At 60.9% G+C, this 57,671-nt stretch carries 51 protein-coding genes and 2 pseudogenes (2 of these 53 running past the window's edge); 25 read left to right on the forward strand and 28 right to left on the reverse strand.

What is annotated here, in order from left to right; translation table 11 throughout:
- From NVV94_RS04885 to NVV94_RS04900, 4 genes are all read right to left on the reverse strand, one after another.
- Positions 1–294: the beginning of a valine--tRNA ligase gene (locus NVV94_RS04885; protein ID WP_258446108.1), read on the reverse strand. Its footprint begins 2,553 nt before the window's first position; only the first 294 of its 2,847 coding nucleotides appear in the window; its start codon is at positions 292–294; the stop codon falls past the left edge of the window.
- A gap of 199 nt (positions 295–493) precedes the next feature.
- A complete protein-coding gene (locus tag NVV94_RS04890) occupies positions 494–895 on the reverse strand; it encodes a DNA polymerase III subunit chi (RefSeq protein WP_258446109.1) in 402 nt (133 codons plus the stop codon).
- 7 nt (positions 896–902) lie between these two features.
- The gene (locus tag NVV94_RS04895) at positions 903–1,331 is read right to left on the reverse strand and encodes a DNA polymerase III subunit chi (protein ID WP_258446110.1); all 429 of its coding nucleotides are present in this window, start codon (positions 1,329–1,331) and stop codon (positions 903–905) included.
- Between the two features lie 54 nt (positions 1,332–1,385).
- Positions 1,386–2,876: a leucyl aminopeptidase gene (locus NVV94_RS04900; RefSeq protein WP_258446111.1), complete on the reverse strand. Its 1,491-nt coding sequence runs from the start codon at positions 2,874–2,876 to the stop codon at positions 1,386–1,388.
- A gap of 296 nt (positions 2,877–3,172) precedes the next feature.
- Between NVV94_RS04900 and lptF the strand changes: the two genes are divergently transcribed.
- Together lptF and lptG are read left to right on the forward strand one after the other, a co-directional pair.
- Positions 3,173–4,288, forward strand: a complete 1,116-nt coding sequence (gene lptF / locus NVV94_RS04905; RefSeq protein WP_258446112.1) for an LPS export ABC transporter permease LptF — start codon at positions 3,173–3,175, stop codon at positions 4,286–4,288.
- On the forward strand, positions 4,281–5,342 hold the full coding sequence (gene lptG / locus NVV94_RS04910) for an LPS export ABC transporter permease LptG (RefSeq protein ID WP_258446114.1): 1,062 nt from the start codon (positions 4,281–4,283) through the stop codon (positions 5,340–5,342). Before lptF ends, lptG begins: the two co-directional genes overlap by 8 nt.
- Positions 5,343–5,447: 105 nt before the next feature.
- Here the strand turns inward: lptG and NVV94_RS04915 are convergent, their stop codons facing one another.
- The 15 genes and pseudogenes from NVV94_RS04915 to gap all read right to left on the reverse strand — a co-directional run bounded on the left by NVV94_RS04915 (position 5,448) and on the right by gap (position 23,827).
- Positions 5,448–5,936, reverse strand: coding sequence for an RDD family protein (locus tag NVV94_RS04915; protein ID WP_258446115.1), 489 nt, complete (start codon positions 5,934–5,936; stop codon positions 5,448–5,450).
- A 102-nt stretch (positions 5,937–6,038) separates the two neighbouring features.
- On the reverse strand, positions 6,039–6,251 hold the full coding sequence (locus NVV94_RS04920) for a cold-shock protein (protein ID WP_007934683.1): 213 nt from the start codon (positions 6,249–6,251) through the stop codon (positions 6,039–6,041).
- Between the two features lie 385 nt (positions 6,252–6,636).
- Positions 6,637–7,761 carry a glycine cleavage system aminomethyltransferase GcvT gene (gene gcvT / locus NVV94_RS04925; RefSeq protein ID WP_258446116.1) on the reverse strand — a complete coding sequence of 375 codons (1,125 nt, stop codon included), beginning with the start codon at positions 7,759–7,761 and terminating at the stop codon, positions 6,637–6,639.
- Between the two features lie 29 nt (positions 7,762–7,790).
- The gene (locus tag NVV94_RS04930; protein ID WP_258446117.1) at positions 7,791–9,167 is read right to left on the reverse strand and encodes an L-serine ammonia-lyase; all 1,377 of its coding nucleotides are present in this window, start codon (positions 9,165–9,167) and stop codon (positions 7,791–7,793) included.
- A 158-nt stretch (positions 9,168–9,325) separates the two neighbouring features.
- The gene (gene gcvP, locus NVV94_RS04935) at positions 9,326–12,190 is read right to left on the reverse strand and encodes an aminomethyl-transferring glycine dehydrogenase (protein WP_258446118.1); all 2,865 of its coding nucleotides are present in this window, start codon (positions 12,188–12,190) and stop codon (positions 9,326–9,328) included.
- A gap of 9 nt (positions 12,191–12,199) precedes the next feature.
- On the reverse strand, positions 12,200–12,583 hold the full coding sequence (gcvH, locus tag NVV94_RS04940; RefSeq protein WP_258446119.1) for a glycine cleavage system protein GcvH: 384 nt from the start codon (positions 12,581–12,583) through the stop codon (positions 12,200–12,202).
- Between the two features lie 296 nt (positions 12,584–12,879).
- Entirely contained in the window at positions 12,880–14,388 is a 1,509-nt protein-coding gene (locus tag NVV94_RS04945; RefSeq protein ID WP_258446120.1) for a sigma-54-dependent transcriptional regulator, read from the reverse strand.
- A 200-nt stretch (positions 14,389–14,588) separates the two neighbouring features.
- Positions 14,589–14,948, reverse strand: a complete 360-nt coding sequence (locus NVV94_RS04950; RefSeq protein ID WP_258446121.1) for a DUF5064 family protein — start codon at positions 14,946–14,948, stop codon at positions 14,589–14,591.
- Positions 14,949–15,005: 57 nt separating this feature from the next.
- Positions 15,006–15,935, reverse strand: coding sequence for a carbamate kinase (gene arcC, locus NVV94_RS04955; protein ID WP_258446122.1), 930 nt, complete (start codon positions 15,933–15,935; stop codon positions 15,006–15,008).
- 184 nt (positions 15,936–16,119) lie between these two features.
- A complete protein-coding gene (locus NVV94_RS04960; RefSeq protein WP_258446123.1) occupies positions 16,120–17,130 on the reverse strand; it encodes an ornithine carbamoyltransferase in 1,011 nt (336 codons plus the stop codon).
- A gap of 177 nt (positions 17,131–17,307) precedes the next feature.
- Positions 17,308–18,564, reverse strand: coding sequence for an arginine deiminase (arcA, locus tag NVV94_RS04965; protein ID WP_258446124.1), 1,257 nt, complete (start codon positions 18,562–18,564; stop codon positions 17,308–17,310).
- 33 nt (positions 18,565–18,597) lie between these two features.
- The gene (gene arcD, locus NVV94_RS04970) at positions 18,598–20,025 is read right to left on the reverse strand and encodes an arginine-ornithine antiporter (RefSeq protein ID WP_258446125.1); all 1,428 of its coding nucleotides are present in this window, start codon (positions 20,023–20,025) and stop codon (positions 18,598–18,600) included.
- Between the two features lie 520 nt (positions 20,026–20,545).
- Complete coding sequence (locus NVV94_RS26810) at positions 20,546–21,301, reverse strand: methyl-accepting chemotaxis protein (protein ID WP_408733479.1); 756 nt, start codon at positions 21,299–21,301, stop codon at positions 20,546–20,548.
- 150 nt (positions 21,302–21,451) lie between these two features.
- Positions 21,452–22,684, reverse strand: a pseudogene (locus tag NVV94_RS26815) (chemotaxis protein); the annotation flags it as partial.
- A 141-nt stretch (positions 22,685–22,825) separates the two neighbouring features.
- Complete coding sequence (gene gap / locus NVV94_RS04980) at positions 22,826–23,827, reverse strand: type I glyceraldehyde-3-phosphate dehydrogenase (protein WP_258446127.1); 1,002 nt, start codon at positions 23,825–23,827, stop codon at positions 22,826–22,828.
- 262 nt (positions 23,828–24,089) lie between these two features.
- On the opposite strand from gap, the gene edd reads away from it, so the two are divergent.
- The 10 genes from edd (at position 24,090) to NVV94_RS05030 (ending at position 36,176) form a co-directional block, all read left to right on the forward strand.
- A complete protein-coding gene (gene edd, locus NVV94_RS04985; RefSeq protein ID WP_258446128.1) occupies positions 24,090–25,916 on the forward strand; it encodes a phosphogluconate dehydratase in 1,827 nt (608 codons plus the stop codon).
- Positions 25,913–26,869, forward strand: a complete 957-nt coding sequence (locus NVV94_RS04990; protein WP_258446129.1) for a glucokinase — start codon at positions 25,913–25,915, stop codon at positions 26,867–26,869. Before edd ends, NVV94_RS04990 begins: the two co-directional genes overlap by 4 nt.
- Before the next feature lie 152 nt (positions 26,870–27,021).
- Entirely contained in the window at positions 27,022–27,747 is a 726-nt protein-coding gene (locus NVV94_RS04995; RefSeq protein WP_258446130.1) for a response regulator, read from the forward strand.
- Positions 27,728–29,191, forward strand: coding sequence for an ATP-binding protein (locus tag NVV94_RS05000; RefSeq protein WP_258446131.1), 1,464 nt, complete (start codon positions 27,728–27,730; stop codon positions 29,189–29,191). Before NVV94_RS04995 ends, NVV94_RS05000 begins: the two co-directional genes overlap by 20 nt.
- A gap of 252 nt (positions 29,192–29,443) precedes the next feature.
- The gene (locus tag NVV94_RS05005; protein ID WP_258446132.1) at positions 29,444–30,709 is read left to right on the forward strand and encodes an ABC transporter substrate-binding protein; all 1,266 of its coding nucleotides are present in this window, start codon (positions 29,444–29,446) and stop codon (positions 30,707–30,709) included.
- Positions 30,710–30,833: 124 nt separating this feature from the next.
- Positions 30,834–31,742, forward strand: coding sequence for a carbohydrate ABC transporter permease (locus NVV94_RS05010; RefSeq protein WP_258446133.1), 909 nt, complete (start codon positions 30,834–30,836; stop codon positions 31,740–31,742).
- Positions 31,735–32,580: a carbohydrate ABC transporter permease gene (locus NVV94_RS05015; protein ID WP_258446134.1), complete on the forward strand. Its 846-nt coding sequence runs from the start codon at positions 31,735–31,737 to the stop codon at positions 32,578–32,580. The genes NVV94_RS05010 and NVV94_RS05015 overlap by 8 nt, the downstream gene beginning before the upstream one ends.
- A gap of 4 nt (positions 32,581–32,584) precedes the next feature.
- Positions 32,585–33,745 (forward strand): ABC transporter ATP-binding protein, encoded by a 1,161-nt coding sequence (locus NVV94_RS05020; RefSeq protein WP_258446135.1) that lies wholly within the window; start codon positions 32,585–32,587, stop codon positions 33,743–33,745.
- A gap of 84 nt (positions 33,746–33,829) precedes the next feature.
- Positions 33,830–35,155: a carbohydrate porin gene (locus NVV94_RS05025; RefSeq protein ID WP_408733480.1), complete on the forward strand. Its 1,326-nt coding sequence runs from the start codon at positions 33,830–33,832 to the stop codon at positions 35,153–35,155.
- A 166-nt stretch (positions 35,156–35,321) separates the two neighbouring features.
- The gene (locus NVV94_RS05030; protein ID WP_258446137.1) at positions 35,322–36,176 is read left to right on the forward strand and encodes a D-hexose-6-phosphate mutarotase; all 855 of its coding nucleotides are present in this window, start codon (positions 35,322–35,324) and stop codon (positions 36,174–36,176) included.
- Here the strand turns inward: NVV94_RS05030 and hexR are convergent.
- Entirely contained in the window at positions 36,169–37,029 is an 861-nt protein-coding gene (gene hexR / locus NVV94_RS05035) for a DNA-binding transcriptional regulator HexR (RefSeq protein WP_258447622.1), read from the reverse strand. The two genes, NVV94_RS05030 and hexR, sit on opposite strands and share 8 nt — an antisense overlap.
- A gap of 213 nt (positions 37,030–37,242) precedes the next feature.
- Between hexR and zwf the strand changes: the two genes are divergently transcribed.
- The 3 genes from zwf to NVV94_RS05050 are packed head-to-tail and all read left to right on the forward strand — an operon-like array spanning position 37,243 to position 40,095.
- Positions 37,243–38,712, forward strand: a complete 1,470-nt coding sequence (zwf, locus tag NVV94_RS05040) for a glucose-6-phosphate dehydrogenase (RefSeq protein ID WP_258446138.1) — start codon at positions 37,243–37,245, stop codon at positions 38,710–38,712.
- Positions 38,699–39,412: a 6-phosphogluconolactonase gene (gene pgl / locus NVV94_RS05045; RefSeq protein ID WP_258446139.1), complete on the forward strand. Its 714-nt coding sequence runs from the start codon at positions 38,699–38,701 to the stop codon at positions 39,410–39,412. Before zwf ends, pgl begins: the two co-directional genes overlap by 14 nt.
- Positions 39,413–39,429: 17 nt before the next feature.
- Complete coding sequence (locus tag NVV94_RS05050; RefSeq protein WP_258446140.1) at positions 39,430–40,095, forward strand: bifunctional 4-hydroxy-2-oxoglutarate aldolase/2-dehydro-3-deoxy-phosphogluconate aldolase; 666 nt, start codon at positions 39,430–39,432, stop codon at positions 40,093–40,095.
- Between the two features lie 237 nt (positions 40,096–40,332).
- On the opposite strand, the gene NVV94_RS05055 is transcribed toward NVV94_RS05050, so the two are convergent.
- The 3 genes and pseudogenes from NVV94_RS05055 to NVV94_RS05065 form a co-directional block, all read right to left on the reverse strand.
- The gene (locus tag NVV94_RS05055; protein WP_258446141.1) at positions 40,333–40,569 is read right to left on the reverse strand and encodes a DUF3820 family protein; all 237 of its coding nucleotides are present in this window, start codon (positions 40,567–40,569) and stop codon (positions 40,333–40,335) included.
- A 132-nt stretch (positions 40,570–40,701) separates the two neighbouring features.
- Positions 40,702–42,201 carry a sensor domain-containing diguanylate cyclase gene (locus NVV94_RS05060; protein WP_258446142.1) on the reverse strand — a complete coding sequence of 500 codons (1,500 nt, stop codon included), beginning with the start codon at positions 42,199–42,201 and terminating at the stop codon, positions 40,702–40,704.
- Positions 42,202–42,625: 424 nt separating this feature from the next.
- Positions 42,626–42,892: pseudogene (locus NVV94_RS05065) on the reverse strand (ATP-binding protein); the annotation flags it as partial.
- A gap of 369 nt (positions 42,893–43,261) precedes the next feature.
- On the opposite strand from NVV94_RS05065, the gene NVV94_RS05070 reads away from it, so the two are divergent.
- Complete coding sequence (locus NVV94_RS05070) at positions 43,262–43,540, forward strand: hypothetical protein (RefSeq protein ID WP_258446143.1); 279 nt, start codon at positions 43,262–43,264, stop codon at positions 43,538–43,540.
- Between the two features lie 10 nt (positions 43,541–43,550).
- Here the strand turns inward: NVV94_RS05070 and NVV94_RS05075 are convergent, their stop codons facing one another.
- Entirely contained in the window at positions 43,551–44,450 is a 900-nt protein-coding gene (locus NVV94_RS05075) for a chemotaxis protein (protein ID WP_258446144.1), read from the reverse strand.
- Positions 44,451–44,549: 99 nt separating this feature from the next.
- On the reverse strand, positions 44,550–46,109 hold the full coding sequence (gene norR / locus NVV94_RS05080; protein ID WP_258446145.1) for a nitric oxide reductase transcriptional regulator NorR: 1,560 nt from the start codon (positions 46,107–46,109) through the stop codon (positions 44,550–44,552).
- Between the two features lie 154 nt (positions 46,110–46,263).
- On the opposite strand from norR, the gene hmpA reads away from it, so the two are divergent.
- From hmpA to alaC, 8 genes are all read left to right on the forward strand, one after another.
- Positions 46,264–47,445, forward strand: a complete 1,182-nt coding sequence (gene hmpA / locus NVV94_RS05085; protein WP_258446146.1) for an NO-inducible flavohemoprotein — start codon at positions 46,264–46,266, stop codon at positions 47,443–47,445.
- Between the two features lie 281 nt (positions 47,446–47,726).
- A complete protein-coding gene (locus NVV94_RS05090) occupies positions 47,727–48,233 on the forward strand; it encodes a disulfide bond formation protein B (RefSeq protein WP_258446147.1) in 507 nt (168 codons plus the stop codon).
- 558 nt (positions 48,234–48,791) lie between these two features.
- Positions 48,792–49,730: a ubiquinol oxidase subunit II gene (gene cyoA, locus NVV94_RS05095; RefSeq protein ID WP_258446148.1), complete on the forward strand. Its 939-nt coding sequence runs from the start codon at positions 48,792–48,794 to the stop codon at positions 49,728–49,730.
- 3 nt (positions 49,731–49,733) lie between these two features.
- Entirely contained in the window at positions 49,734–51,755 is a 2,022-nt protein-coding gene (gene cyoB / locus NVV94_RS05100) for a cytochrome o ubiquinol oxidase subunit I (protein WP_258446149.1), read from the forward strand.
- Between the two features lie 3 nt (positions 51,756–51,758).
- Complete coding sequence (gene cyoC, locus NVV94_RS05105; protein ID WP_258446150.1) at positions 51,759–52,382, forward strand: cytochrome o ubiquinol oxidase subunit III; 624 nt, start codon at positions 51,759–51,761, stop codon at positions 52,380–52,382.
- Complete coding sequence (gene cyoD, locus NVV94_RS05110) at positions 52,383–52,715, forward strand: cytochrome o ubiquinol oxidase subunit IV (RefSeq protein ID WP_258446151.1); 333 nt, start codon at positions 52,383–52,385, stop codon at positions 52,713–52,715.
- Between the two features lie 10 nt (positions 52,716–52,725).
- Positions 52,726–53,613, forward strand: a complete 888-nt coding sequence (cyoE, locus tag NVV94_RS05115) for a heme o synthase (protein ID WP_258446152.1) — start codon at positions 52,726–52,728, stop codon at positions 53,611–53,613.
- A 352-nt stretch (positions 53,614–53,965) separates the two neighbouring features.
- A complete protein-coding gene (alaC, locus tag NVV94_RS05120) occupies positions 53,966–55,204 on the forward strand; it encodes an alanine transaminase (protein ID WP_258446153.1) in 1,239 nt (412 codons plus the stop codon).
- Between the two features lie 59 nt (positions 55,205–55,263).
- On the opposite strand, the gene NVV94_RS05125 is transcribed toward alaC, so the two are convergent.
- Complete coding sequence (locus NVV94_RS05125) at positions 55,264–55,740, reverse strand: GNAT family N-acetyltransferase (RefSeq protein ID WP_258446154.1); 477 nt, start codon at positions 55,738–55,740, stop codon at positions 55,264–55,266.
- Between the two features lie 197 nt (positions 55,741–55,937).
- Between NVV94_RS05125 and NVV94_RS05130 the strand changes: the two genes are divergently transcribed.
- Positions 55,938–56,312 carry a YkgJ family cysteine cluster protein gene (locus NVV94_RS05130; RefSeq protein WP_258446155.1) on the forward strand — a complete coding sequence of 125 codons (375 nt, stop codon included), beginning with the start codon at positions 55,938–55,940 and terminating at the stop codon, positions 56,310–56,312.
- Between the two features lie 13 nt (positions 56,313–56,325).
- Here the strand turns inward: NVV94_RS05130 and phnE are convergent, their stop codons facing one another.
- Both phnE and NVV94_RS05140 read right to left on the reverse strand, forming a co-directional pair.
- Positions 56,326–57,093, reverse strand: a complete 768-nt coding sequence (gene phnE, locus NVV94_RS05135) for a phosphonate ABC transporter, permease protein PhnE (RefSeq protein ID WP_258446156.1) — start codon at positions 57,091–57,093, stop codon at positions 56,326–56,328.
- Positions 57,090–57,671, reverse strand: the 3' portion of a protein-coding gene (locus tag NVV94_RS05140) for an ABC transporter permease (RefSeq protein WP_258446157.1). The gene runs 243 nt beyond the window's last position; the window shows 582 of its 825 coding nt (coding positions 244–825); its start codon lies beyond the right edge, outside the window; its stop codon occupies positions 57,090–57,092. Before NVV94_RS05140 ends, phnE begins: the two co-directional genes overlap by 4 nt.

Consider the following 57,671-nt stretch of genomic DNA (forward strand, 5'->3'; position numbering starts at 1 on the left):
GTTCTGGCCTTGCGCTTCGAGCTGGCGCTCGACCAGCATCTGCGTGGCGATACCGGCGTGGTCGGTGCCTGGCTGCCACAGGGTGTTGCGGCCCTGCATGCGGCGGAAACGGATCAGGGCGTCCATGATCGCGTTGTTGAAACCATGGCCCATGTGCAGGCTGCCGGTGACGTTCGGCGGCGGGATCATGATGGTGTACGAGTCGCCCGCGCCTTGCGGGGCGAAATAATTCTCGGACTCCCAGGTCTGGTACCAGGAAGTTTCAATGGCGTGCGGCTGGTAGGTCTTATCCATGCGCGGCGGGACCCTATGGCATTAATTCAGGAAAGCCGACAAGTATAACGGGGAAGAGGCGCGGGGCGTAGAGCGAGGTGATGGCAGGTGGGATAAATGTTGTGGCGACTGGCCCTATCGCCGGCAAGCCAGTTCCCACAGAGGTCTGCGGCGATCTCTGTGGGAGCTGGCTTGCCAGCGATGCGGCCTGAAAGGCCGCTTATTCCGGATACTGACTGAGCAACCACTCCATCCGCACATCCAGCCGCCGCTTGATCTCGTTCTCGATATGCGGCGCAAAATCGTCGATCACGTCCTGCATGATCAACTGTGCAGCAGCGCGCAGCTCGACATCCAGGTGCAGCAATGCTTCCTGGCGCTTGGCGATCGGGTCCGGCCGGGCTTCGACCTTGGGTTCGACCTTGGGCGGCGCAGGTGGAGGCGGTGGCGGCGTGACCACCGGTTCGTCGATCTGCTCGAACAACATGGGAATCTGGTCGCTACCCTCGACCGTTTCGGTCAACAGCGGCGGTTGCAATGTGTCATCGCCGAGCAGTTGGCGGATCGACTCGAGGTCGTCCAGCAGGTGCACGGACTTGGGGGATGCGTTTGGATTGTCCATCTTGAACTCAGAGTCGCTGTAGGCGGTGATCCTGCAGAGGATATCCCTGTTCACGGTAGAAACGGAAACTCTCCCGTGCTGCCTGACGGATAGCAGGGTCTTCGACGACCACTTCGGCCACGCGGGCAAAGTGCTTGAAGAAGGGCGGGATGCTCAGGCCCAGATTCACCAGCAGATCCTGATGCGACCCGGCATCGGGGCCGATGCCCAGGCCGATCACGGCATCCGGATCGTCTTCGGCGGCGCTGTGCGGGATGAAGCTCTCGCCCTTGAAACTCCAGAGGCGCGCATCGAGTTCGTCGCGCTGTGCGGCATCACTGCAGTGCAGGTAGACACGATGCCCCAGGCGCCAGGCTTTTTCAGTGAGCTTGCAGGCAAAATCCAGGCGCGCCTCGGGCGACGCACTGGGAAGAATGTAGAAATCGACTTTGGTCATATCCCTTCCGCGATCCGGCTGCGCTTCATGGTGGCGCAGCCGGTTCGATCAGTTTCAGGCGTTGGCGCGATCGAGCAGGTATTGGGTCAACAGCGGCACCGGACGACCGGTGGCACCCTTGTCCTTGCCGCCGCTGATCCAGGCCGTGCCGGCGATGTCCAGGTGCGCCCACTGGTAGTCCCTGGTGAAGCGCGACAGGAAGCAACCGGCGGTGATGGCGCCGCCCTTGGGCCCGCCGATGTTGGCGATGTCGGCGAACGGGCTGTCCAGCTGCTCCTGGTACTCGTCGAACAAAGGCAGCTGCCAGGCGCGGTCATCGGCACGCTTGCCGGCGCTTAGCAGTTGCTCGATCAGGTCGTCGTCGTTGCCCATCAGGCCCGTGGTATGGCCGCCCAAAGCGACCACGCAGGCGCCGGTCAGGGTGGCGATGTCGATCACGGCCTGGGGCTTGAAGCGCTCGGCGTAGGTCAGGGTATCGCACAGCACCAGGCGACCTTCGGCGTCGGTGTTGAGGATTTCCACGGTCTGGCCGCTCATGGTGCTGACGATGTCGCCGGGGCGCGTGGCATTACCGCTCGGCATGTTCTCGGCGCAGGCCAGCAGGCCCACCAGGTTGATCGGCAGTTGCAGTTCGAGCACCGCACGCAGTGTGCCCAGCACGCTGGCGGCACCGCACATGTCGTACTTCATTTCGTCCATGCCGGCGCCCGGCTTGAGGCTGATGCCGCCGGTGTCGAAGGTGATGCCCTTGCCGACCAGTACGACAGGTTTCTCGTTCTTTTTGCCGCCCTGGTAGTTCAGCACGATCAACCGTGGTGGTTGCTCGCTGCCCTGGCCTACGGCGAGGAAGGCGCCCATGCCCAGTTCCTTGAGCTTTTTCTCGTCGTGGACTTCCACCTTGAGGTTCTTTTGCCCCTTGCCCAGGTCCTTGGCCTGTTCGGCCAGGAAGCTTGGGTGGCACAGGTTCGGCGGCAGGTTGCCCAGGTCGCGGGTGAAACTCATGCCGATGGCGATGGCCTGGGCATGCTTGACCGCGCGCTCGACGTCGGCCTGGTTGGTTTTGCCGGTCAGCAGGGTGATTTTTTTCAGGGCGCGTTTTTCGGCTTTCTGGCTTTTGAAACGATCGAATACATATTCGCCGTCCAGCAGGGTCTCGGCCAACAGGCGGGCCTTGCCATAGGCATCACGGCCCTTGACGGTCAATTCGTCGAGCGCCAGCGCGGCATCGCCACCACCCAGGCTGTTGAGCACGTTCAATGCGGCGACGGCAAGCTTGCGCCAGGCACGGTCGCCCAGTTCGACATCCTTGCCGGTACCGATCAGCAGTACGCGCTCGGCCTTGAGGTTGGGCAGGCTGTGAAGCAGCAGGGTCTGGCCGGCCTTGCCGGCCAGGTCGCCACGCTTGAGTACGGCACTGATCGCGCCGCCGCTCAGTTCATCGAGTTTGCTGGCGGTGGCGCCCAGCTTGCGGCCTTCGCCGACTGCGACCACCAGGGTGGCGGCTTTCAACGTTTCTGCAGCTACGCTTTTTACAACCAATTCCATTTCCGGGTCCCCGAATGAACTGTCAGTTTTCGCATTGTCTATTAATGCGAGTGAAATGGCGGCGTGATAGCACGCCAGCGCGACAAAGCTGCCAGTTTGAGCCTTCCTTGCGGAGGCTGACAACCCTGCAATGTGGCCTGAAGCGCTGCCTTGAGAGTGCCAAGTGACAGGCACGTTCAATCACAGGATAATGCTCCAACTTTTTCGGTGGCTCGTGTTCACGCGCCGACAACTATTGTGGCTGCTATGTTTTCCTTGTTTGGCCGCCTGAGCCTGACAACCCTGGAGTGTCTGGTTTGATCGTTTTCCGTTATCTGTCCCGCGAGGTCCTGGTTACCTTGAGCGCTGTCAGCGCTGTATTGCTGGTAATCATCATGAGTGGGCGCTTCATCAAATACCTGGCCCAAGCAGCGCAAGGCGTGCTCGATCCGGGCGTGCTGTTCATGATCATGGGCTTTCGCCTGCCCGGTTTTCTGCAACTGATCCTGCCGCTGGGCCTGTTCCTCGGGATTCTGCTGGCATATGGACGGCTGTACCTGGAAAGCGAGATGACCGTGCTTTCGGCCACCGGCATGAGCCAGCGGCGGCTGTTGGCCTTTACCATGGCCCCGGCTGCGATCGTGGCCGTGCTGGTTGCCTGGCTGAGCTTGAGCCTGGCTCCGCAAGGGGTCGCGCAGGTGGCGCAGATCATCAACCAGCAGGACGCGCTGACCGAGTTCGACACGCTGGTGCCGGGGCGCTTCCAGAACCTGCGTGATGGCACGCGGGTGACCTACACCGAGCAGCTTTCCGAAGACCGCGGGCAGTTGGGTGGGGTGTTCATCTCCGAGAAGCGTATTTCCAAGGATAAAGGCAAGGATCGCGGCATTTCGGTGCTGGTCGCCGAGAAAGGTCGCCAGGAGTTGAGTGCCGACGGCAACCGCTACCTGATCCTGGAAAACGGCTACCGCTACGATGGCAACCCCGGCCAGGCCGATTACCGTGCCATCAAGTACGACACCTATGGCGTGTTGCTGCCCAAGCCTGAGGTCAGCGAAGACATCACCGACCGTGAAGCCATCCCCACGACGCAGTTGTTCGCCAGTGACGCACGCCGCGAACGCGCCGAGTTGCAATGGCGCCTGTCGTTGCCGCTGCTGGTCTTCATCGTGACCCTGATGGCGGTACCGCTGTCGCGAGTCAATCCGCGCCAGGGCCGTTTCCTCAAACTGCTGCCGGCAATTCTTCTGTACATGGCTTATCTGACAATGCTGATCGCTGCCCGTGGCGCGCTGGAAAAAGGCAAACTGCCGATTGAGTTGGGCCTGTGGTGGGTCCACGGTCTGTTCCTGGCCATCGGCCTGGGGTTGATGTACTGGGAGCCGATGCAGCTCAAGCGTGCCAGCCGTCGTGCGGAGGTGGCCCGTGGGTAAGCTCGATCGTTACATCGGCGAGAGCGTCTTCCTGGCGATCCTCGCCGTGCTCGGGGTCATCCTGGGCCTGGCCTCGCTGTTTGCCTTCATCGATGAGATGGGTGACGTCAGCGATTCCTACACCTTGTGGGATGCCAGCAGCTTCGTACTGCTGACCGCGCCGCGTCGCCTGTACGACATGCTGCCGATGGCCGGGCTGATCGGCTGCCTGATTGGCCTGGGCAACTTGGCCAGCCACAGTGAGCTGACCATCATGCGGGCGGCCGGGGTTTCGATCGGTCGCATCGTCTGGGCAGTGATGAAGCCGATGCTGGTGCTGATGCTGGTCGGGATCCTGATTGGCGAGTACCTGGCGCCGGTGAGCGAGAACAAGGCCCAGGCCGCGCGGTCGCTGGCGCAAGGCGGGGGCGAGGCGCAGACGGCCAAGCGGGGCTTGTGGCACCGCCAGGGTGACGAGTTCGTGCACATCAACACCGTGCAGCCCAATGGCCTGCTTTACGGTGTCACCCGCTATCGCTTCGACGGCGAGCGTCACCTGCTGACCTCCAGCTTCGCGCGCAAGGCCCAGTACGATACCGATCACTGGAACCTGACCGACGTGACGACCACCCACTTTCGCGGTGACAGCACTGAGGTCATCAAGGCCGCCGCGGAACGCTGGGAAGTGGCGCTGACGCCGCAATTGCTCAGCACGGTGGTATTGGCACCTGAATCCCTGTCGATCACCGGCTTGTGGAGCTATATCCATTACCTGTCCGACCAGGGCCTGAACAATGAGCGTTACTGGCTGGCGTTCTGGACCAAGGTCCTGCAGCCGTTGGTGACGGCAGCGCTGGTGTTGATGGCCATTTCCTTCATCTTCGGCCCGCTGCGCTCGGTGACGCTTGGCCAGCGCGTGTTTACCGGTGTGCTGGTGGGTTTCGTGTTCCGTATCGTCCAGGACCTGCTGGGGCCTTCGAGCCAGGTGTTCGGCTTTTCGCCGCTGCTGGCGGTGGTGATACCGGCGGGGGTTTGCGCGTTGGCCGGGGTCTGGTTGTTGCGCCGGGCGGGTTGATCCACATCGCGAGCGCTTCGCACTCGATCGCTGGCAAGCCAGCTCCCACAGGGATTCGACTGCACCTTTGTGGGAGCTGGCTTGCCAGCGATAGGGTCACCGCAATTATTTGGTTTTCTTAGGTATCCGCACCAGCTGGCTGTCGGAATAAATGTCATGCCAGCTGCGTTTCTGCTTGTCGATCAACACCCAGAAAAACCCCAGCCCCAGGCATAGCCACGAAGCGATGGCGACGACAAAACGCAGCAGGGCCTGCCACAGGCTGATGGCGGTGCCGTCGGCGTTCTGCACGCGGATACCCCACACCTGCATCCCCAGCGTCTGCCCGGCATGGGTCCAGAACTTGGCGAAGAAGCCGAACAGCACGAACAGCAGAATAGTCGACAGCAGCGGGTCGCCATCCAGGGCGCCGGCTTCAGACAGCTCGCGCAGGCGGGCTTCGCCGATGAAGGCCATCTGAATCAGTTTGTAGACCAGGGTGGTGACCATCAGCAGCGCGGTGCACAGCAAGAAGTCGTAGAACATCGCTGCCAGGCGACGGGGCAGGCCTGCGGCAGGGAAATCACCCTGTGGGTGCAAGAGGTGTTTCGGCATGACGAGGGAGCTCTCCGTGCGATCAAAAACGCCTATTCTACGGAATCGCAGGCACAAAAAAGCCCCTGCTGCTGTCAGCAGGGGCTTTTTTGTGGGGACGAATCAGCCTTCGGCTTGAACTTCGTCAGCTTGCATGCCTTTCTGGCCTTGCACAGCTACGAAAGTCACTTTCTGACCTTCTTTCAGGCTCTTGAAGCCGTTGCCCTGAATAGCGCGGAAATGCACGAACAGATCCGGACCGCTTTCTGGAGTGATAAAACCAAAACCTTTCTCGTCGTTAAACCACTTGACGGTACCGCTCTGACGTTGCGACATAGCTTATTTCCTTGAAACTTAGAATTAGTGACAGCTTCTTTCACATGAAAGAGTACTGGGCTGGGTTGCAGGAAAGTAAGAGACGCAGAACGGGTTGTAGCAAATCTTAGCTACTGCCCAGGTCACGAACCATAGCGACCCATGCAAACACAGTGGGGAAACTCTACGCCAACTTCGGGAGCAAAAACAAGCCCTGAAGACCGCTGGTTTTCTACCTTTTAGACCCCATTCGGATGTTTTTTTCAATGCTCATTCCGAATGGTTTTTTCGCCTGTTTTCGATTTTTATAAAACACTTTCGATAACGAATCGCGCAAACCTTTTCGTGGCGATGGCGTGAGAGCAAACGCGCTTCTCGTGCCACCGCCCAAGGCCGGTTTTCGGTGTCAGCCGCGGTAGTAACGCTGAGGCACGAACGGCATCTTGCTGACCTTCATGGCAACGCGCTTGCCACGCACCATGGCCCAGACCGGCGTGTCCAGTGCGGTATGCGCGGCGTCCAGGTAACCCATGGCCACGGGGCCTGTCAGGGTAGGCCCATAGCCGCCGCTGCAGACGTGGCCGATGACGTTGTCTTGCTCATCGACGATCTCGGCGCCTTCACGCACCGGCGTACGCTCCAGCGGCAACAGACCGACGCGCTTGCGGGCGACTCCGGCTTGTTGCTGGGCAAAGATTTTCTCGGCACCCGGGAAGCCGGCGGCACGTACGCCATCGGCACGCCGGGCCTTGGAAATGGCCCAGAGCAGGCTTGCCTCGATCGGGGTGGTCTCGTTATTCATGTCATGGCCATACAGGCACAGGCCGGCTTCCAGGCGCAGCGAGTCGCGAGCGCCGAGGCCGATCGGGGCGACTTCGGGTTCGGCGAGCAGACGACGGGCCAGGGCTTCGGCACTGGCGGCCGGTACGGAGATTTCAAAGCCGTCTTCGCCGGTGTAACCGGAGCGGCTGACATAGCAATCGACGCCCAGCAGCGGCACGCTGGCGAACTGCATGAACGTCATCTTCGCCACCTCAGGGGCCAGGCGCTCGAGCACCTTCACCGCGGCCGGCCCTTGCAGGGCGAGCAGGGCGCGTTCCTCGAACAGTGGCTGAACCTGGCACTGGTCGCCCAGGTGCTTGCGCAGGTGAGCCAGGTCCTGATCCTTGCAGGCGGCGTTGACCACCAGAAACAGTTCGTCGTTGCCCAGGTTGGCGACCATCAGGTCGTCGAGAATGCCGCCGTTTTCATTGGTGAACAGCGCATAGCGCTGCATGCCCACCGGCAGGTCGATGATATCGACCGGCACCAGGCTTTCCAGCGCCCTGGCGGCATTGGCGCCGACCAGGCGGATCTGGCCCATGTGCGACACATCGAACAAGCCGGCCTGCTCGCGGGTATGCAAGTGTTCTTTCATCACGCCCAGCGGGTACTGGACCGGCATGTCGTAGCCGGCAAAGGGCACCATGCGGGCCTCCAACTCCAGGTGCAGGGCATGCAGCGGGGTTTGCAGCAGTTGTTCGGTGGACATTCGTGACTCCTTGAAAGTTTGTTCGGGTGTCAGCATTCGATGATGTTGACGGCCAGACCGCCGCGGGCGGTCTCCTTGTATTTACTTTTCATGTCGGCGCCGGTCTGGCGCATGGTACGGATCACCTTGTCGAGGGAGACGTAGTGCTGACCGTCCCCGCGCAGGGCCATGCGCACCGCGTTGATGGCTTTCACCGAGCCCATGGCATTGCGCTCGATGCAGGGCACCTGGACCAGCCCGCCAATCGGGTCGCAGGTCAGCCCGAGGTTGTGTTCCATGCCGATTTCGGCGGCGTTTTCCACTTGCTGCACGGTCCCGCCGAGCACTTCGCACAAGCCACCGGCGGCCATCGAGCAGGCCACCCCGACTTCACCCTGGCAGCCGACTTCGGCGCCCGAGATCGAGGCGTTTTCCTTGTAGAGAATACCGATGGCCGCCGCCGTGAGCAGAAAGCGCACCACGCCGTCCTCGTTGGCGCCCGGGATAAAGCGCATGTAGTAATGCAGCACCGCCGGGATGATGCCGGCGGCGCCGTTGGTCGGTGCCGTCACCACGCGACCGCCGTTGGCGTTTTCTTCGTTGACGGCCAGGGCATACAAATTGACCCAGTCGAGCACTGACAACGCATCGCGCAGCGCGGCTTCGGGGTGTTCGCACAACTGCCGATGCAAGGCCGCTGCGCGTCGCTTGACCTTCAAGCCGCCGGGCAGAATCCCTTCATTGCGACAACCGGCTGCGACGCAGTCCTGCATCACTTGCCAGATCTTCAACAGGCCGGCGCGGGTTTCGGCTTCGGGGCGCCAGGCGCTCTCGTTGGCCAGCATCACCTGGCTGATGGACAGGCCATAGGTCGTGCAGTGGCCAAGCAGGTCCTTGGCACTCTTGAACGGAAAGGTCAGCGGGGTGCTGTCCTCGACGATGCGATCGGCGCCGGCGGCATCTTCATCGACCACGAAGCCACCGCCCACCGAGTAGTACTCGCGGCTTCTGATTTGCAGGCCGGGGGCGTCGAAGGCGCGGAAGATCATGCCATTGGGGTGGTAGGCCAAGGGCTTGCGGATCATCGCCAGGTGAAGCTTTTCGTTGAATTCGATGGTGTGTTCACCGAGCAGGTTCAAGCGCCCGCTGCTGCGGATTTCCTGCAGGCGTTCGGCGATGTTCTCGGTATTCACGGTATCCGGGTGTTCACCTTCAAGGCCCAGAAGTACGGCCTTATCGCTGCCGTGGCCCTTGCCGGTGGCGCCGAGCGAGCCGTAGAGCTCGACCTTGATGCAGGTGGTTGCGGCGAGCAGCCCTTCACGACGCAAACCTTCGACGAAGCGCACTGCTGCGCGCATCGGACCGACGGTATGGGAGCTGGAGGGGCCGATGCCGATTTTGAACAGGTCGAACACACTTAAAGACATGGTTGTTCTCCGGTTTCTTGTTTTGGCTACCGCTGCGCGGTAGATCGCTGGCAAGCCAGCTCCCACAAGGGATCTATGGTGCGACACAGTCCACTGTGGGAGCGGGCTTGCCCGCGATGACGGCCTACCAATCAATACAGTTTAGTAGCCCGTGAGCCTCAGACGTCCTGATAGCTCTCGATCGACGGGCAGGCGCAAACCAGATTACGGTCGCCAAACACGTTGTCGACGCGACCGACCGGTGGCCAGTACTTGCCTTCGACCAGGGACGCCAGCGGGAACACCGCCTGCTCGCGGCTGTAGGGGTGAGCCCACTCGCCGGCCAGTTCCGCTGCGGTGTGCGGGGCGTTCTTGAGCGGGTTGTCGTCCTTGTCCAGGGTGCCGTTCTCGACCGCGCGGATTTCTTCGCGGATACAGATCATCGCGTCGCAGAAGCGATCCAGTTCTTGCTTGGACTCACTTTCGGTCGGCTCGATCATCAGTGTGCCGGCGACCGGGAAGGACATGGTCGGGGCGTGGAAGCCGAAGTCGATCAGGCGCTTGGCCACGTCGTCGACGCTGATGCCGCTGCTGTCCTTGAGCGGGCGCAGGTCGAGGATGCATTCGTGCGCAACCAGGCCGTTGCTGCCCGAGTACAGAACCGGGAAGTGCTCTTCCAGACGGCGGGCAATGTAGTTGGCGTTGAGGATCGCCAGTTGCGAGGCACGCTTGAGACCTTCGCCGCCCATCATGCGGATGTACATCCAGGTGATCGGCAGGATGCTGGCGCTGCCGAATGGTGCTGCACAGACCGCGCCTTCCTTGCGCTCCATGTGGCCGTGGCCAGGCAGGAACGGTGCCAGGTGCGATTTGACGCCGATCGGGCCGACGCCCGGGCCGCCACCGCCGTGTGGGATGCAGAAGGTCTTGTGCAGGTTCAGGTGCGAAACGTCGCCGCCGAACTTGCCCGGTGCGCAGAGGCCGACCATGGCGTTCATGTTGGCGCCGTCGATGTACACCTGGCCGCCGTTGTCATGGATGATCGCGCAGATTTCGCGGATGCCTTCCTCGAACACGCCATGGGTCGACGGGTAGGTGATCATCAGCGCGGCGAGGTGTTCGCGGTGCTCGATGGCCTTGGCGCGCAGGTCTTCGATGTCGACGTTGCCACGGGCGTCGCAGGCGGTGACCACCACGCGCATACCGGCCATGTGCGCGGTTGCCGGGTTGGTGCCGTGGGCCGAAGACGGGATCAGGCAGATGTCGCGGCGATCATCGCCACGGCTCTGGTGGTAGGCACGGATCGCCAGCAAACCGGCGTACTCGCCCTGGGAGCCGGCGTTGGGCTGCAGGGACACGGCGTCATAGCCGGTAGCAGCGCAGAGCATCGCTTCCAGTTCGTCGGTCAGCAGCTGATAGCCCTTGCTCTGTTCGGCCGGAGCGAAGGGGTGCAGGTTGCCGAATTCGGCCCAGGTCACCGGGATCATTTCGCTGGCGGCGTTGAGCTTCATGGTGCACGAGCCCAGCGGGATCATGGTGCGGTCCAGGGCCAGGTCCTTGTCGGCCAGGCGACGCAGGTAGCGCATCAGCTCGGTTTCGGAGTGATAACGGTTGAATACCGGGTGGCTGAGAATGGCCGAACCACGCACCAGCGTTTGCGGAATACGCGATTCAACGCTGGCGGCCAGGGCGGCGAAGTCAGGCATTGCCTGACCTGCGCTTGCAAACAACTGCCACAGGGCTTCGACATCGGCCTGACGGCTGGTTTCGTCCAGGGACAGGCCCAGGCGTTGGGCGTCGATCTCACGCAGGTTGAGCTGTTGGTCACGAGCCTTGACGTGCAGGGCGGCGGTGGCGCTGCCGGTGCTCAGGGTCAGGGTGTCGAAGAAGTGTTCCTGCTCGACGGTCACGCCCAGGGCGACCAGGCCCTTGGCCAGGATCGCGGTCAGCTGGTGGGTGCGCCGGGCAATCTGCTGCAGGCCCTGCGGACCGTGATACACCGCGTACATGCTGGCGATGTTGGCCAGCAGGACCTGCGCGGTGCAGATGTTGCTGGTGGCCTTTTCGCGGCGGATATGTTGTTCGCGGGTCTGCATGGCCAGGCGGTAGGCCGGCTTGCCGAAGCGGTCGATGGATACGCCGACCAGACGGCCCGGCATATCGCGCTTGAACGCATCGCGGGTGGAGAAATAGGCCGCATGCGGGCCACCGAAGCCCAGTGGCACGCCGAAACGCTGGGCGCTGCCGATGGCGACGTCGGCACCGAATTCGCCGGGCGGGGTCAGCAGGGTCAGGGCCAGCAGGTCGGCGGCAACCGCCACCAGGGCGTTGGCCGCGTGGAAGCGCTCGACCAGCTCGCGGTAGTCGAACAGATCGCCGTTGCTGGCCGGGTATTGCAGCAGGGCGCCGAAGAAAGCGCTGACGTCGGTCAGTTTACGCTCGTCGCCGACCACGATCTCAATGCCCAGTGGCTCGGCGCGGGTGCGCAGTACATCCAGGGTTTGCGGGTGGCAATGGCTGGAGGCGAAAAAGGCGTGGCTGCCCTTGTTCTTGCTCAGGCGCTTGCAGAAGGTCATGGCTTCGGCAGCGGCGGTGGCTTCGTCGAGCAAGGAAGCGTTGGCGATCGGCAGGCCGGTCAGGTCGCTGATCAGGGTTTGGAAGTTGAGCAGCGCTTCCAGGCGACCCTGGGAAATTTCTGGCTGGTACGGGGTGTAGGCGGTGTACCAGGCCGGATTTTCCAGCAGGTTGCGCAGGATCGGCGCCGGGGTGTGGGTGTTGTAGTAACCCTGGCCTATGTAGGTCTTGAACAGCTGGTTCTGGCTGGCGATGGCCTTGATGGCCGCCAGGGCATCGGCTTCGCTCTGGCCGGCCGGCATGTCGAGCACGCTGGTGCCCTTGATGCTGTCCGGGATCACGCTGGCGCTCAGTGCTTCGAGGGAATCGAAGCCCAGGGTAGTGAGCATGGCTTGTTCATCGGCCTGACGTGGGCCGATGTGGCGGGCGATGAATTCGTTGTCGGTGCTGAGGTTGATCTGGTTGGTCATGGCAGTTCCTCAGGCGTCGGCGTTGGCTTTGATCAGACGGTCGTAGGCGTCTTGATCGAGCAGTTGGGCTACGGCGGCGGCGTCTGCCGGGATGAAGCGGAAGAACCAGCCTTCGCCCAGCGGGTCTTCGTTGACCAGTTCAGGGCTGCTATCGAGAGCGGGGTTGATTTCAACCACTTCCCCGTCCAAAGGCATGTAGACGCCGCTGGCAGCTTTGACAGATTCAACGGTCGCTGCTTCAGCGCCCTTGTCATAGTTTTGAAGCTCCGGGAGCTGCACGAAAACCACATCGCCCAACGCGTTTTGCGCAAAAGCGGTGATGCCGACCGTCACGCTGCCATCCGCTTCGGCACGCAGCCATTCGTGGTCTTCAGTAAAACGCAACTCGCTCATGGAAATTCCTCGGGGGGACAGGGTTGTCCGGTGGACGCGATTGAATGCTCATGCTGGGCAGAGCTTGAATGAGGAAGGCAATAGCAAAAACACGGCCACATTTAATTTTTATTATAAAAATCAATAAGTTAGCTATTTTTAAAAAGAATGGGCAGCCGAATGCTGTAGCGAAATCGCTACAGTTCGATGAAGGGAAAAAAAGCCTAAGAGGATCAAAGCCTTGCAGAGCGTGTCCCGGCACCGGCTGTAGCGAAATCATTACGCTGTAGCGCTTTCAGTACGGTTACAGGTCGCTTTTACGACTTGTTGGGGATGCCGTATTTGCGCAAGCGATGGGCAATGGCGGTATGCGAGGTCTGCAGGCGGCTGGCGAGTTGCCGGGTAGAGGGGTAATTGACGTACAGCTTTTCCAGCAGCGCTTTCTCGTAATCTTCCATGGCCTGCTCCAGGCTGTCGACTTCAGCGTCGTGCTGGCGAGCCACGGACGTGCCGGCAATATCCAGGTCGCCAATGTCCACCAGGCTGCTTTCGCTGATGGCGGCGGCGCGGAAGATCACGTTCTGCAACTGCCGCACGTTGCCGGGCCAGCGGCTGCCCAGCAATGCCGGGTAGGTCCCTGGAGCGAGCCGGCAAACCGGCCGCTGGATCTGGGTGCAGGCCTGCTGCATGAAGTAGCGCGCCAGCAGCAGAATGTCCTGGCCGCGCTCGCGCAGTGGCGGCACTTCCAGGTTGAGGACGTTCAGGCGGTAGAAAAGATCTTCGCGAAAGGTGCCTTCGCTGACCATTTTCTCAAGGTCCCGGTGGGTGGCACTGAGGATGCGGACGTTGACCTTGACCTCGCGATCACCGCCCACCCGACGAAAGCTGCCGTCATTGAGAAAGCGCAACAGCTTGGCCTGCAGGTAAGGTGACATTTCGCCGATTTCATCCAGGAACACCGTGCCCTGGTTGGCCAGCTCCATCAGCCCGGGCTTGCCGCCGCGTTGCGCGCCGGTAAAGGCACCGGGGGCATAGCCGAACAGTTCGCTCTCGGCCAGGTTCTCCGGCAGCGCCGCGCAGTTGAGTGCGAGAAAGGGAGCGCTGTGACGGCTGCTGATTGCATGACAGGCGCGTGCCACCAGTTCCTTGCCGGTACCGGTCTCGCCGTGGATCAATAACGGCGCATCCAGTGTTGCAACCCGCTGGGCCCGCGCCTTGAGGGTGCGGATTGGCGGCGAGTCGCCAAGCAGGGCGTCGAAACCTTCGGCGTGGTCGTGGTGCAGGGCGGACAGGCGCTCACCGATCCGGTTCGGTTGATACAGCGTCAACAACGCGCCGGCATTGGTGATGGGCGTGGCGTCCAGCAGCAAGGTCTGGCCATTGAGGACGATCTCGCGCATGGGCAGGCGAAAACCGTGTTCGAGCAGGGCACCGAGCAGGTCGGGGTCGGCGAACAATTGGTTGACCGACTCTCCGTCAGGCTCACGGCCATACAGGGCGACCAGCGCCGGGTTGGCCAGCAACACATGGCCGGCGCTGTCCAGGGCCAGTACCGGGTCGGTCATGGCGGCCAGCAGGGCATCGAGCTGCAGGTGGCGACGCTGGCCGGGCAGGATGTCGACCACGGTGACCGCTTGTACGCCATGCACGCTGAACAGGGCGTCACGCAGTTCTTCGAGCACCTGAGGGCTCAGGGTCGGCGCATCGATATAAACGTTGGGCGGCACCATTTCCACCGCATCCAGGTTGAGATTGCGGGCGCCGAGCAGGGCGAGCACTTCCTGGGTGATGCCGACGCGGTCGATGAAGCTGACGTGGATACGCATGGGGTGCTAAGGGGTTCTGGATAGCAGGGGCGGCAAGTATGCCTTGGTGGAGGGGGTTTGGTGAAATTTGCCGGGTGTACACGTTCTGTAGCCGCTGCCGCAGGCTGCGCTCGGCCGCGAAGCGGTCGTAAAACCTGCCACCGCGATTACGACCGCTACGCGGCCGAGCGCAGCCTGCGGCAGCGGCTACAGAACGGGGTTTATTCGAGATGCTCGGGCTTGACCGGGTCGCCGGACTTGACGTCCAGCTGCGCGCGTACATCTTCGAACATCTCGTCGTAGTACTTGTGCATCGAGCCAATGCTGGCGGTCTTGGGCAAGCCATATTTTTGCGCGATGCGTGTGGCGTGGCGAGCGAAGTCGAAGGCCTGGTCCTTGGGCAGGAAAAAGTCTTCATTCACGTCTTTGCCCTCGATCGTGCCGTGCAGGGTGAAGAGCATGCCCTGGCCTTCCTTCGGATCCTGCTCGACCTTGTAGTCGATATTCAGGTCGTAGCTGTGGTCGTCCTTGTTCAGTGCGTGGCGCTCGATATGCAAATGACCGGGTTCGAACTTGGCCATGAGTGGACTCCTCTGGAATATTGAAACGGGCGGGCCACATGGCCCGCCCAACTGCAATCAACGGTAGCTGATTCCAGCCTTGGCAGTACTGACCCGGGTACCAGCGGTACCTTTGACAATGTCCTCGATGTCGGCCAGCGAGCCAATCACCGCGACCTTCCCGGCATTACGGGCGAAATCGCAGGCGGCCTGGACCTTGGGTCCCATGGAACCGGCGGCAAAGCCCAGGCGTTCCAGTTCATCGGGGTGGGCCTGGGCGATGGCTTTCTGGGTCGGTTTGCCCCAGTCGATGAACGCCGCGTTGACGTCGGTGGCGATCACCAGCAGGTCGGCATCCAATTGTTCGGCCAGCAGGGCCGAGCACAGGTCCTTGTCGATCACCGCTTCAATGCCCTGGAGTTTTCCATCGGCCCCGTACATGGTCGGGATACCGCCACCACCGGCACAGATTACGATACTGCTTTTTTCCAGCAGCCATTTGATCGGGCGGATTTCGAAGATGCGCTTGGGTTTCGGGCTGGCGACCACGCGACGGAACTTGTCGCCGTCGGGGGCGATGCTCCAGCCTTTTTCCTTGGCCAGTCGTTCGGCGTCCTCTTTGGAATAGACCGGGCCAATAGGCTTGGAAGGCTTCTGGAACGCCGGGTCATTGGCGTCCACTTCGACTTGGGTCAGCAGGGTGGCGAAGGGCACTTCGAAAGCCAGCAGGTTGCCCAGTTCCTGTTCGATCATGTAGCCGATCATGCCCTCGGTTTCCGCACCGAGGACGTCGAGGGGGTAGGGCGTCACTGAGGTGTAGGCCGCTGCCTGCAACGACAACAGACCCACCTGCGGGCCATTGCCGTGGGCGATGACCAGTTCATTGCCCGGGTGAATCCTGGCGATCTGCTCGGTGGCGATGCGGATATTGGCGCGCTGATTGTCCGCGGTCATGGGCTCGCCACGACGCAGCAGGGCGTTACCGCCCAATGCAACAACGATACGCATGGTGCATTCCTTCTACAAAAGAGGGGACGAACACTTCCTGGGTTGACTGTCTCTTGTGGGAGCGGGCTTGCCCGCGATGCAAGCGACGCGGTGTGTCAGGTCCGCCGCCTCGCTGGCAAGCCAGCTCCCACAGGGTCACAGGGTTACAGGGTTCAGTCAGGAGCATTCAGTCCAGTCAGGCTCGTTACAGATCAGCCAGGGTCGACACCAGGATCGCCTTGATGGTGTGCATGCGGTTTTCCGCTTGCTCGAAGGCGATACAGGCTGGCGACTCGAACACGTCGTCGGTCACTTCAATACCGTTTTTCAGGTTGGGATACTGCTCGGCGATCTGTTTGCCGACCTTGGTGTCGCAGTTGTGGAAGGCCGGCAGGCAGTGCATGAACTTGGTACGCGGGTTGCCGGTGGCTTTCATCAGCTCGGCATTGACCTGGTAGGGCAGCAGTTGCTGGATGCGTTCGGCCCAGGCTTCGACGGGCTCGCCCATCGAGACCCACACGTCGGTGTGGATGAAGTCGACGCCCTTGACCGCAGCTTTCGGGTCTTCGGTCAGGGTGATGCGTGCACCGCTTTCCTCTGCGTATTTTTTGCAGCGAGCCACCAGGTCGTCGTGGGGCCAGAGGGCCTTGGGCGCGCAAATACGCACGTCCATGCCCAGCTTGGCGCCCACCAGCAGCAGCGAGTTACCCATATTGTTGCGGGCATCGCCCAGGTAGGCGTAGCTGATTTCGTGGATCGGTTTGTCGGCGTGCTCACGCATGGTCAGGACGTCGGCGATCATCTGGGTCGGGTGATATTCGTCGGTCAGGCCGTTGAACACCGGGACACCGGCAAACTTGGCCAGTTCTTCGACGATTTCCTGCTTGAAGCCACGGTATTCGATGGCGTCGTACATGCGCCCGAGCACCCGGGCGGTATCCTTCATGCTTTCCTTGTGGCCGATCTGCGAGGAGTTCGGGTCGATGTAAGTGACGTTGGCGCCCTGGTCATAGGCGGCCACTTCGAAGGCGCAACGGGTGCGGGTAGAGGTTTTTTCAAAGATCAGCGCAATGTTGTTGCCCTTGAGGTGTTGCTGTTCGGTGCCGGTGTACTTGGCGCGCTTGAGGTCGCGCGACAGGTCGAGCAGGTAACGCAATTCGCGAGGGGTGTGGTGTTCCAGGCTCAGCAAACTACGGTTGTGGATGTTGAACGCCATGATGGATCTCCTTGCCCGACACTGTGAAAGCTACTGCGCTTGGAAATACTGCGTTAAAAACAGGCTCGGAATGCTCATTTACAACCAGTAAACTCCGCTTCCTCGCCTGTTTTTGCCTTGTCTTTCCTGCGCTCGCTACGCTTTCACAGCGTCGGGTCGTAGTAAGTCAAAAGTTAATTAATAGTCGATCGGGTCGCGGATGATCGGGCAGGTCATGCAGTGACCGCCGCCGCGACCCCGGCCCAGTTCGCCGGCGCTGATGGTGATGACTTCGATGCCGGCCTTGCGCAGCAGGGTATTGGTGGAGGTGTTGCGGTCATAGCCGATCACCACGCCTGGCTCCACGGCCACCACGTTGTTGCCGTCGTCCCACTGTTCACGCTCGGCGGCGAAGGCGTTGCCGCCGGTTTCCACGACGCGCAGTTTTTTCAGGTTCAGTGCAGCGGCCACGGTGTCGATGAAGTTGGTTTTTTCGCGGCGGATATCGATGCCATGGGGTTTGCTTTCATCGGGGCGCAGGGTGAAGGCGACGATCTGGCTCACCACTTCCGGGAATACCGTGACCAGGTCGCGGTCGCAGAAGCTGAATACGGTGTCCAGGTGCATCGCGGCGCGGGATTTTGGCAGGCCGGCGACGATGACGCGCTCGACCGCCTTGTGCCTGAACAGGTTCTGCGCCAGTTGGCCGATGGCCTGGTGCGAGGTGCGCTCGCCCATGCCGATCAGGACTACACCGTTGCCGATCGGCATGACGTCGCCGCCTTCAAGGGTGGCGGCGCCGTGATCCTTGTCCGGGTCGCCGTACCAGACCTGGAAGTCGGCGTTGGTGAATTGCGGGTGGAACTTGTAGATGGCGCTGGTCAACAGGGTTTCCTGGCGACGGGCTGGCCAGTACATGGGGTTCAGGGTCACGCCACCGTAGATCCAGCAGGTGGTGTCACGGGTGAACTGGGTATTGGGCAACGGTGGCAGGATGAAGCTGGAGTGGCCGAGGAAGTCGCGGAACATTTTGATGGTCTCGCCACCGAAAGAATCGGGCAGATCATCGGCTGCCACACCGCCAATCAGGAACTCGGCAATCTTGCGCGGCTCCAGGCTGCGCAACCAGGCGCTGACTTCCTGCACCAGGCCGATACCCACCTGGTTCGGGGTGACCTTGCGTTCCAGGATCCAGTCCAGTGCTTCGGGCTGGGCAACGATGTCCGTTAACAGGTTGTGCATTTCCACCACCTCGATGCCACGCTCGCGCATCTTGGTGACGAAGTCGAAGTGATCGCGCTTGGCCTGGGCGACCCAGAGTACATCGTCGAACAGCAATTCATCGCAGTTGTTCGGGGTCAGGCGCTGGTGCGACAGGCCAGGAGAGCAAACCATCACTTTACGAAGTTTGCCGGCTTCGGAATGCACGCCGTATTTAACTTTTTCCGTGGACATTTCTGATTTCCTCCAAAGATTCAAAGACGGGTGTTACAGCGTTAAAAAGCCGTCATACAGGCCATAGGCCGCGACCAGCGCGCCAACGACCACAGCGGCAAATATCAATTTCTCCACGTTGGTAAAAATCGGTTGGCCGAGCTCGCGTTTGGCTTTGGCGAAGAGGATCGCGCCAGGGGCATAGAGCAGGGCGGACAAAAGCAGGTATTTGACCCCGCCGGCATAGATCAGCCAGATCGCGTAGATTAGGGCGATAGCGCCGATGAACAGGTCTTTCTTGCGTTCGGCCAGGGCTTGCTCGTAGGTCTCGGCACGCACCGCGAGCAGGAAGGCATAAGCCGCCGACCACAGGTAAGGCACCAGGATCATTGAGGTGGCGAGGTAGATCAGCGACAGGTAGGTACTGGCCGAGAACAGGGTGATGATCAGGAAGATCTGCACCATGGCGTTGGTCAGCCACAGGGCGTTGACCGGTACCTGGTTGGCGTTTTCCTTGCGCAGGAATTGCGGCATGGTGTGGTCTTTGGCGGCGGCGAACATGATCTCTGCACATAGCAGTACCCATGACAGCAGCGCACCGACCAGCGAGATGATCAAGCCGACGCTGATCAGCACGGCCCCCCAGTGGCCGACCACATGCTCAAGCACGGCCGCCATCGACGGGTTCTGCAGCTTGGCCAGTTCCGGCTGGGTCATGATGCCCAGCGAGAGCACGTTGACCAGCACCAGGAACAGCAAGACGGTGATGAAGCCGATCACGGTGGCCTTGCCGACGTCCGAGCGTTTTTCGGCGCGTGCCGAGAAGATGCTCGCGCCTTCGATCCCGATGAACACCCAGACGGTCACCAGCATCATGTTGCGCACCTGGTTCATCACGCTGCCCAGGTCGGGGTTTTTAAGGCCCCAGATGTCGGCGGTGAAGATATCCAGCTTGAATGCGAACAGGGCGATCAGAACGAAAAGAGCCAGCGGTACGACCTTGGCCACGGTGGTGACCAGGTTGATGAAGGCCGCCTCCTTGATCCCGCGCAGCACCAGGAAGTGTACGGCCCAGAGCAGCACCGAAGCGCCGATGATGGCCGCCACGGTATTGCCTTCGCCGAAGATCGGGAAGAAATACCCCAGGGTACTGAACAGCAGGACGAAGTAGCCGACGTTGCCCAGCCAGGCGCTGATCCAATAGCCCCAGGCCGACGAAAAACCCATGTAATCGCCGAACCCGGCCTTGGCGTAGGCATATACCCCGCCATCAAGGTCGGGTTTGCGATTGGCCAGGGTCTGGAACACGAAAGCGAGGGTCAACATACCAATAGCGGTAATGCCCCAACCGATGAGAACAGCCCCGACGTCAGCACTGGCGGCCATGTTTTGCGGCAGCGAAAAAATCCCGCCGCCAATCATCGAACCCACTACCAGGGCGACTAATGCGCCAAGCCGTAGTTTTTCGGGAGATTCCGACATTGCGATACTCCATCCAGGAGAAGTGAGGCATCAGAATAAGTCGTGTGGATAACTCAATTGCTGACTTGGATCAGTTCTGTGCGATATTCCGTTTTGAATGTAATAACTGAAAGTATTGCGCTGTAATGACAGCAGGGGCGCGACAATCCTTGTGCGCTGGTCCCTCCATGTGCTTTTAGAGCTTTCACTCATAGGCTGCGATCTTTGAAGCTAGTCCCTTTTTTGGGAATCGCCAATTTTTTGAGAAAAATTCTTGTTGGGCTGAAAGAGTTATATCTAACTCACTGTTTAGTTCGTGCCTAATAGACGGGCTAGTTATGAGGCATTGACCAATCAGGGATATTTATAATAAACGCCAGTCGTCGATTAGATGTATTCGCCAGTGCGACATGACATTCCAAAAACATGGACTTGTGGGGGCAGGACATGTCCGAACAAGGACAGAAAAAACTCAGTGCGCAGACCAAAAGGATCGGCCCTCCGAATGGAGGGCCATTCCACAATAATTGTGTGCGTCAGGTCAAACCCTGAACTGATCCATCAGCTTCATTTGCCGCGATGACAGGGCGTTGAGCTGGCTGCTCACCTGGGCCGATTCGGCGGCCTGGCCAGTCAAGGTTTCGGTGACGCTGCGGATGGCCGAGACATTGCGGTTGACCTCTTCGGCCACCGCACTTTGTTGCTCGGCGGCACTGGCGATCTGCAGGTTCATGTCGCTGATCACCGTTACCGCTTCACTGATCCGGTCCAGTGCCTGCACCGCTTGATGGATCTGGCCGGCATTGCTCTGAGCCTTGGCATGGCTCGAATGCATGGTGGCAACCACGCCACGGGTGTTGTTCTGGATCCGCTCGATCACCAGGCGAATTTCCTCCACCGAGTCCTGGGTGCGTTTGGCCAGGTTGCGCACTTCATCGGCCACCACCGCGAAGCCGCGTCCGCTTTCACCGGCGCGGGCGGCCTCGATGGCAGCGTTGAGGGCCAGCAGGTTGGTTTGCTCGGCAATGCTGCGGATCACTTCCAGCACCGAACCGATCTGCTCGCTGTTGACCGCCAGCGCCTCGACTTCGCCGACGGCCTTGCTGACTTCATTGGCCAGCAATGTGATGTCGTGGGTACTGCGCTCGATGATGGCCATCCCGTCCTTGGCCGATTGATCTGCGCCACGGGCGGCGGTGGCAGCGCTCGATGCACTGTTGGCGACATCATGGGCGGTGGCGCTCATCTCGTTGGAAGCGGTCGCTACCTGATCGATCTCACGGAACTGGATCTGCATGCCATCGCTGGTCTGGCGGGCGATTTCCGAAGACTGGTCGGCGGTCGCCTGCGCTTCGGTGATGCTCTTCTTGATCTGGGCGATGATCGGTTGCAGCTTGTCCAGGAAGCGGTTGAACCAGCTGACCAGTTCACCCAATTCGTCCTGCTTGTGGTACTGCAGGCGTTGGGTCAGGTCGCCGTCGCCGCTGGCAATGGCCTTGAGCATGGCCGCGACTTGATCGATCGGCCGGGTGACGCCTGATGCCGTCAGCCACATCAGCAACAGACCGGCCAGCCCCGCAAAGGCGGCGATCAGCAGTGCCTTGAGGGTACCGCTGGTTTGCGCGGCGTCGAGAATGGCCTGCAGTTTGTCGGCATCGGCCAGCAGCACCTGTTCGGGCAGCTCGATGATGACCCCCCACGGCTTTGCGCCGGCAATCGGTGTAACCGGATGCACGGCGCGAATCATATTGCCTTGCTTGACAATCTGCGGGCCGCTGGCGCTGAGCGCTTGCTGAAGTGCCCTGGCGTTGTTGCCCAGTGCTTGATCGAGGCTTTTACTGACCTTGCTGGCGTCGTCGCTGATGGCTGCCAACAGGCCGGTCCCGGAAACGATCAGCATGTGCCCGGCGCCGTTGAACAGTTCGCGCTGGGAAGCGCTGGCCGAGGCCTGCAGCGAGTCCAGCGACAGGTCCACGCCCACCACCGCGAGGACTTTGCCATCGACCATCAGCGGTACGGCGATGGTGGTCATCAGCATCTGCTTGCCGCCGACGGTGTCGGAGTAGGGTTCCAGCAGGCAGGGCCGGGCGCTGGTTTTCGCGCAGGTGTACCAGATGTTGTAGGGGGTGCCGCTGAGGTTTACATCGGTCTTGTTCAGGTCTTCTTCGACAATGAGGGTGTTCTTGCCCTGGCCGCCTGCGCGGCTCCAGTAGCTGGAGAAACGACCGATATCGTTGCCGCCGCGCTTGGCATCGTTGATGAATTCGCTGTCCTTGCCATCCAGCGCATTGGGCTCGAAGGCCAGCCAGATGCCGAGCACGCCACTGTTGCGCTCGAACGTGGTTTTCAGACTCTGGTTGATTTCTTCGCGAAGGGCGGCGGCATCCATCGAGCGGGTCTGGCCCAGGGTATGCAGGTCGCGAACCTGATCGCTCAAGGCGGTAATCAGCAACAGGCTTTCGCTGAAGGTTTTCTGCATCGATACGGCTTTCTCGGCGGCCTTGGCCTGTAACAGGCTCTGGACGCTCTGGGTCAGCATTTGCGTGCTGGCATCGCCGACCATTCGATCGTTCTGTTGGGTCTGATAGAGGTTCATCCCGACCACCAGGGCCACCACGCCGAGCAGGCAGAGGCCGGACAACAGGACGATTTTCAGGCGAATCGAAAGCTTGTCGAACATAAGGATTCTCGCGAATGGGCGGGCCGGGTGAAAAACCGGACACGCATGCCCGGTACGCCAGATCCATTCAGCGCTAACGGCTTATCGGCTTGTAGGACAATTTCGTTAGTTTTATTTGACAGGCGGTCGTTCGCTCATTGTTTATTGAGCGTTGCACAGGGCCAGGCAGTTATCCAGCATGCGGTTGGAGAAGCCCCACTCGTTGTCGTACCAGGCCAGTACCTTCAGCATTTTGCCGTTGGCTTTGGTGTGGTTAGCGTCAAATATCGATGACAGCGGGTTCTGATTGAAGTCGCAGGAGACCAGCGGCAGTGTGTTGTAGCCGAGGATCTTCGAGTGTTGGCTGGCTTCCTTGAACAGCGCGTTGACCTCGTCGGCGCTGGCTTCGCGCTTGAGGTTTACGGTCAGGTCGACCAGCGAGACGTTGACCACCGGCACCCGAACGGCCATGCCGGTCAGTTTGCCGGCCAGTTCCGGCAATACCAGGCCGACGGCTTCGGCCGCGCCGGTCTTGCTCGGGATCATCGACTGGGTGGCCGAACGCGCGCGGAACGGGTCGCTGTGGTGAACGTCGATGAGGCTCTGGTCATTGGTATAGGCATGGATGGTGGTCATCAGCCCTTGCTCGATGCCCCACTCGCGATTCAACACCTGGGCTACGGGGGCCAGGCAGTTGGTGGTGCAGGAGGCGTTTGAAATGATCTGGTGCGACTGGCGCAGAATATCGTGGTTGACCCCATAGACCACTGTCGCATCGGCACCCTTGGCCGGTGCCGAGATAATGACTTTGCGTGCGCCGGCCGTAATATGGGCCGCTGCCTTGGCCCGATCGGTGAACAGACCGGTGCATTCGAACACCACATCGATGGCTTCGGCCTTCCACGGCAGGTCGGCGGGGTGACGGATGGTGCTGACCGCAATACGGTCGCCATTGACCGTCAGGCTCTCCTGGTCGAACTCCACATTGGCGTCGAAAATCCCATGAACACTGTCGTACTTGAGCAGGTGAGCGTTGATCGCACTGTCACCCAGATCGTTGATCGCGACGACCTGCAGGTCTTGACGGTAGCCTTGGGTATACAGTGCGCGAAGGACGTTGCGGCCAATGCGGCCAAAGCCATTGATTGCGATGCGAAGGGTCATAGCAGTACCTCTGGCAGATTGTGCGAAGCCCTGTGGCAAGGGAAAACGTACGCCAAATCTGATTTTGTTGTTGGAATTACAAGATTATTCGTAAAAAAATAGAAAACAAGCCTTTTTAGTGGCAATATTTTATTCAATCTACAACGAGTGGCGCACCAGCCTGTTCCCGTCGAGTGAAATCGAACCCCCTGCCTTGAGCCTAGGCGGCGAATCGAATAAAGGGAAACGGCTGCAAAGGTCACGCTCATAGCCTGGAGTTCATATGCATCCCCGCGTTCTTGAAGTCACCGAACGGCTGATCGCCCGTAGTCGTCAAACGCGCGAGCGTTATCTGCAGCTGATTCGCGGTGCCGCCACCGATGGCCCGCAACGCGCCAGGCTGCAATGTGCCAACTTCGCCCATGGCGTGGCCGGATGCGGGGCTGAAGACAAGCAAAGCCTGCGCATGATGAACGCCGCCAACGTGGCGATCATTTCGTCGTACAACGACATGCTCTCGGCGCACCAGCCCTACGAGCATTACCCCGAGCAGATCAAGCAGGCGTTGCGCGAGATCGGCTCGGTCGGTCAATTCGCCGGCGGCGTGCCAGCCATGTGCGACGGCGTCACCCAGGGCGAGCCGGGCATGGAGCTGGGGATTGCCAGTCGGGAAGTGATTGCCTTGTCCACGGCCGTAGCCCTGTCCCACAACATGTTCGACGCTACCCTGTGCCTGGGCATCTGCGACAAGATCGTGCCGGGCCTGCTGATGGGCGCGTTGCGCTTCGGCCACTTGCCGACCATTTTCGTACCGGGCGGGCCGATGACGTCGGGGATTTCCAACAAGGAAAAGGCCGACGTTCGCCAGGCTTTTGCCGAAGGCAAGGCCACCCGCGAAGAGCTGCTCGAGTCGGAGATGAAGTCTTATCACAGCCCCGGCACCTGCACCTTCTACGGCACCGCCAACACCAACCAGTTGGTGATGGAAGTGATGGGCCTGCACTTGCCGGGCGCCTCGTTCGTCAACCCGTACACGCCGTTGCGCGATGCCCTGACCCGGGAAGCGGCGCAGCAGGTGACGCGCCTGACCAAGGCCAGCGGCAACTTCACGCCGCTGGGCGAGATCGTCGATGAGCGCTCGCTGGTCAACTCCATCGTCGCCCTGCACGCCACCGGTGGCTCGACCAACCATACCCTGCACATGCCGGCGATCGCTCAGGCCGCCGGTATCCAGTTGACCTGGCAGGACATGGCCGATCTCTCGGAGGTTGTGCCAACCCTGTCCCACGTCTACCCGAATGGCAAGGCCGATATCAACCATTTCCAGGCGGCCGGCGGCATGGCTTTCCTGATCCGCGAACTGCTCGAGGCCGGCCTGTTGCACGAAAACGTCAATACCGTGGCCGGCCATGGCTTGAGCCGCTACACCCAGGAGCCGTTCCTTGAGGACGGCAAGCTGGTCTGGCGTGACGGGCCACGCGAAAGCCTCGACGAGGCCATCCTGCGCCCGGTGGCGCGGCCATTCTCGCCCGAGGGCGGGCTGCGGGTGATGGAAGGCAACCTGGGCCGGGGCGTGATGAAAGTTTCTGCCGTGGACCCCGAGCATCAAGTGGTCGAGGCGCCGGCACGGGTCTTCCAGGACCAGCAGGAACTGGCCGATGCGTTCAAGGCCGGCGAGCTGGAGCATGACTTTGTCGCCGTGATGCGCTTCCAGGGGCCGCGCTCCAACGGCATGCCGGAACTGCACAAGATGACACCGTTTCTCGGCGTGCTGCAGGACCGCGGCTTCAAGGTGGCGCTGGTCACCGACGGGCGCATGTCCGGTGCCTCGGGGAAAATCCCGGCAGCCATTCATGTCTGCCCGGAGGCCTTCGACGGCGGGCCGTTGGCGCGTGTGCGCGATGGCGACATCATCCGGGTCGATGGGGTCAAGGGCACGCTGCAGGTGCTGGTCGAGCCGGCCGAGCTGGCCGCCCGCGAGCTGGCCGTCGGCCTGGTCGACAATGGCGTGGGCTGTGGTCGCGAACTGTTCGGCTTCATGCGCATGGCCTTCAGCTCCGCCGAGCAGGGCGCCAGCGCCTTCACCTCGGGGCTGGAGAACCTTAAATGAAACTGGCCCTGGTCGGTGACATCGGCGGGACCAACGCGCGCTTCGCGTTGTGGGAAAACGACCGCATGCACTCGGTGCAGGTGCTGGCGGTCGAGGATTACACCAACCCGGAGCAGGCGATCGGGGTTTACCTCGATCGCCTGGGCCTGGCGCGCGGTGCTATCGGCGCCGTGTGTCTGGCGGTGGCGGGGCCGGTGGATGGTGACGAGTTCCGCTTCACCAACAATCACTGGCGTCTGAGCCGCAAGGTCTTCTGCGAGGCCTTGCAGGTGGATGAGTTGTTGTTGATCAATGACTTTTCCGCCATGGCCCTGGGCATGACCCGGCTGGAGGAGGGCGAATACCGGACGGTGTGCCCTGGCATGGCGGACCCGTTGCGCCCGGCCGTGGTCATCGGCCCGGGTACTGGCCTGGGTGTCGGTACTTTACTCAACCTGGGCCAGGGCCACTGGATGGCGCTGCCGGGCGAGGGCGGGCACGTCGACTTGCCGGTGGGCACTGCGCGTGAAGCGCAAATCCGTCAGCAGATCGAAGAGCAGGTCGGCCACGTCAGTGCCGAGACCGTACTCAGTGGCGGTGGCCTGTTGCGTCTGTATCAAGCCATCTGCGCCATCGATAACCACCCGTCGACCCTGGATTCACCTGCCGAGATTACCTCGGCAGCACTGGCCGGCGATGCGCTGGCGCTGGCGGTGATCGAACAGTTCTGCCGTTTCCTCGGCCGGGTGGCGGGCAACAACGTCCTGACCCTCGGCGGGCGCGGTGGGGTGTTCATCGTCGGAGGTGTGATTCCGCGCTTCGTCGAGCTGTTCCTTGCCAGCGGCTTTGCCGAGAGCTTCGCCGACAAGGGTTGCATGAGTGGTTACTTCAAGGGCGTGCCGGTGTGGGTGGTGACTGCCCAGTACAGTGGCCTGCTTGGCGCTGGAGTGGCGTTGCAGCAAGCCTTGGCATAACGCTCGTTCAGAAATTCCCCAGCTGGCTGGGGAATTGTCCTGTATTCGTCTCAGTGGAAATGTATTGCGATAGCACCCTTGCAGCCAATCTCGACCTGAAGGTCTAATGGTGCAAACGGGCGCGTCGGCCCGTTCTCACAGGGATGAAACCATTGAGTGCTGCCGGTAAGTCGATCCTGCTGGTCGATGACGACCAGGACATTCGCGAGCTGCTGCAAACCTACCTGAGCCGGGCCGGCTTTCAGGTGCGTACCGTGGCTGACGGGCAAGGCTTTCGCCTGGCCCTGAACGAGGCTGCCTGCGACCTGGTGATTCTCGACGTGATGCTGCCCGACGAAGATGGCTTCAGCCTGTGTCGCTGGGTGCGCCAGCATCCGCGCCAGGCCCAGGTGCCGATCATCATGCTCACGGCCAGTTCCGACGAAGCCGACCGGGTCATCGGCCTGGAGCTGGGGGCCGACGATTACCTGGGAAAACCCTTCAGCCCGCGCGAATTGCAGGCGCGGATCAAGGCGTTGTTGCGTCGTGCCCAATTCGCTCAGGAGCGCACGGGTGGCGAGGTGCTGGTTTTCGATGAGTGGCGTCTGGACATGGTCAGCCACCGGCTGTTCCATCTCGATGGCGAAGAAGTGATTCTCTCCGGCGCCGATTTTGCCTTGCTCAAACTCTTTCTCGACCACCCGCAACAGATCCTTGACCGCGACACCATCGGCAACGCCACCCGTGGCCGCGAGCCGATGCCGCTGGACCGGATTGTCGACATGGCGGTCAGCCGCCTGCGCCAGCGCCTGCGCGATACCGACAAGCCGCCGCGCTTGATACGCACGGTACGCGGCAGCGGTTATCTGTTGGCAGCCAATGTTGTCGCCAAACACTGAGCGGCGCTGGCGCCTGCCAGTACCGCGCTCGTTGCTGGGGCGCATGCTGTTTCTGACGCTGCTGGTGGTGCTGCTGGCCCAGGCGCTGTCCAGCGTGATCTGGCTGTCGCAACTGCGCGCCACCGAGCTCGAAGGCCTGGTGACCAGTGCCCGCAGCCTGGCGCATTCGATGACCGCCAGCGTCAGCTACTTTCGCTCCCTGCCGCTGGCCTACCGGCCGCTGGTGCTCGACCAGTTGCGCAGTATGGGCGGCACCCGTTTCGTGGTCTCGCTCAACGACAAGCCGCTGGACATGCAAGTGCTGCCATCGACGCCGCGCAAGGCGGCGGTGCTCAAGGCCGTCGATGAAGTACTGCGCGAGCGCCTGGGCGAGCAGGTCGATATTTCGGTGCAGTTCGTCAGCCCGCAGGACCTGCGCATTTTCAACAGTGGCCTGAAGCTCGATGAGCTGCCGCGCTCCTGGGCCCACTATGCCTTGACCCTGGAGCCGGTCAACCCGCCGATACTGGTCACCCAGATTCGCCTGGCAGAGGGCGAATGGCTGTACATCGCCTCGCTGTTGCCCGAGCCCTACACCAGCCTCGAAGAGGAGGGCCTGCCGGCGCAGCAGGTCTGGTTCATTGTCCTCACCAGCTCGTTCCTGTTGTTGTTTATCGGCTTGCTGGTGCACTGGCAAAGTCGCCCGCTCAAGCGCCTGGCTATGGCGGCGCGGGAGATGTCACTGGGTGCGGAGGTCGAGCCGGTGGCCGAAGGCGGCGGCATCGAGGTGGAAGAGGTGGGGCGGGCCTTCAATGCCATGCGCGAGCGGATCAGCCGTTACCTGACCGAGCGTAGCCAGTTGTTCAGCGCCATCTCCCACGACCTGCGCACGCCGATTACCCGGCTGCGTCTGCGCGTCGAGCTGCTCGAGGATGAAGCGCTGCAAGCCAGGTTCGGTCGTGACCTCGATGAGCTGGAACTGCTGGTCAAGGGCGCCCTGCAGTGTGTGAAAGACACTGACATTCACGAGAACATCGAGAAGGTCGATCTCGACCATGTCCTGCATTGCCTGGTCGAGCCTTACCTGGCGCCAAACGGCAACGGTCGGGTGACGGTCGAAGGTAATGCCGTGCGGCCTTATCCGGGCAAGCCGCTGGCGCTCAAGCGTTGTATCGGCAACCTGATCGATAACGCATTGAAGTATGGGCATAAAGCGCACCTGTTCATCGAGGATGATGACCGGGCCTTTGTCCTGCATGTCGACGACGAAGGGCCGGGGGTTCCGGAGCAGCGGCTGGAGCAGGTCTTCGAGCCGCATTTTCGTCTGGCCGGGCAGCAGCAGGGGTATGGGTTGGGGTTGGGGATTGCGCGCAATATTGCCCATAGTCATGGGGGTGAAGTCACCTTGCAGAATCTGCGTGGGGGCGGATTGCGGGTGACGCTGACATTGCCGCGTACGGACTAGATTAGTACGCATTTCGATGTAGCCGCTACCGCAGGCTGCGCTGAGGTCCGCAGGACCTCTCTGCGTTCTTGAATACCCTGCGTCCGCTACGCGGCCGAGCGCAGCCTGCGGCAGCGGCTACAGAGGTGTTTGTAACCAGGTGGTGACATTCACGCATCCCTTCGTTACCTCCGCATCCAAGGGTCATGGTTAGACTCGTATGTAACGCAAGCACCAGACTTGCACCGCATAACAACAAGAAAGGTTATTCAGATGAATGCGATCAATCGCTTCGCCGCTGTCATTTCCCTCGCCTCGTTGTTGCCCCTGAACGCCCTTGCTGACGATGCAAAAGGCACGGTCGAAGTGCTGCACTGGTGGACCTCCGGCGGTGAAGCCAAGGCGGTCGAAACCCTCAAGCAACAAGTCCAGAAAGACGGTTTTACCTGGAAGGACAACGCCGTGGCCGGTGGCGGCGGCGCCGCAGCCATGACCGTCCTCAAGACCCGCGCCATTTCCGGCAACCCGCCTGCCGCTGCCCAGATCAAGGGCCCGGACATCCAGGAGTGGGGCGCGCTGGGCCTGCTGACCAACCTCGATGACGTCGCAGCGGCGAACAACTGGGATGCGCTGCTGCCGAAAAAAGTCGCCGAGATCATGAAGTACGACGACCATTACGTCGCCGTGCCGGTGAACATCCACCGGGTCAACTGGCTGTGGATCAACCCCGAGGTCTTCGCCAGGGCCGGGGCCAAGGTGCCGACCACCCTCGACGAGCTCTTTGCCGCAGCGGAAAAGCTCAAGGCCGCCGGCTTCATCCCGCTGGCCCACGGTGGCCAGCCGTGGCAGGACAGCACCGTGTTCGAAGACCTGGCGTTGAGCATCCTCGGCCCGAAAGGTTTCCATGCCGCCTTCGTCGAGCTGGATAAGCCGACCCTGACCGGTGACAAGATGGTCGAAGTCTTCAAGGCCCTGCAAAAGCTCGGCACTTACATGGATGCCAATCGCGCTGGCCGCGACTGGAATATCGCCGCCGCCGAAGTCATCAATGGCAAGGCCGGCATGCAAATCATGGGCGACTGGGCCAAGAGTGAATGGACGGCCGCGGGCAAGGTCGCGGGCAAGGACTACCAATGCGTGCCGTTCCCCGGTACCCAGGGCAGCTTCACCTACAACATCGATTCGCTGGCGATGTTCAAGCTCAAGAACGAGAACGACATCAAGGCCCAGAACGACCTGGCCAAGGTCGCGCTGGAGCCGCAGTTCCAGACCGTGTTCAACCAGAACAAGGGCTCCCTGCCGGTGCGCCAGGACATGGACATGAGCCAGTTCGACGCCTGCACGCAAAAGTCGGCGGTGGACTTCAAGGAAGCCGAGAAGGGTGACGGCCTGCAACCGAGCATGGCCCACAACATGGCGACGACCCTGGCGGTACAGGGGGCGATCTTCGACGTGGTCACCAACTTCCTGAACAACCCGAGTGCGGACCCGGCCAAGGCTACCGCGCAATTGATGTCGGCGATCAAGTCGGCCAAGTAGGGCTTTCGGGCCTCATCGCTGGCAAGCCAGCTCCCACAGAAGCAAGTCTGCATTGGCCTCTGTGGGAGCGGGCTTGCCCGCGATGCGGCGCAACGCGCCGCCACCTCCAACAGAGAACTTACTTATGAGCACAATGGCTGCATTGGGCCGAGTCTCGCCCACAGAAAAGCTACAACGCTGGCTACCGAAACTGGTACTGGCACCCAGCATGCTGATCGTCCTGGTGGGTTTCTACGGTTACATCCTCTGGACCTTCCTGTTGTCGTTCACCAATTCCAGCTTCATGCCCAGCTACAAATGGGTGGGCCTGGCGCAGTACGCGCGGTTGATGGAGAACGACCGCTGGTGGGTAGCGAGCAAGAACCTCGCGGTGTTCGGTGGCCTGTTCATCGGCATCAGCCTGGTGATCGGCGTGGTCCTGGCGGTGCTGCTCGACCAGCGCATCCGCCGCGAAGGCTTTATCCGCACGGTCTACCTGTACCCGATGGCATTGTCGATGATCGTCACCGGCACCGCCTGGAAATGGCTGCTCAACCCCGGCCTGGGCTTGGACAAGATGCTGCGCGACTGGGGCTGGGAAGGCTTTCGCCTGGACTGGCTGGTGGACCCGGAGCGGGTGGTCTATTGCCTGGTCATCGCCGCGGTGTGGCAGTCGTCCGGCTTTGTCATGGCCTTGTTTCTCTCGGGGCTGCGCGGTGTCGATCAGTCGATCATTCGCGCCGCCCAGGTCGATGGCGCGAGCCTGCCGACCATCTACCTGCGCATCGTCCTGCCGAGCCTGCGCCCGGTGTTCTTCAGTGCCCTGATGATCCTCGCGCACATCGCCATCAAGAGCTTCGACCTGGTCGCAGCAATGACCGCCGGTGGCCCCGGCTACGCCTCGGACCTGCCGGCGATGTTCATGTACTCCTTCACCTTCAGCCGTGGCCAGATGGGCATGGGCTCGGCCAGTGCGATGCTGATGCTCGGCGCGATCCTGTCGATCCTGGTGCCGTACCTGTACTCGGAACTGCGGGGTAAGCGCCATGCATAATCAATTGGCCAAGCCGACCCTCAACTTCAGCCGCATCGCCATCTACGCGACCCTGCTGCTGGCCTGCGCGGTGTACCTGATCCCGTTGATCGTGATGCTGCTGACCAGCTTCAAGTCGCCCGAGGACATCCGCACCGGCAACCTCCTGAGCTGGCCGCAAGTGATCACCGGCATCGGCTGGATCAAGGCCTGGGACACGGTCGGCGGCTTTTTCTGGAACTCGGTGAAGATCACCCTGCCGGCGGTGTTCATCTCGACCCTGCTCGGCGCACTCAATGGCTACGTGCTGACGATGTGGCGCTTTCGCGGCTCGCAGCTGTTCTTCGGGCTGCTGTTGTTCGGCTGCTTTCTGCCGTTCCAGACCGTGCTGCTGCCGGCGTCCTTCACTCTCGGCAAGCTGGGCCTGGCCAGCACCACCACGGGGTTGGTGATCGTCCATATCGTCTATGGCCTGGCCTTCACCACGCTGTTCTTCCGCAACTACTTCATGAGCGTGCCCGATGCCCTGGTGCGGGCGGCGCGGCTCGATGGCGCGGGCTTTTTCACCATCTTCACGAGGATCCTGCTGCCCATGTCGATCCCGATCATCATGGTCTGCCTGATCTGGCAGTTCACGCAGATCTGGAACGACTTTCTCTTCGGCGTGGTCTTCGCCAGCGGCGATGCCCAGCCGATCACCGTGGCCCTGAACAACCTGGTCAACACCAGCACCGGGGTCAAGGAATACAACGTCGACATGGCGGCGGCGATGATCGCCGGGTTACCGACCTTGTTGGTTTATGTACTGGCTGGCAAATATTTCTTGCGTGGGCTCACTGCCGGCGCGGTCAAGGGGTAAGCACATGGCAACGCTTGAATTGCGCAACGTCAACAAGACCTACGGCAGTGGCTTGCCGGACACCTTGAAGAACATCGAGTTGAAGATCGAGCCCGGGGAGTTCCTGATCCTCGTGGGCCCGTCCGGGTGTGGCAAGTCGACCCTGATGAACTGCATCGCCGGGCTGGAAAGCATCAGCGGCGGGGCGATCCTGGTCGATGACGCCGACATCAGCGGCATGAGCCCCAAGGATCGCGACATCGCCATGGTGTTTCAGTCCTATGCGCTGTACCCGACCATGAGCGTGCGCGACAACATCGCCTTCGGCCTGAAAATCCGCAAGATGGCACCTGCGGCGATCGAAGAGGAAGTCGCCCGGGTTTCCAGGTTGCTGCAGATCGAACACCTGCTCGGGCGCAAGCCGGGGCAACTGTCCGGTGGCCAGCAGCAGCGGGTGGCCATGGGCCGGGCACTGGCGCGGCGACCGAAGATCTACCTGTTCGACGAGCCGCTGTCCAACCTCGACGCCAAGTTGCGGGTGGAAATGCGCACCGAAATCAAACTGATGCACCAACGCCTGAAAACCACCACGGTCTACGTGACCCACGACCAGATCGAAGCCATGACCCTGGGCGACAAGGTGGCGGTGATGAAGGACGGGCTGATCCAGCAGTTCGGTACGCCACAGCAGATCTACAACGACCCGGCCAACCTGTTCGTGGCGAGCTTCATCGGATCGCCTCCCATGAACTTCATCCCCTTGCGCCTGCAACGCCGGGAAGGACGCCTGCACGCGCTGCTCGACAGCGGCCAGGCCCGCTGCGAACTGCCTCTGGGTCTGGACGAAGCCGGGCTGGAAGACCGTGAAGTGATTCTTGGCATGCGCCCGGAGCAGATCGTCCTGGCCCCGACCGAGCCCAACGGCCTGCCGAGCATTCGTGCCGAGGTGCAGGTCACCGAACCGACCGGGCCGGACACCCTGGTGTTCGTCACCCTCAACCAGACCAAGGTCTGCTGCCGCCTGGCGCCGGACATCGCGCCCCAGGTGGGCGAGACCCTGAACCTGCAATTCGACCCGGCCAGGGTGCTGCTGTTCGATGCCCGGAGCGGTGAGCGCCTGGGCGTCGTCGGCCAGGCGCAGGCCCAGTCGCGCGCCGACAACGTCGCGCAGTTCAAGGGCCGTTGAATCGAGTCACCCCGTTTTCATAAAAATAATACGAGGACGTAACGGATGGACAACACAACAGCCAAAAACCGGGTGTCGCGTCGAATGATCGGCCAGCTGACAGCGCTCGCTGCGCTGGGCTTGGCGGGCAGCGTGCAGGCTGCCGGCGCATTCGACCCCGAGTCGAAATGGATGACGGGCGATTGGGATGGCACTCGCACCGAGTTGCTCGAAAAGGGCTATGACTTCACCCTGGAATATGTCGGCGAAGTGGCGGGCAACCTCAAGGGGGGCTACAACGACGACAAGACGGCGCGCTACAGCGATCAGTTCGCCCTGGGTGTGAAGCTGGACCTGGAAAAGATCCTGGGCTGGAACGATGCCGAGGCCCGGTTGACGATCACCGAGCGCAGCGGTCGTAACCTGTCCAACGACCGCATCAGCGATCCACGGGCCGGGCATCTCAGTTCGGTGCAGGAAGTCTGGGGGCGCGGCCAGACCTGGCGTCTGACGCAAATGTGGGTCAAGCAGAAATACTTCGACGGCGCGCTGGACGTGAAAGTCGGGCGCTTCGGCGAGGGCGAGGACTTCAACAGCTTTCCCTGCGACTTCCAGAACCTGGCGTTCTGCGGTTCGCAGGTGGGCAACTGGGTCGGTGACATCTGGTACAACTGGCCGGTCAGCCAGTGGGCCTTGCGGGTGAAATACAACATCACGCCGGAGTTTTTCGCTCAGATCGGTGTGTACGAACAGAACCCGTCGTACCTGGAAACCGGCAACGCCTTCAAGCTCAGCGGCAGCGGTACCGAGGGCATGATACTGCCGGTGGAGCTGGTCTGGTCGCCGCAGGTCAATGCGCTGCCTGGCGAGTACCGTGTCGGTTACTACTACAGCACGGCCAAGGCCGATGATGTTTATGAAGGCGCCGACGGTCAGCCGCAACCGCTCACCCCGGGCGGCGAGTTCCGCTCCCACAGCAGCAAGCACGGTTGGTGGGTGGTGGCGCAACAGCAGGTCACTTCGCACAACGGCGACGTCAGTCGTGGCTTGAACGTGTTCGCCAACCTGACGGTGCACGACAAGGACACCAACACGGTCGACAATTACCAGCAGGTCGGTGTGGTCTACAAAGGCCCGTTCGATGCACGGCCCAAGGACGATATCGGGTTCGGCGTGGCCCGCATCCATGTCAATGACGACGTGAAAAAGCGTGCACAGCTGGTCAACGACCTCAACGGCATCGATGACTATGACAACCCGGCATTCCTGCCCATCCGGGAAACCGAATACAACGCCGAGCTGTATTACGGCGTGCACGTGACCAACTGGCTGACGGTGCGACCGAACCTGCAGTACGTCAAGCATCCGGGGGCGGTGGACGAGGTCGATGATGCAATCGTCGCTGGGGTGAAGATTCAATCGGTGTTCTGACGTATCCTGTTGCGCTGTTTTGCGACCGCTTGCGCGGTCGATCGCGGGCAAGCCCGCTCCTACAGGATCGGCGCGTCCCTTGTAGGAAGGGCCGGGCGGCGTTCCGCTTGCCCGCGATGACGTCAGAACAATCACTGCACATCTATAAGAACTCCCAGGACTTCCCATGCAAGAGCACCCCCTCCAGCGCTTCTTCAAATCGCTGCGGACCCGACCGACCTTCGAGTGGGAGCGCTACCAGCAGCGCGACGTGCTGATCATCGATCATCCGCAATGCCAGGCTGCGTTCAGCCGCCAGGGCGCGCAGTTGTTGCACTTTCAGCCGCGTGGCCAGAAGCCGTGGCTGTGGTGTGCGGCGCAATGGCCACAGGCAGGAGCGATTCGCGGTGGAGTGCCGGTGTGCTGGCCCTGGTACGGGCGCCATCCGAGCGAAGGCATGTGGCCGGCCCACGGCTGGGCGCGGCTGGTCGACTGGAAGCTGCTTGAAAGCCGTGACGACGAGCAGGGTGTCAGCCTGCACTGGCGTTTGCAGTTATGCGAATGGCAGGTCGACCTGCATGCCCGGCTGGGCGAAACCATGGAGTTGCACCTGACCACCGAGCACCAGGACACCCAGCCTTGCCAGTTGAGTCATGCTCTGTTGGCCTACTGGCGTATTAGCAGCGTCGCTGAGATAGCGCTGTCTGGGCTAGAAAACGCGGAGGGTTATGACCAGTTGAACCGCCGCGCTTGCCGGCAGGAGGGCGATTTGAAGGTCAGTGGCGGTTGCCAGCGCGTGTTCCAGCACGCTGGCTCATTGCAACTGCAGGACCGAGCCTGGCAACGGCAGTTGAGCATCGATACCGGCGACAGTCAGGACACTGTCGTCTGGCACCCCGGCAGCCGGCCGTTGATGGGCGTCAGTGGCAGCGAAAGCCTGGGCTTTGTCTGCATCGAAGCGGCCAGCGGCAGCAGTGACAGCCTGAGCCTGGCGCCTGGCGAGCAGGCGCACCTGAAGCTTCAGGCGCAGTTGCTCAATTGAACTCGTCGTCGACCGGGTAGCGGCTGGCGTTGAGGCTTTCCTTGATCTTGCGCAGGTGTGGCTGGAAGTCCACGCCACGACGAAGGGTCATGCCGGTTGCCAAAACATCAAGTACGGTTAACTGAATGATCCGCGAAGTCATCGGCATATAGATGTCGGTGTCTTCGGGCAGCGGAATATTCAGGCTCAGGCTGCTGGCCTTGGCCAGGGGCGAGCCGGCAGCGGTAAGGCCCAGTACCGAGGCACCGTTTTCACGCGCCAGGCGCGCCACTTCGACCAGCTCGCGGGTGCGTCCGGTGTAGGAAATGATCACGAACAGCTCGCCGGTGTGGGCCACCGACGCCAGCATCCGCTGCATCAGCACGTCGGCGTGGGCCGACACGGCCAGGTTGAAGCGGAAAAACTTGTGCTGGGCATCGAGCGCTACCGGGGCTGAAGCACCGAGGCCGAAGAAATGAATCTGCCGTGCCTGGATCAGCATGTCGACGGCGCGGCTGATCAGGTTCGGGTCCAGTTGCTGGCAGGCGCTGTCGAGTGAAGCGATGGCGCTGCCGAAGATCTTCTGGGTGTAGGCGCCCGGATCGTCATCGGCTTCCACCGCGCGGCTGACGTAGGCCGCGCCACTGGCCAGGCTCTGGGCCAGTTGTAGTTTGAGCTCGGGGTAGCCGCTCACGCCGAACGAGCGGCAGAAGCGGTTGACGGTCGGCTCGCTCACCTTGGCTGCCTGGGCCAGGGCGGCGATGCTGAAGCGGGTGGCTTGCTGAGGGTTGAGCAGGATGACTTCGGCGACTTTGCGCTCAGCCTTGTTCAGCTCTTCGAGGCGGCCCTGGATCTGCTCCAGGAGGTTTCGCACGCGGTCCATGTAATGTCCTTGGGTCGAGGATGCAGCCAGCGGCAAACGCCGGCAGGGCTGTTTTTCACGGTGGCCTATCGTACTGATGGCATGGAGGGTTCACCACTTGAATCTGATCGCGAGGCAAAATGTTGTGTTTATTACTACATTTTCCCTTGAAAGCTGCCTTAAAAAAAGGTATTTCTAGTCTAACTTGATAAAAGAACAAACATCATGCCATCGATAACCGTCGAACCCTGCACCTTTGCCCTGTTTGGCGCCTTGGGTGACCTGGCGCTGCGAAAGCTGTTCCCAGCCTTGTATCAACTCGATCGAGCCGATCTGTTGCACGCCGATACGCGCATCCTGGCGCTGGCCCGCGAGCCTGGCGATGAGGCGCAGCACCTGGCCGCCATCGAAGAACAGCTGCGGGTGTATGTAGCGGCGGCGCAAATCGAGGAGGTGCCGCTCAAGCGCTTTCTGGCCCGTTTGAGCTACCTGCATGTGGACTTTCTCGAGGCGGGCGATTACGTCGCCCTGGCCGAGCGGGTCGGTACCAGCGAACAATTGATTGCCTACTTCGCCACGCCGGCGTCGGTCTACGGGGCGATCTGCGAGAACCTGGCCAAGGTCGGCCTGACCGAGCGCACCCGGGCAGTGCTGGAAAAACCGATTGGCCATGACCTGGCCTCTTCGCGCCGGGTCAATGATGCCGTGGCGCGGTTTTTCCCGGAGAATCGTGTCTACCGGATCGACCATTACCTGGGCAAGGAAACGGTCCAGAACCTGATCGCCCTGCGGTTTGCCAACAGCCTGTTCGAAACCCAATGGAACCAGAACTACATCTCCCATGTGGAAATCACGGTGGCCGAGAAGGTAGGTATCGAAGGGCGCTGGGGTTACTTCGATCAGGCCGGGCAACTGCGCGACATGATCCAGAACCACTTGTTGCAGCTGCTGTGCCTGATCGCCATGGACCCGCCGAGCGACCTCTCCGCCGACAGTATTCGCGACGAGAAGGTCAAGGTGCTCAAGGCGCTGGCGCCGATCAGCGCCGAGGGCCTGACCACCCAGGTGGTGCGCGGCCAGTACATCGCCGGTTACAGCGAAGGCAAGCCGGTGCCGGGCTACCTGGAGGAAGAAAACTCCAACACCCAGAGCGACACCGAGACATTCGTTGCCCTGCGTGCCGACATCCGCAACTGGCGCTGGGCCGGGGTGCCGTTCTACCTGCGCACCGGCAAACGCATGCCGCAGAAGCTGTCGCAGATCGTCATCCATTTCAAGGAACCGCCGCACTACATCTTCGCCCCCGAGCAGCGCCTGCAGATCAGTAACAAGCTGATCATCCGCCTGCAGCCGGACGAAGGTATTTCCCTGCGGGTGATGACCAAGGAGCAGGGCCTGGACAAGGGCATGCAACTGCGCAGCGGCCCGCTGCAGCTGAATTTTTCCGACACCTATCGCAGTGCGCGGATTCCCGATGCCTACGAGCGGTTGTTGCTGGAAGTGATGCGTGGCAATCAGAACCTGTTTGTGCGCAAGGATGAAATCGAATATGCGTGGAAGTGGTGCGATCAGTTGATCGCCGGCTGGAAGAAGTCCGGTGATGCACCCAAGCCGTATGCGGCGGGTTCCTGGGGGCCGATGAGCTCGATTGCACTGATTACCCGCGATGGGAGGTCTTGGTATGGCGATATCTGAATTGAAACTGCCGGCAAGCGTGCGGGCACTTGATTTTGCAAACCCGGCGCTGTTGGCCGAGGCCCTTGCCGACAAGGTGGCCGGACAGCTTCGCCAGGCGATCGAGCAGAACGGCGTCGCGACGCTGGTGCTGTCCGGCGGGCGTAGCCCGGTGATGTTCTTCCAGTGCCTGGCACGTCAGGTACTGGACTGGTCGAAGGTGGTGATCAGCCTCGCCGACGAGCGCTGGGTGCCGGTCGAACATGTAGACAGCAACGCCGGCCTGCTCAAGCGCTACCTGTTGGTTGGCGACGTGGCCAGGGCGCGCTTCATTGGCTTGTACCGTGCCACTGCAAGCCTGCAGGCGGCTGCGGACGAAGCTGACCAGGTCCTGGCGGAACTGCCACCGATCGACGTGTTGGTGCTGGGCATGGGCGACGACGGGCATACCGCTTCGCTGTTCCCCAATAGCACGAACCTGGCTGAGGCGATGCAGGCAGAAGGTACGCGTCGCTGCCTGCCCATGCGTGCACCGACGGTGCCGCACCAGCGCCTGAGCATGACCCGGACCCTGCTGGCTTCGGCACGCCTCTCGATCCTGGCTGTTCAGGGCGAGGGCAAATTGACTACCCTGCGCACCGCGGTGGCGGGCGATGACATCGCCGAGATGCCGATTCGTGCGTTTCTTCATTCTTCTTTAGAGATTTACTGGTGCCCATGAGCCAAGGATCAGCCGCTATGACGACGCTCGAAAAACAACACCGCATGGCGGACAAGATCGCCCAGATCGACAGCCTTTGCGCCAAGGCAAAGATTCTTCCGGTCATCACCATTGCCCGTGAGGAAGACATTCTGCCACTGGCCGATGCGCTGGCTGCCGGCGGCTTGAAAACGCTTGAGATCACCCTGCGCAGCGAGCATGGCCTCAAGGCGATTCGCCTGTTGCGCGAGCAACGCCCGGAGCTGTGTATCGGTGCCGGTACCGTGCTCGATCGGCAGATGCTGGCCGCCACCGAAGCTGCCGGTGCGCAGTTCATTGTCACGCCCGGCTGCACCCAGGACATCCTGGAAGCCGGTGTGGAAAGCGCCTTGCCGATGCTGCCGGGTATCAGCAGCGCCTCGGAAATCATGATGGGCTACGCCTTGGGTTATCGTCGCTTCAAGCTGTTCCCGGCGGAAATCAGTGGTGGCGTCGCGGCGATCAAGGCGTTCGCGGGGCCCTTCGGTGAAGTGCGTTTCTGCCCCACCGGCGGGGTCAATCCCGGCAACCTGAAAAGCTATATCTCCCAGCCGAATGTGATGTGCGTGGGCGGTACCTGGATGTTCGAAAGTGCCTGGGTCAAGAACCGCGATTGGGCGCGCATCCAGGAATGCAGTGTCGAGGCGTTGGCACTGTTCGACTGATTCGTTTTTGTAGTTGCTACACGGCTTTAAGGTGCGCTTGGTCGGCGCACCTTTTTTTTTCGCCTGGAGATTGTTGAAGGGCCGTTGGCCCTTGGCGTCGCAGCGGCGCACCGAGCCTGACGGCAGCAGCTACGCCGACCGTGGTACGCCGAATCCATGCCGCTGCCGCAGGCTGTCGCAGTGGCGTGAGCAGGTTATATTCGTCGAGCAGCCTGGCAGCCATGGCCTGCTGATCAGTCAGGGGCGGGGACGGGGGCGCGAGTGTTTGCTGCGCAGCGGTTCCAGCAGGTCGGACAAACCGTTGTGGTCGATCTCGTGCATCAGCGCCAGCAGTCCACCCAGCTCGCCCTTGGGAAAGCCTTCGCGGGCGAACCAGTTCAGGTAGGGGCCGGGCAGGTCTGCGATGATTCGGCCCTTGTACTTGCCGAACGGCATCTCGCGGGTTATCAGCAGTTCCAGTTTTTCCGGGTTCATGGAGCGGGGCACCTGTGTACGTCAATGTCTCGAAAAATACATGCATTCTGCATGCAGGCTAATTGACAGTTCATGTAGAAAGATCCGGGCCGTTCGGGCCTGGGTCGCGTCTGCAGGCTTGGGCAGGTGCACTCAGGCGACGTGGCTGACCTGATTCCGGCCGCTGTGCTTGGCCTGATACAGGGCAGTATCGGCTGCGCCCAGCAGGGCTTCGAGGGTGCTGACGGTATCGGTCGACAGCGAACTCACGCCGATACTGACGGTCACCGGTCGCTGATCGTTGGCAAAGGGTGGTTGTGCCTGAACGCTGGAGCGAATGATCTCGGCGATGCCGAGTGCGCCGACCAGATCAGTCTCCGGCAGGATCACCAGGAACTCTTCGCCACCATAGCGGGCAGCCAGATCGCCCGGGCGCCGAATGCTCTGCTCGATGACGTGGGCGACGTTGCGCAAGGCTTCATCGCCGCCTTGGTGGCCATGACGTTCATTGAAGGCCTTGAAGTGGTCGACATCGACCATCAGCACCGACAGCGGCCGTGCGCTGCGTTGCGTGCGCGCCCATTCGAGTTGCAGGGTCTGATCCAGGCAGCGGCGGTTGGCCAGGCCAGTCAGGCTGTCGGTGGAGGCAAGCGCGGCCAGGTCGTGCTCGGCGCGCTTGCGCAGGCGCAGCTCACGCCCCAGCAGCAGCGTCAGCCAGAGAATGCCGATACAGAGCAGGCCTGTGGCAACGCTGACCATAACCACCGTGCGCTTCCAGGAGGCATACACCTCTGCGGTGGACTGGGCCACGATGACGAACAACGGCAAATTGCCGACCCGGGAAAAGGTATAGAGCCGTTCGTGTTGGCTACGGGCTGAGATGCCGGTAAAACTGCCCTGTTTCGCCTCCAGGATGCGTTTGAAATTCTTGCTCTCGCTGAAGTCGTGGCCGACCATCGGGTCGCCCGGTAACGAGGGTTGCCGTGCCAGCAGGTTGCCGCTGATGTTAATCAGGTTGACGGAGCTGTCCTTGCCGATGTCCAGGCTCTTGAACAGGTCATCGAAGTAGGCCAGCCGCAAGGCACCGGCAGCCACGCCGAGAAAGGATCCATCGCTGGCGGAAATCCGGCGGCTGAAGGTGATGCACCAGTCCAGTTCGTTCAGGGGAGCCTTGAATGGCGGGCTGATCACCAGGCCCAGGTTCGGATCTTCGCGAAGGGCCTGGAAAATCCTGCTATTGGCAAAGTTGGCGGACCTGGCGGTGACACTGGTGGAGTCGGCGACGATATCGCCGTTTTTGTCCAGCCACAGAATGTCACCGCGAAAGGGCGCCGTGATGGCCCGGTTGAACAGTACCTGCTGGCGCAATTCAGGACGGATGTTCAACAGGTCAGGGTGTTGTGAGGTGGCGATGATGCCCTGCAACGACTGGTCGTAGAGTTCCACATTGCGCAGCACATCGGTGTCGATCAGTTTCACGATGTTGGATGCCGAGCGCGAGGCGGCATGTTCGGCGCTGGTACGTTCGCGGACCAACAGAAAGGCAACGATGGCAACGATCGCCACCACGGCCAGGGTGCTGCCAAGATTCAGGAGCAGCTCGGGGAGCGCGGCTGTCTTCGATTGCCGCTGGATTGAGATGCGCGCGTTCATTGCTCTGATCGTGATAAGGAGGCAGGTTGATCGGTGTTTAAAAGACTCAGGGTCAAACGAATGCAATGACTATCCAATTGGATATTTGTCCCTGTTCTAATCAACAGTACCCATCAGGGGCCGATCAGTGAATTGCCTGATATCCGTTGTGGCAATGGGAAGCGGCGATATTCTAGGGGCGGGGGGAGAGCGGAACAAGCTCTGAATCGAACGCGCGTTCACGCATGATGGCAAGTTGCTAATGTCGTCTTTGCAGCCAAGACTTCGCCGATGGATTTTTTCTAAGTTGGATAATGACTTATAGAAAAAAGCCGACACAGGCTCCGGTTTTTTTGATTAAACGCTTGTTAGAAAATGTTAAGCGGGTAATCGACAATGAAGCGGTGCTCATCAACATCACGGTCTGTTACGTATCAGGTAACAGTCAAGTGGGAAGGTTGATGCTGAACGTGTTGCTGCCGGCCTGGCTGCGCACAAATACCGTACCGCCATGCATGAGCGCGATGGCCTTGACGATGGCCAGCCCCAGGCCATGGTTGCCACCGCTGTTGGTGCGTGAAGCATCGACCCGATAGAAACGCTCGAAGAGCAGCGGCAAGTGCTTCTGGGCGATCGTTGGGCCTGGGTTGGTCACGGCCAGGCTGACCTTGTCGGCATAGGCCTGGATGCTGACGTCGATGACCTTGATCGGAACAGCGCTGGCGATCATGGGCTTGACCACCGTCGGCCGGGCCAGGGCCCAGGCTACGGCTGCCAGGACGATGAGCGCGGCGATGATCAGGATTTTCCGGGTCTGAGTACGCATGCTTGCGGGGCGCCCCATGCTTGGGAGGGTGGGGGATCGGGTGCTGTAGTGCACTCTTATAGTCCTGCGATCCGGTCAGCAAGGTGACTGAAAACTGACAGCACTGTCTGCGAGTTGGAGCCGAGAAACCTTTCGGCAAATAATTTGGATGTTTTCAGCCGTTTCCTACAGTTTGGACGGATTTTGCCAATAGAGGATCCGTGTGCTTGCCACGAGACTTGCCAGCTTCTCGATCAGCTATCAAAGAGGTAGCCGGTGAACAGCCAGACTCGTAAGAACTCGCTGAACACGTTGCTGGTATTTTTCCCCCTGCTGGTGTTGTCGTTGTCGCCAGGGTTGACTGGCGCGCAGGGTTGTCATCTTTTACTGCCCTGGGCAGTAGGCCTCTGGTACGCCTCACGCCTGGAGCATTTGCTGATGCGCTGGGCAATCATCGGTGCTCTGATGGTGACGATATTGGCCCTGGGTTGTCACGACGAGAGCTCCCTCCTGATGTCGGGAATTGCCTTGCTCTATGTGTTTATCTGGCTTTGAGGCGTACGGTTCAGAGACCCTCGGCCACTACTGCACGGGCGGCACGAATGAGGCAATCGGTCAGCTCCGGCGAGGAAAACTTGGTCAACACCGCGTTGGCACCGGCTGCATTGGCTTTTTCGCTGTTCATGGCGCTGTCCAGCGAGGTGTGCAGGAGGATGTAGAGGTCCTTGAAGTCCGGCGTTTCGCGCAAGGTACGGGTCAGGGCATAACCGTCCATCTCCGACATTTCAATGTCCGAGACCAGCACATTGATCTGCTCGGCGGTGCCTTGCAATTCGAGAAGCTGGTCGATCGCTTCCCGGGCACTGCGCGCGGTGTGACAGTCGATGCCCAGGTTGCGCAGGGTCAGAAGCGATTGCTGCAGTGCGACCTGGCTATCGTCGACCACCAGGATATTGGCCTTGGCCAGCACGGCGGCGTCTTCGGCGTTCAATAAGGTGGGCGCGACTTCGATCGGCGCCGGTGCAATGCCGTGGATGACTTTCTCGATATCCAGCACCTGAACCAGCGTGCCATCGACCTGGGTTACACCAGTGATGAAGGATCGGTTCCCGGCGCCATAGGGTGGCGGGCGGATATCGGTGGTCAGGCAGTGCACGATCTTGCTCACGGCCTGCACATGCAAGCCCTGTTTGGAGCGGCTGATATCGGTGACGATCAGGCAGCCACCGTTGGGGTCGAGCAAGGGCATCTCGCCAATCGCCCGGCTCAGGTCGATCACCGCCAGCGATGCGCCTCGCAGGGTGGCCACGCCTTTGACATGCGGGTGCGATTCGGGCAACCGGGTCAACGGCGGGCAGGGGATGATTTCACTGACTTTCAGCAGGTTGATCGCCATGAGCTTGCCACTGCGCAAGGTGAACAGCAGCAGCGAAAGAGAGTCTGCGCGAGCGTTTTGGGAAGCCATGGAAACCTTCTGGGTCAGACCGCTGAAAAGAGGGAATGCCGGGTTATCGACCTGCTGTCGCCCGGCTTTAGTTTTCCTGCCCAACAATTGACGATGCGCTCACTTCAAGCCCAGGCGCCGGGCCAGTCGACTGAGGTTGGCACGATCCAGGCCCAGTTCGCGGGCTGCACCGGCCCAGTTCTGTTGATGACGGGTGAGGCAGGCCTCGATGATTTGCCGTTGATAGCGATCGGTTGCCTGACGCAGGTCGCCGACGGCAACGGCCACGCTGCTCGCTGTCTGCAATTGTGAAGCCGGGTTTTCTTGAGCGGTTGAAGGGGACGGCAGGTCCAGGTCGGCGGCGCTCAGGGTGAGGATTCTTGGCCGTTCACGGTGCTGGCCAAGCGCCTTGAGCGCCGAGCGGCCAATCAAGTGCTCCAGTTCACGGACGTTCCCCGGCCAGTCGTATGCCAGCAGCGCAGCCTGAGCATCGGCGCTCAGGCGCAGGCTGCCCAGGCCCATGTGCGAGCGGTTCTGCTCGAGAAAATAGCCGCTGAGCAACAGGACATCCTTGCCGCGTTCACGCAGCGGCGGAACCTGCAAGGGGTAGACGCTCAGGCGGTGGTAGAAGTCGGCGCGATAACGCCCGCTGCGAACTTCTTCGGCCAGGTCGCGGTTGGTCGCTGCGATCAGCCGGACATCCACCTGATGTTCCTGATCCGAGCCCAGGCGCTGCAGCTGGCCGCTTTGCAGCACCCGCAAGAGCTTGGCCTGGACGGTCAACGACAGCTCGCCGACTTCGTCGAGAAACAGCGTACCGCCATCGGCCAGTTCGAACTTGCCGCGCCGGTCGCTGAGTGCGCCGGTGAAGGCGCCGCGGACATGACCGAACAATTCGCTTTCCACCAGGGCGTCGGGCAGGGCAGCGCAATTGAGGCTGATCATGGGTTTGTGTGCGCGCGGCGACGCGGCGTGGATGGCCTGCGCGACAAGCTCTTTGCCAACACCGGTTTGACCGGTGATCAGCACCGTCAGGTCGCTGCCACCGACCAGGTTGATCTCTTCGACCAGGCGCTTGTGCGGTTTGCTTTGACCGATGAGTTCCTTGCTCTGTTGGCCGCTGGCCTGCCGATAGACTTCGGCACGCTGATGTTCGTCTTCGGCGCGCAGGGCCAGCCGTTCGATACGATCAGCAACATTGACGGTGGCCGCCGCCAGGCTGGCGAAGGCCTGCAGGGCGTCGAGCTCGATGCTGTCGAAACGCAGAGGGTCGAGGGCATCAAGGGTCAGCAGGCCCCAGGGGCGCTCGTCGATAAACAGCGGGCAGCCCAGGCAATCATGGACTTCAAGGTGATGATGGAAGCCTTCGATCAGCCCGTCATAGGGGTCGGGCAAGGCGCTGTCGCTGGCAAAGCGGGTCGGCTCGGGGCTGCGCAGCAGCACCTCAAAGCGCGGATGCTCGCTGACCTTGAAGCGGCGACCGAGGGTATCGTCGCTCAAACCATCGACGGCCAACGGCACCAGCCATTCTCCATCCAGGCGCAGCAGCGCAGCCGCATCGCAAGGCAGCAGGGCACGCATGGCTTCAAGCAAGCGCCTGTAGCGTTCGCGCTCCGGCAGTTCGCGGGAGAGATCGCTGACCAGGGGCAGCAAGGCGGTAAGGAGGTTCTTCGAGGTCATAATGACTCCATCAAGTCATAATGACTATAAATGTATTGGTGTCATTACGACTACACTAATTTTAAATTATTGATTTATAAGGAGTTATTAGTTGGCACGATACCTGATAAGTCAGGTCAACCCATCAAAAAGCCATAGGCTCCGGAGTCGACTCATGCTTAGTGCCCAGGATCGCGCCATCGTCAAATCCACTGTTCCGCTTCTGGAAAGTGGCGGTGAAGCCCTGACCACGCATTTCTACAAGCTGATGCTCAGCGAGTACCCGCAAGTGCGTTCCCTGTTCAACCAGGCTCACCAGGCCAGCGGCGATCAACCGCGTGCCTTGGCCAATGGCGTCCTGATGTATGCGCGGCACATCGATCAACTGGAGCAGTTGGGCGGCCTGCTGTCGCAGATTATCAACAAGCATGTCGCGTTGCAGATTCTGCCGGAGCACTACCCGATCGTCGGCAGTTGCCTGCTGCGCGCCATCGAGGAAGTGCTGGGCAGCGAGATCGCGACCCCCGAGGTGATAGCGGCCTGGGGTGCGGCCTATCAACAATTGGCGGATATCCTGATCGGCGCCGAAGCCGAAGTCTACGAGCAGAAGGCCCGGGCCGCCGGTGGCTGGCGCGGGGCACGGTCGTTCAAGCTGGTGGCGCGGGTGGTCGAAAGCGCCGAGATCGTATCGTTCTATTTCGCTCCGGCCGATGGCGGTGAAATCCTCGAGTTCGAACCAGGTCAATACATCGGGATGAAATTGATCATCGAGGGTGAGGAGCATCGCCGTAACTATTCGTTGTCGGCACTGGCCCAAAAAGGACAGTACCGCATCAGCGTCAAGCGCGAGGCCGACGGCAAGGTGTCCAACTACCTGCATGACCATGTGCGGATCGGCGACAGCCTGCAATTGTTCCCGCCTTCGGGCGAGTTCACGCTCAAGCCCGGCAACAAGCCGTTGGTGCTGATCAGTGGGGGCGTGGGGATCACTCCGACCCTGGCCATGCTCGAATCGGCGCTGTCGACCGGTCGCCTGGTGCATTTCATTCACTGCGCCCGCAACGGTTCGGTGCATGCCTTCCGCGACTGGATCGACGGCCTGGCCGCGCGTCACCCGCAACTCAAGCGCTTCTATTGCTATGCCGAAGACGATGGCGTCAGCCCGCCTGCCGATGCGGTCGGCCTGCTGAACCAGGAGCAACTGGGGCAATGGCTGCCCGCTGAACGCGATGTGGACGCCTACTTCCTGGGGCCCAAGGGCTTCATGGCGGCAATCAAGCGCCACCTCAAGGGCCTGGGCGTTCCGGAGCATCAGAGCCGTTATGAGTTCTTCGGGCCGGCTTCGGCGTTGGAATAATTCCGAGGACCGGCCAGATGCAAGGTCTGGCCGGTCATTTTGATTTGCTTCCACTGGCCTCATCGCGGGCAAGCCCGCTCCTACAGGCGATACGCAACCCTGTAGGAGCTGGCTTGCCAGCGATGAGGCCGGTACAGACACACCCATACTTAATCCTGATTTAATCCCCCTATCCCTAACTGCATGATGGCAGCGCCCAGCGTGTAAACTTCTCCATAACGGTTGTTCACAGGCCACAGCCAGGCGGCCTATCGAGAACCACACACTGATAAGGAACGGGAATGAACGAACACATGCTGCGCCTCAATCGCGAACGGCGCTTCCTGATTCTGCTGGGCGTGATCTGCCTGTCGTTGATCGGCGGCGCGCTCTATATGCAGATCGTCCTCGGCGAGGTGCCTTGCCCGCTGTGCATCCTGCAGCGCTATGCCTTGCTGCTGATTGCCGTGTTTGCCTTTATCGGCGCGGCCACGCGCGGCCCGCGCGGGCTGACCGTTTGTGAAGGGCTGGTAGTGCTCAGCGCCCTGGGAGGCATTGCGGCGGCGGGTAACCACGTCTACGTGCTGGCCAACCCGGCGGTGAGCTGCGGCATCGATACCCTGCAACCGATCGTCGATAGCCTGCCGCTGGCCTCGGTGTTGCCACTGGTGTTCCAGGTCGACGGATTCTGTTCCACGCCTTACCCGCCGGTTCTGGGCCTGTCGCTCGCACAATGGGCGTTGCTGGCATTCGTGCTCACGGCCATTCTGGTACCGCTGGGTATCTACCGGAATCGCCGCCGCTCTTAAACGATTTACACGCATTGAAATAAAATCGCCCCGACTTCCAAAGAGGAGAGTCGGGGCGATTTTTTTGGATCTGGATCAAGCGAAGGCCCTGAAAACACGGGCTTTTCCAGCGAAAATAGCAGGTGCGACAATCTGTCGCGAAGCTATCAGAATGATGTCGATTGTTGCAGAAACGGTAAAGAACTGTTGCTAAATAAGTCATAGTCAACACTAGGTTACATATCTACAATCGCCCCGAATTCCGCTCGGCAACGCTTTGCGAGTCGCAAATAGAGGGAGCAACGGCTCCTTTGGCTGACTCAGAAGTGCATCGCCGCAGCGATGCCGGGTTGATACCCCTCCGTGATTTCCGCACCAAATGGAATTGGTCTGAAGACAGGCCCTTAGCCGACGAATTCAGAATAATAAACCAACGTATTACACAGGTCTTGCCAAGCAGCCGCAGCTGATTCCGAGGCATGCCCTTATTCGATCCCGATAAATGCTGACGCTTGGCAGGACGGAGTGTTGGCGATCAAAACACCATTGCATTGAAGCAGCTGCTTTAGAGGTCGTGAGATGAGTAAAAAGCGTTACCCCAGACTGTTTGGCATTTTGCCCTTTTTAGGCATGCTTTTTCTCGGTGGGTGCAACATGACCCTGCTCAACCCGAAGGGGCAGGTGGGCATGGACGAGAGAAACCTGATTCTTATCGCAACCGGGCTGATGCTGCTGGTGGTGATCCCGGTGATCATCATGACCATCGCGTTCGCCTGGAAATATCGCGCGTCGAACAAAGAAGCCACCTACACGCCTGACTGGTCCCACTCCACCAAGATCGAGATCGCGGTGTGGACCATCCCGGTGCTGATCATCATCGCCCTGGGTTATTTCACCTACGTTTCCACCCACAAGCTGGACCCGTATCGCCCGCTGGAATCGGACGTGAAGCCGGTCACCATCGAAGTGGTCGCCATGGACTGGAAATGGCTGTTCATCTACCCGGAGCAGGGCATTGCCACGGTCAACAAGATCGTCTTCCCGGCCAACACCCCGGTCAATTTCAAGATCACTTCCGACTCGGTGATGAACTCGTTCTTCATCCCGGCACTCGGTGGCCAGATCTACGCCATGGCGGGCATGCAAACCAAGCTGCACCTGATCGCCAATGAAAATGGCGAGTTCGACGGTATCTCCGCCAACTACAGCGGCGCAGGTTTTACCGGCATGAAGTTCAAAGCGTACGCCACCTCTCAGGCCGATTTCGAAGCCTGGGTCAGTGAAGTCAAGAAGGCACCTAAACAGCTTGAAAAGGCTGAATACGACGCCTTGGCCAAACCTAGCGAAAACAACCCGGTCGAGCTCTATTCCTCGGTTCCGGCGAACCTGTTCCAGACCATCATCGACAAGTATGAAGGCATGAACAAAGGCAAGCCGCACCACCAAGAGGAAAAAGAAGTCGCTGCGATGGAAGGGATGGACATGAGTATGCATTCAGCTGCTGGGGCAGAGGAGTAAAAGATGTTCGGTAAACTAAGTCTGGACGCGATACCGTTCCACGAGCCGATAGTCATGGTGACCATTGCCATGATCGCGCTCGGCGGTCTCGCGGTGGTGGGGGCCATCACCTATTTCCGCAAGTGGACCTACTTGTGGAGCGAGTGGCTGACCTCGGTCGACCACAAGAAAATCGGCGTGATGTACATCATCGTTGCCATGATCATGTTGCTGCGTGGTTTTGCCGACGCCATCATGATGCGTTCCCAGTTGGCCATGGCCACCGAGGGTTCGCCTGGCTACCTGCCGCCTGAACACTATGACCAGATCTTCACCGCCCACGGTGTGATCATGATCATCTTCATGGCCATGCCATTTTTCACCGGCTTGATGAACATCGTGGTGCCGCTGCAAATCGGCGCACGTGACGTGGCCTTCCCGTTCCTGAACTCCCTGAGCTTCTGGCTGCTGGTGTCGGGCGTGGTGCTGATCAACCTGTCGCTGGGTGTCGGCGAATTCGCCAAGACCGGCTGGGTTGCCTATCCGCCGCTGTCCGAGCTGGGCTATAGCCCGGGCGTGGGCGTGGACTATTACATCTGGGCACTACAGCTATCAGGGCTGGGTACGACGCTGACAGGGGTCAACTTCCTGGTCACCGTGCTGAAAATGCGCGCCCCTGGCATGAAGCTGATGGACATGCCGATCTTCACCTGGACCTGCAGCTGGGCCAACGTGCTGATCGTCGCTTCCTTCCCGATCCTGACTGCCACCCTGGCACTGTTGACCGTCGACCGTTACCTGGGCTTCCACATCTTCACCAACGAGTTGGGGGGCAACCCCATGATGTACGTCAACTTGTTCTGGGCGTGGGGCCACCCTGAGGTTTACATCCTGATCCTGCCGGCCTTCGGCGTGTTCTCGGAAGTGATCTCGACCTTTACCGGTAAATCCCTGTTCGGCCACAAGTCCATGGTTTACGCCAGCGGCGCGATCAGCGTCCTGGGCTTCGTGGTCTGGCTGCACCACTTCTTCACCATGGGTTCGGGTGCCAACGTCAACGCCTTCTTCGGCCTGGCGACGATGCTGATTTCCATCCCCACGGGTGTGAAGCTATTCAACTGGCTATTCACGATTTACCAGGGCCGCCTGCGCTTCACCGCGCCGGTATTGTGGACCCTGGGCTTCATGATCACCTTCTCCATCGGTGGCATGACCGGCGTTCTGCTGGCTGTACCGGGTGCTGACTTCGTCCTGCACAACAGCCTGTTCGTGATCGCGCACTTCCACAACGTGATCATCGGTGGTGCGGTATTCGGTTACATCGCGGGTTTCGCCTTCTGGTTCCCGAAAGCCTTCGGCTTCACGCTGAACGAGAATTGGGGCAAGGCAGCGTTCTGGTTCTGGATCTCCGGTTTCTACGTGGCCTTCATGCCGCTGTACGCTCTGGGCTTCATGGGCATGACCCGTCGCCTGAACAGCTCGACCAACCCGGAGTGGACGCCGTACCTGTACGTTGCCTTGGCCGGTGCGGTGCTGATCCTGTTCGGTATCGCCTGCCAGCTGATCCAGATCTACGTGAGTATCCGCGATCGCAAGGACAACCTGGACGTGACCGGCGACCCATGGAATGGCCGTACCCTGGAATGGTCGACCTCTTCGCCACCACCGTTCTACAACTTCGCGCACCTGCCGCAAAACGCCGGCCTGGACGCATTCACCGAGGCCAAGCGCAACGGTACCGCGTACAAGGTGCCGGGTCGCTACACCGCGATTCACATGCCACACAACACCGCGACCGGTCTGTGGATGGGCCTGCTGTTGACCGTCTTCGGGTTTGCCATGATCTGGCACATCTGGTGGCTGGCCGGCGCGAGCCTGGTGGGCACCATCGCTGTCTTCGTCGCTCACGCTGCACGTGACGACCAGGGCTACATGGTTCCGGCCGAAGAAGTGGCGCGTATTGAAGGCGAGCGCATGAAGGCTCTGGGCCTGGCTACGGCTGCCCCGGTGCACGGCGCACGTGTCGAACAGTTGGAGCGGGTGTAAACAATGTCCAATCTGGTAATGAATGCTGATGCGGCTCATGGTCACGACCATGGGCACGATGACCACCACGACGCAGGCCCGATGACCGTATTCGGTTTCTGGCTGTACCTGATGACCGACTGCATTTTGTTTGCGTCGCTCTTCGCCGCCTACGCCGTACTGTCGAACAACTTTGCCGGCGGGCCGTCGGGCCACGATATTTTCGAACTCGACTACGTATTGGGTGAAACCGCACTGCTGCTGTTCAGTAGTATCACCTTCGGCTTCGCCATGCTGGCGATGTACAAGGGCAAGAAGGGCGCCGTGCTGGCCTGGCTGGCTGTGACCTTCCTGCTTGGCCTGGGCTTCATCGCCATGGAAATCAACGAGTTCCATCACCTGATCGCCGGTGGCTTCGGCCCTCAGCGCAGCGGCTTCCTGTCGGGCTTCTTCAGCCTGGTCGGGACCCACGGCCTGCACGTTACCGCCGGCCTGATCTGGATGGGCGTGATGATGTACCAGATCAACAAGAACGGTCTGAGCGCGACCACCAACACCCGCATGAGCTGCCTGAGCCTGTTCTGGCACTTCCTGGACGTGGTCTGGATCTGCGTGTTCACCGTTGTCTACCTGATGGGGACTCTGTAAATGGCAAATGCACATAACTCCCACGCAGCGGGTAACCACGGCAGTGTGAAGTCCTACGGCATCGGCTTTGTGCTCTCGGTCATCCTGACGATCATTCCGTTCGGCCTGGTGATGTACCCGAGCCTGCCCAAGGAAATGACGCTGTGGATCATCGTGGCCTTCGCCGCGATCCAGGTGCTGGTGCACCTGGTCTACTTCCTGCACCTGGACCGCTCCGCCGAGCAGCGCTGGAACGTGACCGCCTTTGCCTTTACGGCGATGGTCATCGCGTTCCTGGTCGGCCTGGCACTGTGGATCATGATCAGCATCCATCACAACATGATGGCGCACTGAGGAAGACGGCATGTCCATTAAGCACTTTATCCAAATCACCAAACCGGGGATCATTTTCGGTAACGTGCTTTCTGTGGCAGGCGGCTTTTTCCTGGCCTCGCAAGGGCATGTCGATTTCGCCCTGTTTCTGGCCACGGTGATTGGCACTTCATTGGTGGTGGCGTCCGGTTGCGTGTTCAACAACTGCATCGACCGTGACATCGACGTGAAAATGGAGCGCACCAAGAACCGCGCGCTGGTCCAGGGCCTGATCTCGACCCGGGTCGCCCTGGCTTACGCCACTCTCCTGGGAGTGGCGGGCCTGGGCTTGCTGTATCAGCAGGCCAACCCGCTGGCGGCCTTGTTCGGCCTGATCGGCTTCGTCATCTACGTGGGTTTCTACAGCCTGTACCTGAAACGCAAATCGGTGCACGGCACCCTGGTGGGGAGCCTTTCTGGCGCCATGCCTCCGGTGATCGGCTACTGCGCCGTGAGCAACAGTTTCGACCTGGCTGCCTTGACCCTGCTGGTGATGTTCAGCCTGTGGCAGATGCCGCATTCCTATGCCATCGCGATCTTCCGCTTCAACGACTACCTGGCCGCCTCGATCCCGGTGCTGCCGGTCAAGCGCGGGATCGTAGTGGCCAAGAAGCACATCCTGTTCTACATCCTGGCCTTCCTCGTGGCGACCTTGATGCTGACCCTGGGCGGCTACGCCGGGATGAGCTACCTGGCCGTAGCCGCGGCGATGGGCATGTACTGGCTGTACATGGCCTGGACCGGCTACAAGGCCGTGGACGATCGGCTCTGGGCGCGCAAGCTGTTCGTGTTCTCGATCTTCACCATCACTGCATTGAGCGTGATGATGTCGCTGGACTTCAAGGCGCCGACGGAGTTGTTGCTGACATACGCGCCTTGAGATTGATGCTTTAAACAAAAACGCCCCGGGCCGCAATGCCCGGGGCGTTCTCGTTTGTGGCCTCTGAATCTTTGTAGTCCTTCAGGGCCTCATCGCTGGCAAGCCAGCTCCCACAAGGGGGCAGTGGTACATGGTCTCTGTGGGAGCTGGCTTGCCAGCGATGTGGGCGACACGATTCGGAGCGATATGCCGAAAATAAACATATATCCAAATTAAAATCTCAAAAATTTCGCACAAAACAGGAAAATCTACTGGACACCCACCATCTACTGTCTCTATCTTAATCCTCACGGCCACCGCAGTGGCCGGCGTCGCTCGGACGGTTCCGGGCGCTTACGTAGCCGAGGAAAACATGGCCGAACAAGGTTCGTCGCGCCGCTTTGCACGCATTGATCGTCTCCCCCCTTATGTCTTCAACATCACTGCCGAGCTGAAAATGGCCGCTCGCCGCCGTGGCGAGGACATCATCGACCTGAGCATGGGCAACCCCGACGGCGCCACGCCGCCGCATATCGTCGAGAAACTCGTCCAGGTCGCCCAGCGCGAAGACACCCACGGCTATTCCACTTCGCGCGGCATCCCGCGCCTTCGCCGGGCCATCTCGCACTGGTACAAGGACCGCTACGAGGTCGATATCGACCCGGAAAGCGAAGCCATTGTCACCATCGGTTCCAAGGAAGGCCTGGCGCACTTGATGCTGGCCACCCTCGACCACGGCGACACGGTGCTGGTGCCCAACCCCAGCTACCCCATCCACATCTACGGCGCCGTGATTGCCGGCGCCCAGGTTCGTTCCGTGCCGCTGGTGCCAGGCGTGGACTTCTTCACCGAGCTGGAACGGGCCATCCGCGAATCGATCCCCAAGCCGAAGATGATGATTCTCGGCTTTCCGTCCAACCCGACGTCGCAGTGCGTGGAACTGGACTTCTTCGAGCGCGTGGTGGCCCTGGCCAAGCAATACGATGTGCTGGTGATCCACGACCTGGCCTATGCCGACATTGTCTACGACGGCTGGAAAGCGCCGTCGATCATGCAAGTACCAGGGGCCAAGGACATTGCGGTGGAGTTCTTCACCCTGTCCAAGAGCTACAACATGGCGGGCTGGCGCATTGGTTTCATGGTCGGCAACCCGGAACTGGTCAACGCCCTGGCGCGAATCAAGAGCTATCACGACTACGGTACGTTCACACCCTTGCAGGTGGCGGCGATTGCTGCGCTGGAAGGCGATCAAACCTGCGTTCACGAAATTGCCGAACAATACCGCCAGCGGCGCAATGTGCTGGCCAAGGGCTTGCACGAACTGGGCTGGATGGTCGAGGTTCCCAAGGCGTCCATGTACATCTGGGCCAAGATTCCCGAACAGTACGCGCACCTGGGCTCGCTCGAGTTCGCCAAGAAACTGCTGGCCGAGGCCAAGGTCTGCGTGTCGCCGGGGATCGGTTTCGGTGATTATGGCGATGACCACGTGCGCTTCGCCCTGATCGAGAATCAGGACCGGATTCGCCAGGCCGTGCGCGGTATTCGGCAGATGTTCCGGGCCGATGGGTTTGAACCGGCAACGACGAAACCGACCAAGGCGCCGCGCGGCTGAATCCAGTCAGACGAACGTGTCGCTACCTGCCCCAGTGTGGCCAGGTAGCGTTGCCCGCCTCAGCGCTGCAGCCGCATGTGGATCAACGCAACCCGCTCGCCCTGTTTGTTCCGGCGCTCTTCAATGGCGAACGGCACAAAGCCCAGTTGAGGGTAGAGCAGCAGGCCTGGGACATTCTGGTTGAAGCAGGATAAGGTCACTTCGGATGCTTGATGCTTGTCCAGGGCTATCTCTATCATCCGTTCCACCAGGTAGCGGGCCACGCCCTTGCCGCGGGCGGCCGGGGAGACGATCACATTGCCCAGCGAACAGCGACCGCCGTCCTCGCAGTGATAGAAATTGGCAAAACCGACCACTTGACCGTCAAGCTCAATAACGGTCGAGTCGGCACGCTGCTCTATCGCTTCCTGAAGTTGGGAGTGGCTTAGCGGAAACGACGCCTTGGGATACATGTAATAGAGCTCGTCTTCACTCTGTGGGAAGGTGCAGATGAGTGGGATATCTTCAGTTCTGACAGCGCGAAAAGAGAGTGGCATCGGGTCAACCGGACAAGTTGGAAGGGGCATGGCCTGGCAACGGATCGGCACTGACTGCCCGCTCGCAATGGGCACTCACACCGTCGGTCCGCATGCCAAAAATAAACTGTTCAGCCCCCCTGTTCAACGCTTGGCCAATCCATAGAATAAGCGCCCAACGCTGCATCCCATAACTACAAAACCCAGTCCCCCTCATCATGTCCGAAGCAAATCCTTGCCTGACCTGCGGCGCCTGCTGCGCGCATTTCCGTGTGTCTTTTTATTGGGGTGAGTGCACCTCGGCCGGCGGTCCCGTGCCGGATGATCTGGTGGTCCAGGTCAGCCCGACGCGCGTGGCCATGCTTGGCACCGAAAGTCGTCCGTCGCGCTGCAACGGGCTCAAAGGGGAGGTGGGCAAGGGCGTGAGCTGCTCGCTGTACGAACAGCGCTCCAGCACCTGCCGTGAGTTCGAGGCCTCGTGGGTCGATGGCGAGCACAATCCCAACTGCGATGCGGCGCGCGCGGCCTATGGCCTGGCACCTTTGGCAAGGCCCAGTGGAATGATCGATGTGAGGCAGCTGGAAGTCGCCTGACCCAACGGTTGTCTCAAACGCTTACCCAGCGCTGGCGGGCCCAGTAACTGAGCAGTTCGACGCCGAGTACCAATATCAGCATTGCCAGAATGACGGTCGCCGCCTGGGCTTCCTGAAACAGACTCAGGTTCATGTACAGCATCTGCCCCAAGCCGCCGGCACCGACAAAGCCGAGCACGCTGGCCATGCGAATGTTGTTTTCCCAACGGTACAAGCTGTAAGCCAGCATTTGCGGCCAGGCGTTCGGCAGGGTGCCATAGCAAAAGGCCGCAACCCGTCCACTGCCCGCCGAACGCAGGGCTTCGGCAGGTTCGGCGGGGGTGTTCTCCAGCGCCTCGGCGAACAAGCGGCCCAACACGCCTGTGGTGTGCAGCCCCAGCGCCAGGGTCCCGGCGTTGGGCCCCAGGCCCGCCGCCAGTACCATCAAGGCAGCCCACACCAGTTCCGGAATGGCGCGCAGGGCGTTGAGCACCAATCGCGAAAGGCTTTGCAGTACCCAGCCATATCGACCGGCCGCCGGTAGCGCCAGCAGCAGGCCAAGAATTGCCGCCAGCAGTGTGCCCATGGCCGACATGGCCACGGTTTCCAGTGCGCCACGGCCGACATTGTGCAGGTGCGCAGCGGATAGGTCCGGGTTCAGGAATCGGCTGGCGTAGTTGCCCATTTGCCCAAGGCCGTCAGCGCTGAACAAGTTGCCCATGTCCAGCTCAAGAAAGCGAAAGCTCAACACAACAGTGGCCAGGATGACCAGCAACAACAGGTGATTGCCCAGCCGTCTCATGCCAGTCGCCCCCGCAGCAGACGGCTGAGCAGGTCAGCCAGCATTACCAGTACCAGGAACGTCAGCAACAGGCTCGCCACTTCGCCACCGGCGAACATCCGCAGCGACAGGTCCATCTGTTGCCCAAGACCGCCGGCACCGACAAAGCCCATCACCACCGAGGCGCGAATCGCGCATTCCCAGCGGTATACGGTATAGGACACCAGCTCTTCGGCGGCATTGGGCAGTATCCCGTAGGCGAACGCTGCCAACCGCGAACTGCCGGCCTCCAGCAAGGCATGGGTAGGGCGAATGTCGACCGACTCGAAGATCTCGGCGTAGACCTTGCCGAGCATGCCGCTGTAGGTGATGGCGATCGCGAGCACCCCGGCTGTGGGCCCAAGGCCCACGGCGCGGACGAATAACAAGGCCCAGACAATCTCGGGCACGCTGCGCAGGCCGATCAGGATGACGCGCGCAGGCCAACGCAGTAGTTGCGTCCACCACACCGGACGACCGCCCCGGGACAGCGCCGACAGGGAAATCGCCCGCGTCGCTAACAGCGCGCCAGGAATCGCGATCAGCAACGCCAGCGCCAT

The sequence above is a fragment of the Pseudomonas sp. LS1212 genome (genome assembly GCF_024741815.1).
GTDB lineage: Bacteria > Pseudomonadota > Gammaproteobacteria > Pseudomonadales > Pseudomonadaceae > Aquipseudomonas.

Excerpts from the sequence above, each read along its gene's own strand:
- NVV94_RS04890 (WP_258446109.1), bottom strand. The coding sequence starts at position 895 with ATGGACAATCCAAACGCATCCCCCAAGTCCGTGCACCTGCTGGACGAC.
- NVV94_RS04895 (WP_258446110.1), bottom strand. The coding sequence starts at position 1,331 with ATGACCAAAGTCGATTTCTACATTCTTCCCAGTGCGTCGCCCGAGGCG.
- NVV94_RS04900 (WP_258446111.1), bottom strand. The coding sequence starts at position 2,876 with ATGGAATTGGTTGTAAAAAGCGTAGCTGCAGAAACGTTGAAAGCCGCC.
- NVV94_RS04915 (WP_258446115.1), bottom strand. The coding sequence starts at position 5,936 with ATGCCGAAACACCTCTTGCACCCACAGGGTGATTTCCCTGCCGCAGGC.
- NVV94_RS04920 (WP_007934683.1), bottom strand. The coding sequence starts at position 6,251 with ATGTCGCAACGTCAGAGCGGTACCGTCAAGTGGTTTAACGACGAGAAA.
- gcvT (WP_258446116.1), bottom strand. The coding sequence starts at position 7,761 with ATGTCCACCGAACAACTGCTGCAAACCCCGCTGCATGCCCTGCACCTG.
- NVV94_RS04930 (WP_258446117.1), bottom strand. The coding sequence starts at position 9,167 with ATGTCTTTAAGTGTGTTCGACCTGTTCAAAATCGGCATCGGCCCCTCC.
- gcvP (WP_258446118.1), bottom strand. The coding sequence starts at position 12,190 with ATGACCAACCAGATCAACCTCAGCACCGACAACGAATTCATCGCCCGC.
- gcvH (WP_258446119.1), bottom strand. The coding sequence starts at position 12,583 with ATGAGCGAGTTGCGTTTTACTGAAGACCACGAATGGCTGCGTGCCGAA.
- NVV94_RS04945 (WP_258446120.1), bottom strand. The coding sequence starts at position 14,388 with ATGCGTATCCACGTCAGCTTCATCGACCGCGTCGGCATCACCCAGGAA.
- NVV94_RS04950 (WP_258446121.1), bottom strand. The coding sequence starts at position 14,948 with ATGGCCAAGTTCGAACCCGGTCATTTGCATATCGAGCGCCACGCACTG.
- arcC (WP_258446122.1), bottom strand. The coding sequence starts at position 15,935 with ATGCGTATCGTTGTTGCATTGGGCGGTAACGCCCTGCTGCGTCGTGGC.
- NVV94_RS04960 (WP_258446123.1), bottom strand. The coding sequence starts at position 17,130 with ATGGCGTTCAACATCCACAACCGTAGTTTGCTGAGCCTGGAACACCAC.
- arcA (WP_258446124.1), bottom strand. The coding sequence starts at position 18,564 with ATGTCCACGGAAAAAGTTAAATACGGCGTGCATTCCGAAGCCGGCAAA.
- arcD (WP_258446125.1), bottom strand. The coding sequence starts at position 20,025 with ATGTCGGAATCTCCCGAAAAACTACGGCTTGGCGCATTAGTCGCCCTG.
- NVV94_RS26810 (WP_408733479.1), bottom strand. The coding sequence starts at position 21,301 with ATGCAGATCCAGTTCCGTGAGATCGATCAGGTAGCGACCGCTTCCAAC.
- gap (WP_258446127.1), bottom strand. The coding sequence starts at position 23,827 with ATGACCCTTCGCATCGCAATCAATGGCTTTGGCCGCATTGGCCGCAAC.
- edd (WP_258446128.1), top strand. The coding sequence starts at position 24,090 with ATGCATCCCCGCGTTCTTGAAGTCACCGAACGGCTGATCGCCCGTAGT.
- NVV94_RS04990 (WP_258446129.1), top strand. The coding sequence starts at position 25,913 with ATGAAACTGGCCCTGGTCGGTGACATCGGCGGGACCAACGCGCGCTTC.
- NVV94_RS05000 (WP_258446131.1), top strand. The coding sequence starts at position 27,728 with ATGTTGTCGCCAAACACTGAGCGGCGCTGGCGCCTGCCAGTACCGCGC.
- NVV94_RS05005 (WP_258446132.1), top strand. The coding sequence starts at position 29,444 with ATGAATGCGATCAATCGCTTCGCCGCTGTCATTTCCCTCGCCTCGTTG.
- NVV94_RS05010 (WP_258446133.1), top strand. The coding sequence starts at position 30,834 with ATGAGCACAATGGCTGCATTGGGCCGAGTCTCGCCCACAGAAAAGCTA.
- NVV94_RS05015 (WP_258446134.1), top strand. The coding sequence starts at position 31,735 with ATGCATAATCAATTGGCCAAGCCGACCCTCAACTTCAGCCGCATCGCC.
- NVV94_RS05020 (WP_258446135.1), top strand. The coding sequence starts at position 32,585 with ATGGCAACGCTTGAATTGCGCAACGTCAACAAGACCTACGGCAGTGGC.
- NVV94_RS05025 (WP_408733480.1), top strand. The coding sequence starts at position 33,830 with ATGATCGGCCAGCTGACAGCGCTCGCTGCGCTGGGCTTGGCGGGCAGC.
- NVV94_RS05030 (WP_258446137.1), top strand. The coding sequence starts at position 35,322 with ATGCAAGAGCACCCCCTCCAGCGCTTCTTCAAATCGCTGCGGACCCGA.
- zwf (WP_258446138.1), top strand. The coding sequence starts at position 37,243 with ATGCCATCGATAACCGTCGAACCCTGCACCTTTGCCCTGTTTGGCGCC.
- pgl (WP_258446139.1), top strand. The coding sequence starts at position 38,699 with ATGGCGATATCTGAATTGAAACTGCCGGCAAGCGTGCGGGCACTTGAT.
- NVV94_RS05050 (WP_258446140.1), top strand. The coding sequence starts at position 39,430 with ATGACGACGCTCGAAAAACAACACCGCATGGCGGACAAGATCGCCCAG.
- NVV94_RS05055 (WP_258446141.1), bottom strand. The coding sequence starts at position 40,569 with ATGAACCCGGAAAAACTGGAACTGCTGATAACCCGCGAGATGCCGTTC.
- NVV94_RS05060 (WP_258446142.1), bottom strand. The coding sequence starts at position 42,201 with ATGAACGCGCGCATCTCAATCCAGCGGCAATCGAAGACAGCCGCGCTC.
- NVV94_RS05075 (WP_258446144.1), bottom strand. The coding sequence starts at position 44,450 with ATGGCTTCCCAAAACGCTCGCGCAGACTCTCTTTCGCTGCTGCTGTTC.
- norR (WP_258446145.1), bottom strand. The coding sequence starts at position 46,109 with ATGACCTCGAAGAACCTCCTTACCGCCTTGCTGCCCCTGGTCAGCGAT.
- hmpA (WP_258446146.1), top strand. The coding sequence starts at position 46,264 with ATGCTTAGTGCCCAGGATCGCGCCATCGTCAAATCCACTGTTCCGCTT.
- NVV94_RS05090 (WP_258446147.1), top strand. The coding sequence starts at position 47,727 with ATGAACGAACACATGCTGCGCCTCAATCGCGAACGGCGCTTCCTGATT.
- cyoA (WP_258446148.1), top strand. The coding sequence starts at position 48,792 with ATGAGTAAAAAGCGTTACCCCAGACTGTTTGGCATTTTGCCCTTTTTA.
- cyoB (WP_258446149.1), top strand. The coding sequence starts at position 49,734 with ATGTTCGGTAAACTAAGTCTGGACGCGATACCGTTCCACGAGCCGATA.
- cyoC (WP_258446150.1), top strand. The coding sequence starts at position 51,759 with ATGTCCAATCTGGTAATGAATGCTGATGCGGCTCATGGTCACGACCAT.
- cyoD (WP_258446151.1), top strand. The coding sequence starts at position 52,383 with ATGGCAAATGCACATAACTCCCACGCAGCGGGTAACCACGGCAGTGTG.
- cyoE (WP_258446152.1), top strand. The coding sequence starts at position 52,726 with ATGTCCATTAAGCACTTTATCCAAATCACCAAACCGGGGATCATTTTC.
- alaC (WP_258446153.1), top strand. The coding sequence starts at position 53,966 with ATGGCCGAACAAGGTTCGTCGCGCCGCTTTGCACGCATTGATCGTCTC.
- NVV94_RS05125 (WP_258446154.1), bottom strand. The coding sequence starts at position 55,740 with ATGCCACTCTCTTTTCGCGCTGTCAGAACTGAAGATATCCCACTCATC.
- NVV94_RS05130 (WP_258446155.1), top strand. The coding sequence starts at position 55,938 with ATGTCCGAAGCAAATCCTTGCCTGACCTGCGGCGCCTGCTGCGCGCAT.
- phnE (WP_258446156.1), bottom strand. The coding sequence starts at position 57,093 with ATGAGACGGCTGGGCAATCACCTGTTGTTGCTGGTCATCCTGGCCACT.